The sequence below is a fragment of the Neorhizobium sp. 05N33 genome, from assembly GCF_056397445.1.
The window spans coordinates 1-52,597 of the sequence record NZ_JBFTNK010000024.1 but is presented as its reverse complement, the minus strand read 5'-3'; the positions used below and the strand labels follow the sequence as shown (position 1 = coordinate 52,597).

Annotated in this window: 55 protein-coding genes and 1 tRNA gene; 29 read left to right on the top strand and 27 right to left on the bottom strand. The window is 61.9% G+C overall.

Annotated elements, in window-relative coordinates; translation table 11 throughout:
• Positions 1-724: 724 nt before the first annotated feature.
• The 14 genes from AC1DLT_RS29740 to AC1DLT_RS29675 all read right to left on the bottom strand — a co-directional run bounded on the left by AC1DLT_RS29740 (position 725) and on the right by AC1DLT_RS29675 (position 15,404).
• On the bottom strand, positions 725-1,783 hold the full coding sequence (locus AC1DLT_RS29740) for a dienelactone hydrolase family protein (RefSeq protein WP_477489114.1): 1,059 nt from the start codon (positions 1,781-1,783) through the stop codon (positions 725-727).
• A complete protein-coding gene (locus AC1DLT_RS29735) occupies positions 1,780-2,514 on the bottom strand; it encodes a FadR/GntR family transcriptional regulator (RefSeq protein WP_247135386.1) in 735 nt (244 codons plus the stop codon). The genes AC1DLT_RS29740 and AC1DLT_RS29735 overlap by 4 nt, the downstream gene beginning before the upstream one ends.
• Before the next feature lie 31 nt (positions 2,515-2,545).
• Positions 2,546-3,304, bottom strand: coding sequence for an ABC transporter ATP-binding protein (locus AC1DLT_RS29730; RefSeq protein WP_247135387.1), 759 nt, complete (start codon positions 3,302-3,304; stop codon positions 2,546-2,548).
• The gene (locus AC1DLT_RS29725; protein ID WP_477489113.1) at positions 3,301-4,158 is read right to left on the bottom strand and encodes an ABC transporter ATP-binding protein; all 858 of its coding nucleotides are present in this window, start codon (positions 4,156-4,158) and stop codon (positions 3,301-3,303) included. The genes AC1DLT_RS29730 and AC1DLT_RS29725 overlap by 4 nt, the downstream gene beginning before the upstream one ends.
• 10 nt (positions 4,159-4,168) lie before the next feature.
• Positions 4,169-5,053 (bottom strand): ABC transporter permease, encoded by an 885-nt coding sequence (locus tag AC1DLT_RS29720; protein WP_477489116.1) that lies wholly within the window; start codon positions 5,051-5,053, stop codon positions 4,169-4,171.
• Positions 5,054-5,075: 22 nt separating this feature from the next.
• A complete protein-coding gene (locus AC1DLT_RS29715; protein ID WP_477489112.1) occupies positions 5,076-6,092 on the bottom strand; it encodes an ABC transporter permease in 1,017 nt (338 codons plus the stop codon).
• 73 nt (positions 6,093-6,165) lie between these two features.
• The gene (locus tag AC1DLT_RS29710; RefSeq protein WP_477489111.1) at positions 6,166-7,770 is read right to left on the bottom strand and encodes an ABC transporter substrate-binding protein; all 1,605 of its coding nucleotides are present in this window, start codon (positions 7,768-7,770) and stop codon (positions 6,166-6,168) included.
• Positions 7,771-8,143: 373 nt separating this feature from the next.
• The gene (locus AC1DLT_RS29705; RefSeq protein ID WP_477489110.1) at positions 8,144-9,256 is read right to left on the bottom strand and encodes a sialidase family protein; all 1,113 of its coding nucleotides are present in this window, start codon (positions 9,254-9,256) and stop codon (positions 8,144-8,146) included.
• A gap of 50 nt (positions 9,257-9,306) precedes the next feature.
• Positions 9,307-10,239 (bottom strand): carbohydrate ABC transporter permease, encoded by a 933-nt coding sequence (locus AC1DLT_RS29700; protein WP_477489109.1) that lies wholly within the window; start codon positions 10,237-10,239, stop codon positions 9,307-9,309.
• Positions 10,236-11,138: a carbohydrate ABC transporter permease gene (locus AC1DLT_RS29695; RefSeq protein ID WP_477489108.1), complete on the bottom strand. Its 903-nt coding sequence runs from the start codon at positions 11,136-11,138 to the stop codon at positions 10,236-10,238. The genes AC1DLT_RS29700 and AC1DLT_RS29695 overlap by 4 nt, the downstream gene beginning before the upstream one ends.
• Before the next feature lie 10 nt (positions 11,139-11,148).
• Positions 11,149-12,450, bottom strand: a complete 1,302-nt coding sequence (locus AC1DLT_RS29690; protein WP_477489107.1) for an extracellular solute-binding protein — start codon at positions 12,448-12,450, stop codon at positions 11,149-11,151.
• A 31-nt stretch (positions 12,451-12,481) separates the two neighbouring features.
• A complete protein-coding gene (locus AC1DLT_RS29685) occupies positions 12,482-13,576 on the bottom strand; it encodes an ABC transporter ATP-binding protein (protein WP_477489106.1) in 1,095 nt (364 codons plus the stop codon).
• A 213-nt stretch (positions 13,577-13,789) separates the two neighbouring features.
• Entirely contained in the window at positions 13,790-14,473 is a 684-nt protein-coding gene (locus AC1DLT_RS29680) for a GntR family transcriptional regulator (RefSeq protein ID WP_038546205.1), read from the bottom strand.
• Positions 14,474-14,504: 31 nt separating this feature from the next.
• Positions 14,505-15,404: a dihydrodipicolinate synthase family protein gene (locus AC1DLT_RS29675; protein ID WP_477489105.1), complete on the bottom strand. Its 900-nt coding sequence runs from the start codon at positions 15,402-15,404 to the stop codon at positions 14,505-14,507.
• Positions 15,405-15,654: 250 nt separating this feature from the next.
• Here AC1DLT_RS29675 and AC1DLT_RS29670 point away from each other — a divergent pair, with 250 nt between their 5' ends.
• The 13 genes from AC1DLT_RS29670 to ubiV all read left to right on the top strand — a co-directional run bounded on the left by AC1DLT_RS29670 (position 15,655) and on the right by ubiV (position 27,679).
• The gene (locus AC1DLT_RS29670) at positions 15,655-16,404 is read left to right on the top strand and encodes a hypothetical protein (RefSeq protein ID WP_477489104.1); all 750 of its coding nucleotides are present in this window, start codon (positions 15,655-15,657) and stop codon (positions 16,402-16,404) included.
• A 225-nt stretch (positions 16,405-16,629) separates the two neighbouring features.
• The gene (locus tag AC1DLT_RS29665) at positions 16,630-17,508 is read left to right on the top strand and encodes a dihydrodipicolinate synthase family protein (RefSeq protein WP_477489103.1); all 879 of its coding nucleotides are present in this window, start codon (positions 16,630-16,632) and stop codon (positions 17,506-17,508) included.
• A gap of 5 nt (positions 17,509-17,513) precedes the next feature.
• Positions 17,514-18,194, top strand: a complete 681-nt coding sequence (locus AC1DLT_RS29660) for a GntR family transcriptional regulator (RefSeq protein WP_038546214.1) — start codon at positions 17,514-17,516, stop codon at positions 18,192-18,194.
• A gap of 50 nt (positions 18,195-18,244) precedes the next feature.
• Complete coding sequence (locus AC1DLT_RS29655) at positions 18,245-19,576, top strand: ABC transporter substrate-binding protein (RefSeq protein WP_477489102.1); 1,332 nt, start codon at positions 18,245-18,247, stop codon at positions 19,574-19,576.
• The gene (locus AC1DLT_RS29650) at positions 19,576-20,511 is read left to right on the top strand and encodes a carbohydrate ABC transporter permease (protein ID WP_038546220.1); all 936 of its coding nucleotides are present in this window, start codon (positions 19,576-19,578) and stop codon (positions 20,509-20,511) included. The genes AC1DLT_RS29655 and AC1DLT_RS29650 overlap by 1 nt, the downstream gene beginning before the upstream one ends.
• Positions 20,511-21,377 carry a carbohydrate ABC transporter permease gene (locus tag AC1DLT_RS29645; RefSeq protein WP_247135400.1) on the top strand — a complete coding sequence of 289 codons (867 nt, stop codon included), beginning with the start codon at positions 20,511-20,513 and terminating at the stop codon, positions 21,375-21,377. Before AC1DLT_RS29650 ends, AC1DLT_RS29645 begins: the two co-directional genes overlap by 1 nt.
• A 27-nt stretch (positions 21,378-21,404) precedes the next feature.
• Entirely contained in the window at positions 21,405-22,463 is a 1,059-nt protein-coding gene (locus tag AC1DLT_RS29640; protein ID WP_477489101.1) for an ABC transporter ATP-binding protein, read from the top strand.
• A 72-nt stretch (positions 22,464-22,535) separates the two neighbouring features.
• Positions 22,536-24,044 carry a UbiD family decarboxylase gene (locus AC1DLT_RS29635; RefSeq protein WP_477489100.1) on the top strand — a complete coding sequence of 503 codons (1,509 nt, stop codon included), beginning with the start codon at positions 22,536-22,538 and terminating at the stop codon, positions 24,042-24,044.
• 117 nt (positions 24,045-24,161) lie between these two features.
• Positions 24,162-24,824, top strand: coding sequence for an iron-sulfur cluster repair di-iron protein (ric, locus tag AC1DLT_RS29630; RefSeq protein ID WP_477489099.1), 663 nt, complete (start codon positions 24,162-24,164; stop codon positions 24,822-24,824).
• A 54-nt stretch (positions 24,825-24,878) separates the two neighbouring features.
• Entirely contained in the window at positions 24,879-25,154 is a 276-nt protein-coding gene (locus AC1DLT_RS29625; RefSeq protein WP_038546230.1) for a DUF6522 family protein, read from the top strand.
• Between the two features lie 109 nt (positions 25,155-25,263).
• Positions 25,264-25,773: a ubiquinone anaerobic biosynthesis accessory factor UbiT gene (gene ubiT / locus AC1DLT_RS29620; protein WP_477489098.1), complete on the top strand. Its 510-nt coding sequence runs from the start codon at positions 25,264-25,266 to the stop codon at positions 25,771-25,773.
• Positions 25,764-26,741 (top strand): ubiquinone anaerobic biosynthesis protein UbiU, encoded by a 978-nt coding sequence (gene ubiU, locus AC1DLT_RS29615; RefSeq protein WP_477489097.1) that lies wholly within the window; start codon positions 25,764-25,766, stop codon positions 26,739-26,741. The genes ubiT and ubiU overlap by 10 nt, the downstream gene beginning before the upstream one ends.
• Positions 26,742-26,743: 2 nt before the next feature.
• Complete coding sequence (ubiV, locus tag AC1DLT_RS29610) at positions 26,744-27,679, top strand: ubiquinone anaerobic biosynthesis protein UbiV (protein ID WP_477489096.1); 936 nt, start codon at positions 26,744-26,746, stop codon at positions 27,677-27,679.
• 20 nt (positions 27,680-27,699) lie between these two features.
• On the opposite strand, the gene AC1DLT_RS29605 is transcribed toward ubiV, so the two are convergent.
• Positions 27,700-28,383, bottom strand: a complete 684-nt coding sequence (locus tag AC1DLT_RS29605; protein WP_477489095.1) for an NnrU family protein — start codon at positions 28,381-28,383, stop codon at positions 27,700-27,702.
• Between the two features lie 10 nt (positions 28,384-28,393).
• A complete protein-coding gene (locus tag AC1DLT_RS29600) occupies positions 28,394-28,549 on the bottom strand; it encodes a hypothetical protein (protein ID WP_167551678.1) in 156 nt (51 codons plus the stop codon).
• Positions 28,550-28,670: 121 nt separating this feature from the next.
• Here AC1DLT_RS29600 and AC1DLT_RS29595 point away from each other — a divergent pair, with 121 nt between their 5' ends.
• The 6 genes from AC1DLT_RS29595 (at position 28,671) to AC1DLT_RS29570 (ending at position 34,369) form a co-directional block, all read left to right on the top strand.
• Positions 28,671-29,216 carry a cytochrome c oxidase subunit 3 gene (locus AC1DLT_RS29595; protein ID WP_477489094.1) on the top strand — a complete coding sequence of 182 codons (546 nt, stop codon included), beginning with the start codon at positions 28,671-28,673 and terminating at the stop codon, positions 29,214-29,216.
• A 9-nt stretch (positions 29,217-29,225) separates the two neighbouring features.
• Positions 29,226-29,498, top strand: a complete 273-nt coding sequence (locus AC1DLT_RS29590) for a cytochrome C oxidase subunit IV family protein (RefSeq protein ID WP_038546243.1) — start codon at positions 29,226-29,228, stop codon at positions 29,496-29,498.
• Positions 29,499-29,756: 258 nt separating this feature from the next.
• On the top strand, positions 29,757-30,209 hold the full coding sequence (locus AC1DLT_RS29585) for a c-type cytochrome (RefSeq protein ID WP_038546246.1): 453 nt from the start codon (positions 29,757-29,759) through the stop codon (positions 30,207-30,209).
• Between the two features lie 22 nt (positions 30,210-30,231).
• Positions 30,232-31,578 carry a cbb3-type cytochrome c oxidase subunit I gene (locus tag AC1DLT_RS29580; RefSeq protein WP_477489093.1) on the top strand — a complete coding sequence of 449 codons (1,347 nt, stop codon included), beginning with the start codon at positions 30,232-30,234 and terminating at the stop codon, positions 31,576-31,578.
• Positions 31,579-31,654: 76 nt separating this feature from the next.
• Entirely contained in the window at positions 31,655-32,461 is an 807-nt protein-coding gene (locus AC1DLT_RS29575; RefSeq protein WP_477489115.1) for an AAA family ATPase, read from the top strand.
• 9 nt (positions 32,462-32,470) lie between these two features.
• A complete protein-coding gene (locus AC1DLT_RS29570; protein ID WP_477489092.1) occupies positions 32,471-34,369 on the top strand; it encodes a nitric oxide reductase activation protein NorD in 1,899 nt (632 codons plus the stop codon).
• Between the two features lie 64 nt (positions 34,370-34,433).
• Here AC1DLT_RS29570 and hemN read toward each other — a convergent pair whose 3' ends face one another.
• Positions 34,434-35,786, bottom strand: a complete 1,353-nt coding sequence (gene hemN / locus AC1DLT_RS29565) for an oxygen-independent coproporphyrinogen III oxidase (RefSeq protein WP_477489091.1) — start codon at positions 35,784-35,786, stop codon at positions 34,434-34,436.
• A 200-nt stretch (positions 35,787-35,986) separates the two neighbouring features.
• On the opposite strand from hemN, the gene AC1DLT_RS29560 reads away from it, so the two are divergent.
• Genes AC1DLT_RS29560 through AC1DLT_RS29540 form a run of 5 tightly spaced genes read left to right on the top strand, consistent with a single transcriptional unit; the run spans position 35,987 to position 38,631 of the window.
• Positions 35,987-36,256 carry a DUF2249 domain-containing protein gene (locus AC1DLT_RS29560; protein ID WP_038546255.1) on the top strand — a complete coding sequence of 90 codons (270 nt, stop codon included), beginning with the start codon at positions 35,987-35,989 and terminating at the stop codon, positions 36,254-36,256.
• A gap of 12 nt (positions 36,257-36,268) precedes the next feature.
• The gene (locus AC1DLT_RS29555; protein ID WP_477489090.1) at positions 36,269-37,627 is read left to right on the top strand and encodes a hypothetical protein; all 1,359 of its coding nucleotides are present in this window, start codon (positions 36,269-36,271) and stop codon (positions 37,625-37,627) included.
• Entirely contained in the window at positions 37,624-38,145 is a 522-nt protein-coding gene (locus AC1DLT_RS29550) for a DUF2249 domain-containing protein (protein WP_477489089.1), read from the top strand. The genes AC1DLT_RS29555 and AC1DLT_RS29550 overlap by 4 nt, the downstream gene beginning before the upstream one ends.
• Positions 38,138-38,434: a metal-sulfur cluster assembly factor gene (locus AC1DLT_RS29545; RefSeq protein ID WP_038546260.1), complete on the top strand. Its 297-nt coding sequence runs from the start codon at positions 38,138-38,140 to the stop codon at positions 38,432-38,434. The genes AC1DLT_RS29550 and AC1DLT_RS29545 overlap by 8 nt, the downstream gene beginning before the upstream one ends.
• Positions 38,431-38,631: a hypothetical protein gene (locus AC1DLT_RS29540; protein ID WP_477489088.1), complete on the top strand. Its 201-nt coding sequence runs from the start codon at positions 38,431-38,433 to the stop codon at positions 38,629-38,631. The genes AC1DLT_RS29545 and AC1DLT_RS29540 overlap by 4 nt, the downstream gene beginning before the upstream one ends.
• Positions 38,632-38,683: 52 nt before the next feature.
• On the opposite strand, the gene AC1DLT_RS29535 is transcribed toward AC1DLT_RS29540, so the two are convergent.
• Positions 38,684-39,379, bottom strand: coding sequence for a Crp/Fnr family transcriptional regulator (locus tag AC1DLT_RS29535; RefSeq protein ID WP_038546264.1), 696 nt, complete (start codon positions 39,377-39,379; stop codon positions 38,684-38,686).
• 166 nt (positions 39,380-39,545) lie between these two features.
• Here AC1DLT_RS29535 and AC1DLT_RS29530 point away from each other — a divergent pair, with 166 nt between their 5' ends.
• Positions 39,546-40,763, top strand: coding sequence for an NnrS family protein (locus tag AC1DLT_RS29530; RefSeq protein ID WP_477489087.1), 1,218 nt, complete (start codon positions 39,546-39,548; stop codon positions 40,761-40,763).
• Positions 40,764-40,806: 43 nt separating this feature from the next.
• Here the strand turns inward: AC1DLT_RS29530 and AC1DLT_RS29525 are convergent, their stop codons facing one another.
• The 7 genes from AC1DLT_RS29525 to AC1DLT_RS29495 all read right to left on the bottom strand — a co-directional run bounded on the left by AC1DLT_RS29525 (position 40,807) and on the right by AC1DLT_RS29495 (position 46,719).
• Positions 40,807-42,423, bottom strand: a complete 1,617-nt coding sequence (locus AC1DLT_RS29525; protein ID WP_477489086.1) for a copper resistance CopC/CopD family protein — start codon at positions 42,421-42,423, stop codon at positions 40,807-40,809.
• Between the two features lie 30 nt (positions 42,424-42,453).
• Positions 42,454-42,996, bottom strand: coding sequence for a YcnI family copper-binding membrane protein (locus AC1DLT_RS29520; protein ID WP_477489085.1), 543 nt, complete (start codon positions 42,994-42,996; stop codon positions 42,454-42,456).
• 305 nt (positions 42,997-43,301) lie between these two features.
• A complete protein-coding gene (locus AC1DLT_RS29515; protein ID WP_247135414.1) occupies positions 43,302-43,688 on the bottom strand; it encodes a hypothetical protein in 387 nt (128 codons plus the stop codon).
• A 206-nt stretch (positions 43,689-43,894) separates the two neighbouring features.
• Positions 43,895-44,470 (bottom strand): DUF308 domain-containing protein, encoded by a 576-nt coding sequence (locus tag AC1DLT_RS29510; RefSeq protein WP_477489084.1) that lies wholly within the window; start codon positions 44,468-44,470, stop codon positions 43,895-43,897.
• A 391-nt stretch (positions 44,471-44,861) separates the two neighbouring features.
• Positions 44,862-45,491: a hypothetical protein gene (locus AC1DLT_RS29505; protein ID WP_477489083.1), complete on the bottom strand. Its 630-nt coding sequence runs from the start codon at positions 45,489-45,491 to the stop codon at positions 44,862-44,864.
• Positions 45,492-45,563: 72 nt separating this feature from the next.
• Positions 45,564-46,154 (bottom strand): TetR/AcrR family transcriptional regulator, encoded by a 591-nt coding sequence (locus AC1DLT_RS29500; protein WP_477489082.1) that lies wholly within the window; start codon positions 46,152-46,154, stop codon positions 45,564-45,566.
• A gap of 145 nt (positions 46,155-46,299) precedes the next feature.
• Positions 46,300-46,719 (bottom strand): winged helix-turn-helix transcriptional regulator, encoded by a 420-nt coding sequence (locus AC1DLT_RS29495; protein ID WP_477489081.1) that lies wholly within the window; start codon positions 46,717-46,719, stop codon positions 46,300-46,302.
• 42 nt (positions 46,720-46,761) lie between these two features.
• On the opposite strand from AC1DLT_RS29495, the gene AC1DLT_RS29490 reads away from it, so the two are divergent.
• Positions 46,762-47,571, top strand: a complete 810-nt coding sequence (locus AC1DLT_RS29490; RefSeq protein ID WP_477489080.1) for an SDR family NAD(P)-dependent oxidoreductase — start codon at positions 46,762-46,764, stop codon at positions 47,569-47,571.
• 174 nt (positions 47,572-47,745) lie between these two features.
• On the opposite strand, the gene AC1DLT_RS29485 is transcribed toward AC1DLT_RS29490, so the two are convergent.
• Complete coding sequence (locus AC1DLT_RS29485) at positions 47,746-48,738, bottom strand: LysR family transcriptional regulator (RefSeq protein WP_477489079.1); 993 nt, start codon at positions 48,736-48,738, stop codon at positions 47,746-47,748.
• 171 nt (positions 48,739-48,909) lie between these two features.
• On the opposite strand from AC1DLT_RS29485, the gene AC1DLT_RS29480 reads away from it, so the two are divergent.
• From AC1DLT_RS29480 to AC1DLT_RS29470, 3 genes are read left to right on the top strand one after another with little or no spacing between them, the layout of a single operon-like run.
• On the top strand, positions 48,910-51,090 hold the full coding sequence (locus AC1DLT_RS29480) for a xanthine dehydrogenase family protein molybdopterin-binding subunit (protein ID WP_477489078.1): 2,181 nt from the start codon (positions 48,910-48,912) through the stop codon (positions 51,088-51,090).
• A gap of 13 nt (positions 51,091-51,103) precedes the next feature.
• Positions 51,104-51,553, top strand: coding sequence for a (2Fe-2S)-binding protein (locus AC1DLT_RS29475; RefSeq protein ID WP_477485263.1), 450 nt, complete (start codon positions 51,104-51,106; stop codon positions 51,551-51,553).
• Positions 51,553-52,149: a hypothetical protein gene (locus AC1DLT_RS29470; RefSeq protein WP_247033545.1), complete on the top strand. Its 597-nt coding sequence runs from the start codon at positions 51,553-51,555 to the stop codon at positions 52,147-52,149. The genes AC1DLT_RS29475 and AC1DLT_RS29470 overlap by 1 nt, the downstream gene beginning before the upstream one ends.
• A 299-nt stretch (positions 52,150-52,448) precedes the next feature.
• On the opposite strand, the gene AC1DLT_RS29465 is transcribed toward AC1DLT_RS29470, so the two are convergent.
• Positions 52,449-52,525, bottom strand: a tRNA-Met gene (locus AC1DLT_RS29465).
• Between the last annotated feature and the right edge of the window lie 72 nt (positions 52,526-52,597).

Below are 52,597 nucleotides of genomic sequence, written 5' to 3'. Positions count from 1 at the left end.
CGCGTGGCCTTCGGCGTCTTGTCGGGGCTTCCGGCCCCTACAGGTGATCATCTCGCCTCGCTGCGTGGCTTTATTCGCGCCCATCCTTTCGGGACAGGCCTGCCACTTGCACGGCTCAACCGAACCGGACATGGCTGTCCGGGGGAGGCTTGATAGGCGGCTTGATCCGAAGACCTTGCCGCCATGGCTTTCACCTCTTCCACCATCGCCGCACGTTACGGTTCCGATGAAAGCGCCGGCTCCCGCCTGCCCGCGAACGTCTCGCGAAACACTCCGGCGACGGAAGCGGGGGGATTGTAGGCGTGGGTTCAAAGGGCGGGGATGATGATGCGGTTAAGTCATTGGAGATGCTGGAAGGCGGCGATGAATTATCCACGGGCGAAAGCCAGAAGTAATCGGAGGCGTGCCTCGTCATACCCCCCTCTGTCCTGCCGGACATCTCCCCCTCAAGGGGGGAGATCGAAGGAGGCGTCCTCAGTTGTCCCTCTCTGATTTGTGCGGCGACAGGAAGCTGGCAGGGAGTGGAATTCGGCAAGCTCAAGGTTTTTTGACTGGATAGGACCTTGCTTCTGGCCGATCTCCCCCCTTGAGGGGGAGATGCCCGGCAGGGCAGAGGGGGGTGCCTCGCGGCATTCTCGCGGCCATTCAGGAAGCCTTTAGAAGGAAGCAGGCCTCGGCCAGATCCAAGCCCGCATTTCGCGCAGGACCTGCCTTCCAACCCACCTCACATCACCCGATCGAGCCAGTCCATCGCATGGTCCTGCTGGTCAACCGGGAATGCATGAGCAGCACCCGGCCAAAGCCGCGTTTCGAGGCACCGTTCCGCGTCCGCGGCCGCCCAGATCGCATGAAGTTGCTCCTGCGCCGCCAAGGCGGCAGGCACCGGAAAATGCCGGTCTTCGGCGCCGCTGAAGATCAGTGCAGGTTTCGGCGCGGCGAGCCCTGCAAAATGCGGATAATCGATCTTTCCCGCGATCGGCGGATGCAGCATGGAAAAGGCCGACTGGCCGCGAAGCTGGTTGTTGCCCGGCTGCATGAGGCCCTGCAGCGTCCCCATCCAGCCGCCGGCGACGCAGGCCCTGGCGTCGTCCGAAAGTGCGGCAGCCTGCCAGGCGCGCGAGCCGCCCATCGAATAACCGAAGCTCGCCAAACGGTTTCCATCGACGCCGGGCAGCGCTCGAAGCCATGTCATGGCCTCGAGGTCTTCGAGCAGGATGACGGAGGCGTAGGAAACGCCGAACTGCATGAGATTGGCCGCCAGCGCCTGCTGCGCTTCGTAACCATTGCCTTTCCGGCTGCCCCAGCCGAGCGCGTCGGCGCAAAGCACGGTGTAACCGCGCCGGGCGAGTTCATTACCGACATGCCGGCCGCCATAAAGTTTCGCCGCCCATAGATCCGCATCCGCTGCGACTTCGCAAGCTTCGCCGGAGCGGCGGATCATCTTCTCCTTGCCGATCGAGAAGAACGAGCCGTGGTCGTGCAGCAGCAGCACGGCAGGCGTAACGTCATTCGTACCGGGGCGAAGGAGATAGGCTCTCGTCGTTTCGCCGTTCGAAAAGCCAAGTTCGAGCTCTTGGGCCCTGCAGCCGTCTTCAGCCCACTCTGTGACGACCGACGCGCTTGCGGGCGCGATCCGCCCGATGCCGAGTGCGTGGCGCACCTTGTTCCGTGTGCGGTCCTGCCAGTCCGGAAAGCTTTCCACAGCCGGTTGGAAATTCCAGTCGAACGAGAGGTTGTCGCGCAGCCTCGCCGCGAGGCTGGACATGTTCTCGCTGTCGATCATTGCTGTTGCCGCAGCCGTTCGAGCATCCGGTCGCGGCTGTCGCCCAGGTGCTTGCGCATCGCCCCCCGCGCGCCTTCCACGTCGCGGGCTTCGATCGCCTTGAGGATGGCACGGTGTTCTTCATTGACGCGCGCCAGATGCACGGAGAGGCTCGCGTCATCGACCGCATGGGTCGAGAGCCGCATGCGCGGCATCAGGGTCTCGCCGAGATAGTTGAAGATACGGAAAAAATGTTCGTTGTGGCTGGCGGTGGCAACCGAGCGGTGAAAATCGAAATCCGCCTGCGTGTCCCGGCTTGCACGGCGAACGGCGACATCCATGGCCTTGCAGGCCGCGGTCATTGCCTGGATATCCGCCTGGGTCCGCCGGTCGGCGGCAAGCGCTGCCGCTTCGGATTCGATGCCGATGCGCAGTTCGAGCCCCTTCACCAGGTTTTCGACCAGCATCAGGTTTTCATCGCCGAGGCGGAAAGGCGTCACACCCGCGTCCTGGCGAACGAAGACGCCGATCCCATGATGGATCGAGACGAGGCCGCTTGCCCGAAGATTGGCGATCGCCTCCCGGACGACCGTCCGGCTGACGCCCAGTTCATCGATCAGCGCCTTTTCCGTCGGAAGCTTCGAGCCGCGCGGATAGTCCCCAAGCTTGATACGCTCGGCGATCGTGCGCACGACCTGCGAACTCAGGGTCTCCCTGCGGCGCCAGGTAGAGGATGGGGCTTCGGCTGTCATCGGGCACTCCATGGCGTCTCAGACGTGAAACTCAGACAGCGTGGTCGTATTCGAGGCTCGCCTGGATCAGTTCCCGGGCATAGGGATCCTGGGCCTGGCCTGTCGCCAGCACGTCTCGGCTCATCACCTCGACCACGCGACCATGCTGCATGACCGCCAGCCGCTCGCACATATGATCGATCACCGCAAGATCATGGGAAACGAAGAGATAGGTCAAGTTGCGTTTTGCACGCAGATCGGCGAGCAGATTGAGCACTTCCGCCTGCACCGAGACGTCGAGCGCCGAGGTCGGCTCATCGAGAAGCAGGATGCGCGGTTCGAGAATGAGTGCGCGGGCGATCGCCACGCGCTGGCGCTGGCCGCCGGAAAGCTCGTGCGGATAACGCGACAGGAAGGCCGGATCGAGGCCGACATCGATCAGAGCCCGCTCCATGCGTTCGACCTGGCGGTCCATGCGATGGATGCGGAGCGGCTCCTGAAGCGCCGTGCGGATCGACTGGCGCGGATGGAGCGAACCGTAGGGATCCTGGAACACCATCTGGACCGTGCGGCAATATTCGACGAAGGGCATGTCGTTGACCGACCGTCCCTCGAGCTGGATATCGCCCTCCCAGACGTTCAGGAGACGGGCGATGCAGCGCAGGATGGTCGATTTGCCGGAACCGGACTCGCCGACGAGCCCGAAGGATTCGCCGGCCTCGACCGAAAAGCAGACGTCGCCGAGAATGCGCTTCTTTGCGAGACCATAGCCGAGATCGATCGAGAGATTGCGGACGTCGATGGCGGTCATGCGCGCACCTCTTTGGTCTCCTGGGAGATGATTTCACGGTTGAGGACCGGAAGCGGCTTCCGGCTGCCGCCGATATGCGGCTGTGCGGCAAGCAAGCCTTGGGTGTAGGGATGCGTGCAGTTGCGCATATCCCGCGCCGCTCGCTCCTCGACCACCTCGCCATGGCGCATGACCAGGACGCGGTCGCAGAAATTGCGCACCAGATTGAGGTCGTGGCTGATCATGATCAGCCCGAGACCCTTGTTGGTTACCAGTTCGTTCAGGATGTTGAGGACCTGCATGCGCACCGTGACATCAAGCGCGGAGGTGGGCTCGTCGGCGATGATGATCTGCGGCTCGGGGATCAGCATCATGGCGATCATGATGCGCTGGCCCATGCCGCCTGAGACTTCATGTGGATAAAGGCCGAACACCCGTTCCGGATCGCGGATCTTCACCGCTTCCAGCATTTCCAGCGTCTTCTGCTTCGCCGCCTGGACCGATGCCCTGCTGTGGACGCGGTAGGCCTCGGCGATCTGGTCGCCGACGCGGTGCACCGGGTTGAGCGAGAATTTCGGATCCTGGAGGATCATCGAGATGCGTCGGCCGCGGATCGTCAGCATCTGTTTTTCGCTGGCCGAGATGAGGTCGGTGCCGCAGAAATCCATGCGGTCGGCCTCGATCTTCGCGGTCGGCAGCAGCTTCAGCAGCGCCCGGCCGATCGTCGACTTGCCGGAGCCGGATTCGCCGACGATGCCAAGCCGCTCGCGGCCGAGATCGAAGGAGACGCCCTTGACGACGGTGTTGTAGGCCTTGCCAGCGCGATAGCTGACGCGGAGATTTTCGACCTTCAGGAGTGCTTGGCTGTTGTCCATGGGGAAAATCCTAACGCTGTTTCGGATCCAGCGCGTCGCGCAGGCCGTCGCCGAGAAGGTTGAAGGCAAGGCTGACAAGCAGGATGGTGCCGCCCGGGAAGGCGACCAGCCACCAGTTGTCCAGCATGTAGCGCCGGCCGGTGGCGATCATCGCCCCCCATTCGGGCAGCGGCGGCTGCGCGCCGAGGCCGAGGAAACCGAGGCCGGCCGCGGTCAGGATGACGGTCGCCATCGAAAGCGTGATGCGCACCAGAACCGAAGGCAGGCACATCGGCATGATCGACTTGATGATGATGCGCAGTGACGACGCGCCCTGCATGCGCGAGGCCGAGATATAATCGGCGCCGCGGAAGGTCAGGGTTTCGGCGCGTGCAAGGCGGGCGATCGGCGGCCAGGTGGTGAGCCCGATGGCGATGATCGCATTTTCGAGGCCGGCGCCGAGGGCTGCCACGAAGGCAAGCGACAGGATGAGGCTCGGGAAGGACAGGAAGATATCGGTGATACGCATCATGATCGTGTCGTACCAGCCCCCGAAATAACCGGCCGTCGTGCCGACCAGCAGCCCGATCGGGCCGACGATCACCGACACGATGGTGATGATCGTCAGGCTGATGCGCGTGCCGTAGATGATGCGGCTCATGATGTCGCGGCCGAGCTCGTCGGTCCCGAACCAGTGCTCGGCGCTCGGCGGCTTCAGCGTGTTGCCGAGATCGATGACATTCGGGTCATAGGGGGCGATCAGCGGCGCGACGATCGCCGTCAGGACCAGGATGGTGATGACCACGAGGCCGAAGCCCGAAGACGGGTTGCCGAGAAGCTCGCGGATGACGGCGAGCAGCCGGCGGAAGGCCGAATTTGGGTTTGAGCGAGTACCGTTCATGGCCACGTCCTGCATGTCGAGAGATTGAGCTGCCATGTCACCGCGTCCTCGGATCGAAGATCTTGTAAAGCGCGTCGGAAAGCAGGTTGAGCGCAATGAAGATGATGCCGACCAGCAGCACGCAGGTCATCACCGCGTTCATGTCGCCGATCAGCATGTTATTGGTGATATATTGACCGAAGCCCGGCCAGGAGAACACGGTCTCGATGAGGACGGCGCCCTCCAGTAGGCTGCCATAGGCGAGCGCCACGATCGTCACCAGCTGCACCCGGATATTCGCGAACGCGTGGTGCCAGATGGTACGGCCCTTCGACAGCCCCTTCACCCGCGCCGTGGTCACGTATTCCTGGTTCAGCTGGTCCAGCATGAAACTGCGGGTCATGCGGGTGATATAGGCCATCGACGAATAACCGAGGATGCTCGCCGGCAGCAGCAGATGGTTGACGGCATCCCGGAAGACCTCCCAGTCGCCGGCGAGGATCGCATCGATCAGCAGGAAGCCGGTCGTTTCCGGCACGAGGCCGATGTAATAATCCGACAGACGGCCGCCGCCGCCGACCAGATCCAGCGCCGCATAAAAGATGATCAGTCCGATCATGCCGGTCCAGAAGATCGGCATGGAATGGCCGATCAGGGTGAGGAAGCGGATGATGTGGTCGACCGGCCGGTTGCGGCGCACGGCGGCGAGAATGCCGAGCGGAATGCCGAGGCCCGCCCCGACGATGATCGCGAAGGTCGCAAGCTCGATCGTCGCCGGCATGACATGCAGGATATCGTTGATGACCGGCTGCCCTGTCCGGATCGACGTCCCGAAATCGCCATGAGCCAAATCGTTCACGTACCGGAAGAACTGCTGATAGAGAGGAAGGTTGGCACCGATCCGTTCCGCGACCGTATTGTATGTGGCCTGGTCGGCCTCTTCGCCGACAATGGCGCGGACCGGATCGACCGGCATCAGCCGTCCGATGCAGAAGGTCAGGATCAGCAATCCGAGAAGGGTTGCCAATATGGTGCCGGCCTGCCGCGTGAAAGCGGTGAGACGCTCGTTGTTCATGGGGCTTCCTCAACATCGATCCGGACGCCGCGGCGCTGCCGGGCCACAAGGCCCACGCCGCGGCAGCCGACGATTATCGTTCTTTCTTGACGGTGCGAAGCTGGGTCGACCAGGACGGGTTCAGTTCGAGACCCTTGATGTCGGCCCGGAAACCGACACTGTCGACCACTTCCGAGAAGGGCTGGATCGCCGGCACCATCTCCGCGTAATAGGTCTGGATGTCCTGGTATTCCTTGATCTGCTTGTCCTTGTTGCCTTCCACGAGAGCATCGTCGATCATCTTGTTGATCTTCTCATCATAGAAGGACGTGCGCCAGCCCTGGAAGTTCGTCAGCTTCGCCTCATCCGCATTGTTGGGATTGTAGACGATGGCGCGGAAGTTCGAGTCCGGATGCGGCAGCTGGCCGCCGCCGCCGCGGCCGACGACAAGCTCATATTTGCGTTCGCGCATCGCGCCGTAGATCTGGTCGCCGGAGCCGGTGACGATCTCCGCCTTGATGCCGGCCTGCGCCAGCGTCGCCTGGATGGCGGTCGCAAGGCTCATGAACGGCACGTCGGAAATGGCGCGCAGCGTGGTCGGGAAGCCGTTCGGATAACCCGCCTCGGCAAGCAGTGCCTTGGCCTTTGCGACATCGAGCTTGTAGCCCGCATTCGGCAAGGCGCCGAAAATGCCCGCCGGAACCGGACGATCGCGCAGCTTGCCGAAATAAGGCAGCACGCTGTCGTTCAGGCCCTGGTAGTCGATGAGATACCGCAGCGCCTCGCGAACCTTCGGCTTCTGGAACTTCTCGTCCTTCATGGAAACGGCGAGATAATAGAAGCCGCTGCCGCCATTCGTCTGGATCTTGACGTCTTTGCTGCTCTCGAGCGCCTTCAGATCGGCTGCGGACATGGAAAAGGCGATGTCGATATCGCCCTTTTCGAGCATCAGCCGCTGGCTCTGCGATTCAGCCAGATGGCGCATCATGATCCGGCGCATGGCCGGCTTCTCACCCCAATATTTCGGGTTCTGCTCGAGCGTGACACGCTCGTTCGACTGCCACTGGCCGAGCGTGAACGGACCGGAGCCGGCGGAGTTGTTGGTGAGCCACGCGGCGCCCATATCGCCGTTCTTGTCGTGCTCCATGACCGCCTTCATGTCCAGGATGGAGCCTGGGCCGACAATCCCGAGCGTCTGCACGATGATCTGCGGATCGACCTTCTTCGGCAGCTTGATGACGACCGTGCCGTCGTCCGGAGCGGTGAAACTTGCGTCGGCATTGGCCGCGGAGAAGCCATGGGTCTTCAGGAACGACGCCTGGGCCAGGTTGAGCTTCATCAGGCGCTTGAAGGACCAGACCACATCCGCCGAAGTGACCGGGTTTCCGGAAGCGAAGGTCGCCCCCTTGCGCAGCTTGAAGGTGATCGAGCCGTTGTCGTCGGCGACCGTCCAGCTTTCCGCCAGCTGCGGATCGACCTGGGCGCGATTGACGGCATCGAGCGCCACAAGGTTATCATATATGTTTGTGAGAACCTGTACGGTCTCCTTGCCGGTGATGGCAGCAGGGTCGAGCGTCAGGATATTGGTCATCGAGAAGCCGACAACCAGCATATTGGGCGGGGTCTCGGCGTGGGCAGGCTGGAAAAGCAGGGTGGAACCGAGCAATACCGGTCCCACTATTCTCAATAGCGGCTTCATGGCCGTCCTCCCTTGGATTGCCGGTCTCCTCCCGGCAGATAGATAATAGCGACCCAAGAGATATGATGTCTTACGACACCTGTCAATCCGAAATGCCGCCTTCTCCACTCGCAGCGCAGTGGCTGAGAGCAGGCACCAGACATGTTTCCGAATGTGCTTTTAGAAGCAGAGGAGGCATCGCATATCAGGATGTATGGCGGCGCGGCATTCGTAACCCTCCCCCTTGAGGGCAGGGTGGCCGGCAGGCGGGAGGGGTTTTTGCGGGGGCGAAGGCCCCTCCCCAACCCCTGCCACAAGGGGGAGGGGCTCCTCGCGCCGCCGCACGTTCCATATGCGATCGCCTGCCGGACGCTGGGCTTAGCCGCGCGGCTGATCAGCCGGCCATGTCGAAAATCGAGGCGGCGATGAAGCGTTCCTGATCGCTGCCGTAGTTGTAGTAATAGACGCTCAGCAGCTTCCCGTCCGGCCTGACGACCGTGCGCGGATAACCGAGGTCGGACATGCCGCCGTCGTCGCGGATGATGATATCCTCGCTCCAGGTCTTGCCCTCGTCGGAACTCACCCGGGCGCGCAGGCCAAAAGGCGCGTCGCGATAACCGAACACAAGCACCAGCCGGCCATCCTTCAACCGGTTCAGCGTCGGCGGATTGCCGGCGTAACCCGTATTCGGCACCGGCCGGCCGATCAATTCCCAGGTCTTGCCCTCGTCGCCGGAGGTATAGGCATCGATCCAGGCCTTGCGGTCCGGCCCGCGGCTTGCCGTCGAGCAGCGCACCAGCGTCAGCACCTTGCCGTTCATCAGCCGGATCGACGCGGGCATGATCGCAAAGCCTTCCGGCTCGTCGCCGACAAAACTTTCGAATGTAAAACTCTTGCCGCCGTCGCGGGCGCGGACGCAGAAGACCTGGCCTTCCTTGCCGTTCGGCTTGGCGGCGCTCAACAGGAAGAGCGCGTCATGCTTGCCGAGCGGCACGATGTCGGTGCGCGCCGATATGCCCGGCAGGCCGAAATCGCCGAGCCGGTAGGGACCGCGCCAGGTCCGCGCCCGGTCGTTCGAGACATAGAACCAGCTGATCGCCCCACCTAGCAGGCCGGTGCGGGCGCACATGACGATCGTTTCAGGATCGGTGAAATCGATCGGCTGGTCGAGCGGGCGAAGGTCCCGGTCGATGTCGATCTTCGGCTGCGCTTCGAGTTCAGGCAGCACATGCTCGTCGCCGGAGAGCGTCTGGCTGCCGGGCACGAAGGCGTTGAACCGCTCGATCGTCCAGGTCTCGCCGCCATCCATGCTGCGGGCCTGCACCGGAATGAACGGCCGGGTTTTGTCGCGCGCATGCAGGTTCTCCGCCTCGCCGCGGAAACCCTGGACAAAGATCGTCACCGCTTCCTCGCCCCAGAGCCACAGGCCGTAATTGGCCGGCCATGCGGCGAATTCGCCCGGTTTGCGGTACACTTCCACGTTCTTGGTCTGATCTGACTTGGCCACAGGCATCCTCCTTGCCGCCGGAGCGGCTCATTCATCTCTTGATTGATCGGTCAGCCCTTGACGCCGCTGGTCACGGCGCCGTCGATCACATGCCGCTGCGCCAGCAGGTAGACGATGATGACCGGCAGGGTGATGAGCGTCGCCATCGCCATGACGACGTTCCAGCGTGCATCCGGCCCGCTCTGCAGCAGCTGCAGGCCGATCTGCAGGGTGGCCATCTCCCTGTGCGAGTTGAGGATAAGCGGCCAGACGAAGTCGTTCCAGGCGCTCTGAAAGCTCAAGACGCCGAGCACGGCGAGCGACGGCCGGGCCAGCGGCAGCAGGATGCGCCGGAAGATTGTGAACGGAGACGCACCGTCGAGCTTGGCGGATTCCTCGTATTCCATCGGGATGCGGGTGAAGAACTGCCGCATCATGAAAATGCCGAAAGGTGTCGCCGCAGTCGGCAGGATCATGCCCCAATAGCTATTGAGAAGGCCGGTGCCGCCATTGCCGAGCCAGTCGTTGCCGCCGGCGAAGGGTATCTTCTGGACGATCAGGAAGACGGGAACGATCTGGCTCTGCGCCGGCACCATCAGCAGGCCGACGACCAGCGCGAAGATCAGGTTGCGGCCGGAAAACTGCATGCGGGCAAGCGCGTAACCGGCCAGCGAGCAGAAGACGAGGTTCGAAACGGTCGAGCCCAGCGCATAGATCAGGCTGTTCACCAGCTGCCGGCCGGCATCCGGCGAGGCCATCGCATCGAGGTAGTTCTGCCATCGCAGCCCGTCCGGAACGAAACTCGGCGGAAACCGGAAGATTTCCTGGTCGCCCTTGAACGAGGTCGAGACCATCCAGAGGAAGGGCATCACGGTGGCGAGCGCTGCAAACAGCAACAGCAGGTAACCGATGACATTCATCACGTCGAAGCGCGGGAACTCCCGGCCACGGCGGCGGGCCATGATCTGTCGTTCCATCGCGGCGGGCTGTGCAAGGTCGGTCATGCGTCTTTCCTCCGCATGATCCGGGTCCCGATGATCGAGAACACCAGGATGGTCAGGAAGAGTATGGTCGACATGGCCGCGCTATAACCGAACTCGGTATAACCGAAGGCCGTCTGGTACATCTGGTAAACCACCGTTTCCGTCGAGCCGAGCGGCCCGCCCTGCGTCATCACATAAATTGCGCCGAACACCTGGAAGGTCTGCACGATCAGGATGATCAGCAGGTAGAAGGTGACGGAACTCAGCATCGGCACGGTGATGCGCAGGAAGATATCCTTGCCCTTCGCCCCATCGAGACGTGCCGCCTCATAGAGGTCGTTCGGGATATCCTGAAGACCGGCCAGATAGATGATCATCGCGGTGCCGAAGTCGCGCCAGATCGCCATGATGATCAGCGCGTTCATCGCAAGGCTCGGGTTCTGAAGCCACGGCTGCGGCGGCAGGCCGACCCGGGTCAGGACACCGTTGAGCGGCCCGGCATAGGGCTCGTAGACATAAGCCCAGACGACAGCGGCCGCGATCAGCGAGGTCAGAACCGGCAGGTAGAAGATCGTCCGGAAAGCCATGCGCCCCGGCACTTTTTGATTGAGCGCGACCGCTGCCAGCAGGCCGAGCAGCATGGTCGGAAAGGTCACGCCGATCGTATAGTGAATCGTGTTGCCGACCGCCTGCTGAAAGCGGGTGTCATTGAACAGCTTGGTATAGTTGTCGAAGCCGATGAAACTCGTCGGCTTCAGGAACGAGACGTCCGTGAAGCTCATCAACAGCGTCGCCACCGCCGGCAGCAGCAGCGACAGGAAGAGGATGACGAGCGCGGGTGCGAGGAATGCGTAGGCGCTCCAGTTCTGATGAAAACTGACCGTTTTGACCGGTCTGGATGTCGAATTCTGAAGCGCCATAACCTGCTCCTCAGCTCTTTTTGAGCAATGCCTGCACTTCGTCCGCGGCCGCCTTCAGCGCCTTGTCGGGCGTGTTCTTCTGGAAAATGACTTCCTGAACGCCACGCGCGACGAGCGTCATCATGCGGGGGAAGACCGGCGTTGCCGGCGCGGTCGGCGGGGCGTAGCTCGCGGTCTTGATGAACTTGGAAAGATAGGGGTCGGCCTGCACGTCCTTGTTCTGCTGGGCGGACTTCAGGGCCGGCACGTTCTTGCTGGCGACCGCGAAGGCGATCTGCTGTTCCGGCGACATCGCAAACTCGACGAGCTTGAGGGCCGCCTCCTGGTTCGGCGCGCCTGCCCGGACGGCGAAGCAGAAGGGATCGACAAGCGATGTGAACCCGCCGCTCTCCTTCGGGAAGGGAACGACGTCGAATTCGACGCCGGCCTTCAACGCGTTATTGGTGGAGTAGTTGCCCGCGATCAGCATCGCGGCGCGTCCCTGGTTGAACGGGTTCGCCATGCCGCCGGGGCCGACGCCGAAACCCGCGTCGGTGATCTTGTCCGTGACGACGAGGTCTTGCAGGAAGGTCAGTGCCTTGACGCCTTCCGGACCGGCAAAACCCGGCGCCGACAGATCCGCCGTCAGCAGCGAACCGCCCGCACCCTGCAGCAGCAGCGTGAAGAGCTCGAAGGCTTCGAGGTCGTTCTGGTAGAGCTGGATGCCGGACACCTGCAGCATGCCGCCGCCGGGGCGCTTGGTGACGGCCTTTGCCCATTCGCGAAGTTCGGCCCAGTTCTGCGGCCCCTTGTCCGGATTGAGGCCCGCTTCGCTGATGAGCTTGCGATTGATGCCAAGACCGCGCGAGGTGCCGTAGAGCGGCATGGAATACTGGCCGCCGTCGGCACGGCCGTAGGCGAGCAGCGAGGGGTCCAGATCGGCCGTCTTTACATTCGGAAGCGCCTTGCCGAGTTCGACGAGCTTCTTGCCTGAAGCATAGGTGAGATTGTAGTCCCAATGCTGAACGATCAGGTCCGGGCCGGTATTGCCGTTGATCGCCGTCAGCATCTTTTCATTGAGCTGCGACGGTTCGGCATAAAGGCTGGATTGCAGCGCGACTTCCGCATGTGCGGCCTTGAAAGCGGCTTCGAGCGCTTCGCCGGCGGCCTTCTTGCTGCCTGCGAGCTGAGACCAGAAAACCAGTTGCTGGTCGGCCGCAAGCGCCCGGCCGGAAGCCGACATCAGGATCGGCAAGCTGGCGAGACCGGCAGCAGTGCCCGACAGAAATGCACGGCGTGTAGGCCTCATGGCATGCATGACATCATTCTTCATCGTAAACTCCTCCCGATTTATCGACGACGATTTAGTTTCGGCTGACCGTAATCCCTGCGGCGTCAAAGACGTGGATGTTCGCCGCATCGCAATAAACGTTCAGCTCCCGGCCCGGCTCGACGACCTGGTCGCCGGCAAACACGCAGGTGAAATTCTGACCCTCGATCGCGCTGTGAACGATCGTCTGGGCACCCAGCCTCTCGACCGATCGCGGCACGACGCCGATCTTCACCAGCGGCTCGCTGCCGGCCGGATGCGGCGCCAGAAATTCCGGGCGAATACCGAGAACGACCTCCTCGCCGATCTTGAGGCGCTTTGCCAGTCCGTCGATCACGATCGTCCCGATGCCGGCAGCCTCGAAGGAATAATATTCGCTTTCGATCGCCTTCACCTTGCTGCGCAACATGTTCATCGGCGGGCTGCCGATGAAGCCGGCGACGAAACGATTGACCGGATTGTGATAGAGGTCCATCGGCCTGCCGACCTGCTCGACGCGGCCGCCGTTCAACACCACGATCCGGTCGGCCATGGTCATCGCCTCCAGCTGGTCATGGGTGACGTAGACCATGGTGGCGCCGAGCTCCTTATGGAGCTGGGTGAGTTCGGTGCGCATCTCAATGCGCAACGCCGCGTCGAGATTGGAAAGCGGCTCGTCCATCAGAAAGATTTTCGGCTTGCGGACGATGGCTCGGGCGATCGCGACGCGCTGCCGCTGGCCACCCGAAAGCTTCGACGGCTTGTCCTTCAGCCGGGTGGAAAGCTGCACCGTGCCGGCGGCCTTCTCGACCTGCTGGCGGATGTCGCCCTTCGAACGGCGCTCCATCTGCAGCGGAAAGGCGATGTTGTCGTAGACACTCATATGCGGATAGAGCGCGTAAGACTGGAACACCATCGCCACGCTCCGCGTACCTGCGGGCCGGCGGGTCACGTCGTCCGCGCCAATTCTGATCGCACCGTCGCTGATCGGATCAAGCCCTGCGATCAGGCGCAGCAGCGTGGACTTGCCGCAACCGGACGGGCCGACGAAAACCGCGAATTCTCCGTCCTCGATGGCAAGCGATACGTCCGTAATGGCGTCGAACGCCCCGTAGCTTTTCGAAACGTTGGATAACTCCAGCCGCGCCAAGCTCGGTCCTCCCTGAATTGCCTCTCCCAAAGCGTCAGATGCCTGACAGCTTCACCATGCAACAAAAATTCGAACCTGTAAACATGTTGTTCGACAACTTCTATGAAAACTGATATGATCAGTTATGCATTAAGAAGGGCGCACATATGGCGATCGGCCGCCAAGATGTATGATGGCCAAGGCAAAACGCCGATAAAATAAAGTGGAAGGTGATCAGAACTCGATCGCCCGTTCACGGGCATGCATGATGTGGCGGTCGATGGCATCGCCTGCCGCATGCGGATCGCGGGATTTGATGGCGTCGATGATCGCCAGATGATCGGCGAAGGCCGGCGGCAGGACCTGCTCGGAAAGGCTGATCCTGTCGAGCTTGATGAGCCGCATGCGGATCGCGTTGACCGCGTAGGCCTGGATCAGCAGATCGTTCTGGGTCGAGTCGACGAGAAGGTTGTGAAATCCGTCGTCGACCTTCTGTCCGCGCTCGAAGACATCCGGCGAGGGAGCATTGCGGACCTCGTCGAGGATCGACTGGTGAAGCCTGGCCTGTTCATCGAGGATAACGTCGGGCATCCGCCTGACGGCCGTCAGCACGGCCTCGCGCTCCAGCGCCATGCGCACCTGGAAAGCCTGGCGGATGATCGAGAGGTCGATCTGGGTGATCTGGATGCCTCGCTGCGGCATGACCACCAGCAGGCCTTCATATTGCAGGCGCGGCAGGAGTTCGCGCAGAGCGCCGATGGAAAGGCCGAGAAGAGCGACGAGCTCCCGCTGGGACACGAACTGGCCGGGCCGGAGCCGGCCATCGAACAGCGCCTCGCGAAACCGCTCATAGGCGACCTGTTTGACCGAGCGAAGGTCTGGCTGTCCAGTGCCGGGCGGTGCAGTAAGTACGCTCATCTGTCTCCTATCGCCGGCGGCACCGGGCGGGTCAAGCAGCGGCGCGATAACCCGTCCGCTCGAATAATTCAATGAGCATAGCACGATCGCACTGGTTGAGAGCAACCAGAGGCGGCACCGCATATGCCAGACTTTCGTCGTTGCGATAATGGGCAAGAGCCGCCTTGAGGGCAACGAGCGATCCGTAGGCATCCACTGCCTCGATGCGCCGCGACTGCTTCTCCAGAAGGCCGGCATCGTCGGGATTGTCGTAAAGCGCCCTCAGATCGCGGGTAAAGACGTTCGGCATGCCGCCGATCATGCCGGCGCCCCCGGCCTTGACGAGCGTGGGCAGAACCCGGTCGTCGCCTGTAAAGACGGCAAGCTCCGGGAAGGACTTCACCAGCATCAACCCGTTGTCGAGATCCCCGGTCGAATCCTTTATCCCGGCGATGCGGCTGCCGTGCCTGCGCAGCAGAGCCGCAATCAGCGGCTGCGTGAAGCGGACCCGGCTGAGCTGCGGGATGTTGTAGAGCACGAGAGCGATTTCCGTATGCGCCTTGGTCCGCTCGATCAGTGCATCGAAGAACGCCGCAACGCCGTCCTCGCTCGCTCCGTAATAGAAGGGCGGCAGGACGAGCGCGGCGCGACAGCCGAGCTCTCCATAGGCAATCAGCGAGGTTACCGCATCGTCGAAACTCGGCGTCATGATCGCCGGCAGCTGACGGCCCATCTCCACCCCGTCCGCCTTTAGTGCCTTGAGAGCTTCGAGCTTCTGAGCGGTCGAAAAAGATGCGCCCTCGCCCGTGGTGCCGAACGTCGAGATGAAGCTGCAGCCATTTGCCAGGAGATAATCGATATGCGCCTTCAGACGGACGGTATCGATACGGAAATCGGCCGTCACCGGCGTGACGGAAGCGGCAACAATGCCTTTCAGCGCAACATTCGACATAAACGGGCCCTCGTTATAGAACTGATATAATCAGTGTAGGTATCAGTCGTCAAATATATATTTACATCAGTCACCAGCTGCGGCATGTTGCGAGCGGGCCTGGCGATGGAGGAGCGAATGCACGACTGCCGTCGGCATATTTTGAAGCGTGCAAAATCCATTGATTTTATTGGGATGCTTGAAAGCTCGGCTATTGGTACTAATTGCGAATGCCCCTGGGCTTCCACCTCAAACCAAGGAAACTGAACCTATGCCGGACATGCCTGCCGACACCCTCCCCGCCCGCCTCGCAAGTGCCATTCGCAATGCCATCCTGTCGAGGACCGTGCTTGATCCGGAGCCCTTTCTCGGGCTGCCGCTGGCGGATGCCTATGCGGTGCAGACGGACGTGTTTCGGGCGCTCGGCCAGCCGTTCAAGGGCGCCAAGCTGACCCTGAAGGGCGATTTCTGCCAGAGCGCACCGCTTCTGTTCGTCAACGAAGAAACCAGCCATGCCCATCAGCCGGGCATCTCGCTGGAGGTGGAACTGGCCTTCGTGCTCGACAAGGATGTCGTGGCCCGCAACGGCGATGTAACCCGCCAGGATATCGTCGACGCGATCGGCTCAGTGCGGATCGGCGTGGAGCTTCTCCGCAGCCGTTACCAGGGCGGCTCCCGGGGCGATCCGGCCCTCGCCGCAGCCGACATGATGAGCAATGTCGGTTACGTCCTCGGACCTCCGCTGGACCGGAGCCTGCTGGACGAAGGCGCATCGATCGGTCAGCTGTCGGTTTTCATCGACGGACAGTCCGGCTTCGACAAGCCCGCGGCGCATTCCGACGGCGATCCGCTGAAGACCATGGTCGTGCTGGCGAACCAGGACCAGCTCTCCTCCTTCTCCATGCTCAAGGCGGGACAGGTGATGACGACGGGCACATTGTGCGGACTGATCCCGGTCGCGGAACCGGGCAGGATCGAAGTCAACATGGGCGGACAGCGGTTCGTCCTCGACCTGCGCTGACGCCAATTTCGGCCTTTTTCGATCAAAAGCAGCTCTCGCGCGCAAGCTCGATATCGAGGTCAACATCTGCGGCATAGGCCAAGTGCAGCTTGCGTGATCGCGCTCGGTAGAGCCGTTCGATCTACGCAAGCGCCCGCACCTCAATTTCAATCAAATTGCCTGATTGACTTCTAACATGTTAGTGTGCGAGCGTCGCGGCAACACTGGGAGGATAAATAGTCTAACATGCGTTTCGGGCTCTCTGTCGCACTCGCGACCCCTTTTGACAAAGACGGCAAGATCGTGCTCGACGCGATGGTCGCCCAAGCTCGCCGCAGCCTCAATGCCGGTTGCGACAGCGTTACGGTTTTTGGCACGACCGGCGAAGGCGCCTCGATCGGCAACGGCGAACGGGAAAAGGTCCTCGCCGCCATGATTTCGGGCGGCATCGCGCCGCGCCAGATCGTAGCAGGTGTTCTCGTAGACGCGGCGGCGGACGCCGCGGAACAGGCCGCACAGGCGCTATCCAAGGGCGCGCGCAACATTCTTCTGGCCCCGCCCTCCTATTTCAAGAATGTCAGCGACGAAGGCCTATTCGGCTGGTTCTCCACCGTATTCGCCCTGCTGGGCGACAAGGCCCGCGACATCATCGTCTACCATATTCCATCGGTGACGATGGTGCCACTGAGCCACGCGCTGATTGGCCGGCTTCGCCAGGCGTTTCCCGGCATCGTCACCGGGGTGAAGGATTCCGGCGGAGAATGGGCCTTTACCGAAAAGCTGCTCAAGGAATATGGCGACCTCATCATCCTGATCGGTGACGAGCGGCATCTGGCTCAAGGCGTACGTCTCGGCGGGCAGGGTGCGATATCCGGCGTCGCGAATTTCGCCCCACGCGAAGTTCGGCGCATGGCCGTGGATGGCGAGGACGATCAGCGGGTCGTCGATCTCGTCGTGGAATTGCTGAAATATCCCGTCATTCCGGCGGTGAAGGTGATGATCGCCCATCTTTCGAACGACCCGTTGTGGCTGACGGTGCGGCCGCCGCTTCTTCGGATCGCTGATGAAGGCCAGCGCCTGTTGGCATCGGCCTTCGACGCTCTGTTCCGTTCGGAGGCTGCCTGAAAGCCATGGATCAGGGGCGTCCCACGGAAAGCCAGGTCGAGGAACAGCCGACGCTGAGGGAGAAGGCCTACGAGAGCTTCACGCGCCACCTTCTGGCCCGTGACGTACGCCCGGGCCAGTTCGTCTCGCAGCGCCGGCTGGTGGAACTGACCGGCCTGACGCTTGGCGCCATCCGTGAACTCGTTCCGCGGCTGGAGGCCGAGGGACTGATCAAGACCGTGCCGCAACGCGGGCTGCAGATCGCCCATATCGACCTCAACCTCATCCGTGAAGCCTTCCAGCTTCGCGTCTTCCTGGAAAAGGAAGCCGTTGCACTGTTCACCCAATCGGCCCCGGACCAGGAAATCGCCAGGCTTTTGAAGGAGCATCGTGAAATCCTGGAGGCGATCCAGGGCGGCAACGACAGCCGTGAGCTGGAGCTGCATGCGCAGGCGGTCGACTGGGGCATGCACGACGCCTTCATCGATGCGCTCGGCAACACCATCATTTCAAACGTCTACCGAGTGAATTCCATCAAGATGCGGCTGATCAGGCAGGAGCGGTTCCGCATCGACGGCCGGGTCGGCCCCGTCATGAGCGAGCATCTGAAAGTGCTCGAAGCGATCGAGCGGCGCTCCGTGGAGGAAGCGGTCGCGGCACTCGTCGCCCATATCAATCACGCGAGGGATCGCGCGATCAGACTTTAAAAAAAGAAGCCGGAGACAAGGGTATCCGGCGCATTAGGAGGAGGAATAGCATGTCATCTTCGTTCTGGAATCCCACCCGCCGCAGCTTCCTGGCCGGCTCGGCGGCGCTTGGTGCCGCCGGACTGGTCGGTTCGCGCCCGGCATCGGCCGCCGTCGACTGGAAGCGCTTCGCCGGCACCACGCTGGAAGTGAATCTCGTCAAAAGCCCGCGCAGCGACACCATCATCAAGTACCTGGCCGAGTTCGAAACGCTGACCGGCATCAAGGTCAATGCCGAAGCCACCCCGGAACAGCAGCAGCGCCAGAAGGCGACGATCGAGCTCTCGTCCGGCAAGCCGAGCTTCGACGTCATCCACCTGAGCTACCATGTCCAGAAGCGCCAGTTCGAAAAGGGCGGCTGGCTTGCCGATATCAGCGGCTTCCTGAAGGATCCGACGCTCACCGACCCGTCGCTGACGGAAAGCGATTTCGCCGAAGCCGGCCTCACCTTTGCCAAGGACAAGGACGGCAAGCTGCGCTCCCTGCCCTTCTCGGTCGACTACTGGATCGTCTACTGGAACAAGGAACTCTTCGAGAAGAAGGGTCTCGCCTACCCGAAAACCTTCGACGAGATGGCGGCGGCGGCCGAAGCGCTGACCGACAAGACCACCAATACCTACGGCTTCGTCGCCCGCGGCCTGAAAAACGCCAACGTTCCGGTGTGGACGGCGCTGATGCTCGGCTACGGCGCTACGGCGCTTGGGCCTGACGGCAAGCTGCGCACGACCTCCGATGAAGCCGTCGAGGCCGCCAAACTCTACCAGCGCCTGATGACCAAGGCGGCCCCCGTCGGGGTCTCCGGCTTCAACTGGGCGGAAGCCCAGTCTGCCTTCCTGCAGGGCAAGATCGGCATGTGGCTGGACGGCGTCGGCTTCGCTCCGCCGCTCGAAGACCCGCAGAAGTCCCGTGTCGTCGGCAAGGTCGGCTACGGCGTTATGCCGAAGGGGCCGAAGGCGCAGGCAGCCGCCACCTTCGGCGACGGCATCGGCGTCACCGCAGCCAGCCAGAAGAAGGAAGCGGCCTATCTGTTCTGCCAGTGGGTCATCTCGAAGGAGATGGGCGCACGCCTGCTGCAGGCCGGCGCCGGCGTTCCCTTCCGCCAGTCGATCCTTGCCGATGCGGAAGTCCGCAAGGGCGTCACCATGCCCAGCGCATGGGTTGATGCAGTTGCCGCTTCCGGCAAGGTCTCGCAGCTTGCGCTGCCGGTCATCATTCCGGTCACCGAATTCCGCGACATCTACGGTGTCGGCCTGACCAACATGATCGGCGGCGCCGACCCGGCAACCGAACTCAAGACGGCAACGGCGCAGTTCGAACCGGTGCTTGCCAAGAGCGAGGGATAATGGCCTCCGTGAGCATCGAAACAGCACGGACGGAAACCGGTAACAAGAGGAGCAAGCCGAGCCGGCTTGCTCCCAACTACTGGCCTTTCGTCGTTCCCGCCCTGGTCGTCATCGGCGCGGTCATCGTCTTCCCCTGGGTTTTCACCCTCTGGATGAGCGTCAACAGCTGGACGCTGGGACAGGCGCAGACCTTCGCCGGACTGGACAACTACATCCGGCTTGCGACCGATTTCCGCTTCTGGGAATCGCTCTGGCACACGCTGATCTTCACGGTGCTGGCGGTCGTGGCGCCGCTTTTCCTCGGCACGCTCGCGGCGCTGATCTTCGATGCTCAATTTCCGGGGAGGGGCTTCCTGCGCGGCGTCTTCGTCATGCCGATGATGGCGACCCCGGTCGCCATCGCCCTCGTCTGGACCATGATGTTCCATCCGCAGCTGGGCGTCCTCAACTATCTGCTGTCGCTGGTGGGCATCGGCCCGCAGGAATGGATCTATAACCGCTACAGCGTCATTCCTTCGCTGGTCCTCGTCGAAACCTGGCAATGGACGCCGCTGATCATGCTGATCGTGCTCGGCGGCCTCGCCTCTCTTCCGCGCGAACCCTATGAAAGCGCGGAGATCGACGGCGCCAACGCCTGGCAAAAATTCCGCTACCTGACGCTTCCGATGATCGCGCCTTTCCTGATGATCGGCGTCATCATCCGTAGCATCGATGCGATCAAGAGCTTCGACATCATCTACGCGATGACGCAAGGGGGGCCGGGCACGGCGTCCGAGACGATCAACATCTACCTCTACAACACCGCCTTCTCCTATTACGACATCGGCTACGGCTCGGCCATGGCGGTCGTCTTCTTCGTCATCATCATCGCGCTCTCTTTCGCGCTGATGATGGTGCGCGCACGGGCAAACTGGTCGGACATGGAGACGCGCTGATGGAACACGCCCTCGTCGAACGCCCCCTCAACAAACGCCCACTCGTCAGACGCAAGACGCTCGATCGCATCGGCCTTCTGTTCGCAGCCCTCGTCATGGTGTCGCCGGTGGTGCTGTTCTTCCTCTGGATGATCTCGCTGTCGCTCAAATACGAAATCGACAACGGTGCCTATCCGCCGATCCTGATCCCGGAAAACTTCGCCTGGTCGAATTATGTGCAGGTGTTCCGCGAGAACAATTTCTTCCTGTATTTCTGGAACTCCGTGCTGGTGACGGGGGCCGCGACGCTGCTGGCGCTCATCATTGGCGTGCCGGCGGGATACGGTATCGCCCGGTTGAAGGCTGAGAAGGCAGCGATCGTCATCATGATCGCCCGCATGACGCCCGGCCTTTCGTTCCTCATTCCGCTCTTCCTCCTGTTCCAGTGGCTGAACCTGCTCGGCACGCTCTTGCCCCAGATCATCATCCATCTGGTCGTCACCGTGCCGATCGTCGTGTGGATCATGATCGGCTATTTCGAGACGACGCCGATGGAATTAGAGGAGGCTGCCAGCATCGATGGCGCAACGCCCTGGCAGGTATTCCGCCTCGTGGCTCTGCCGATCGCCAAGCCCGGCATCGTCGTCGCCTTCATCCTGGCGCTCATCTTCTCCTGGAACAACTTCGTCTTCGGCATCGTTCTCGCAAGCCGCACCACGCGGACGCTGCCCGTTGCCGTCTACAACATGCTTTCCTTCGAACAGGTCAGCTGGGGACCGCTCGCCGCGGCCGCGCTGATCGTCACCCTCCCCGTGCTGGTACTCACCCTGTTCGCCCAGAAGCAGATCGTCGCAGGCCTGACGGCCGGCGCGGTCAAGGGCGGCTGAGCAGGCTCACAAACAGGATCGAATTTCATGGCAACCGTCACCCTTCACAACATCCAGAAGCGCTTCGGCGCGGTCAACGTCATCCAGGACCTGAGCGTCGATATCGCCGACGGGGAGTTCGTGGTTCTCGTCGGTCCGTCGGGCTGCGGCAAGTCCACGCTGCTGCGCATGGTCGCCGGCCTCGAAGAGGTCAGCGGCGGCGAGATCCGCATCGGCGCCCGCGAGGTCAGCAACCTGCCCGCCCGCGACCGCGACATTGCCATGGTATTCCAGAACTACGCGCTCTATCCGCATATGACGGTGGAGGACAACATGGGCTTCGCGCTGAAGCTCAAGCGGGCGAACCCCGCCGATACCGCGGAGCGGGTGAAGAAGGCGGCCGCGATCCTCGGCCTGGAAAACCTGCTTCAACGCTACCCCCGCCAGCTTTCCGGCGGCCAGCGCCAGCGCGTCGCCATGGGCCGGGCGATCGTCCGCAATCCTCAGGTGTTTCTCTTCGACGAGCCCCTCTCGAACCTCGACGCAAAACTGCGCGTGGTGATGCGCAGCGAGATCAAGGCCATGCACCAGCGCATCGGCACGACGACGATCTACGTGACGCACGACCAGATCGAAGCGATGACCATGGCCGACAAGATCGTCGTATTGCATGACGGCAACATCGAACAGGTCGGCGCTCCGCTGGAACTCTACGACCGGCCGGCCAACCTCTTCGTTGCGGGCTTCATCGGTTCGCCGGCCATGAACTTTCTGGACGGCAAGATCGAGGAAGGCGTTTTCCGCACCGAAAAGGGGCTGATCCTGCCGCTTTCCACGGAAGTCTCGCCGGCGAAGGCTGGCGGCCGCCCGCTCGTCTACGGCATCCGGCCGGAACACATCCGCGCCAGCGACCAGGGCATCCAGGGCCGCGCGGCGATCGTCGAAGGCACCGGCTCGGAAATCTTCGCCAAGCTCGATTGCGGCGGCGAGCAGCTCTCCTGCCTTTTCCGCGAGCGCATCGATGTCCGGTTCGGCGACACGGTCGGTATCTCGATCGACGCGAAGCAGGTTCATCTCTTCGACAAGGCGACGGGCCACAGGCTCTGAGTGAGAGCTGGCGGCGTCTGACCATTTGCGCAAGCGCAAAGACAGCCGCTTCTTTCTTCTCAATCTGGGGGCATGAAAGCAGATGCCACAATTCCCCGCCACTACGCCAATCTCCAGGATTTCGTGGCCCTTCTGGAAAGCAGGGGGCGGCTGAAACGGATTTCGCAGCCCGTTTCGCTGGTCCATGAGATCACCGAGATCCATCGACGTGTCCTTGTGGAGCAAGGACCGGCGCTGCTCTTCGAAAAGCCGGTCGATGCCTGTGGCAATACCCTGGCAATTCCGCTGCTTGCCAACCTGTTCGGAACCCGCGAGAGAATAGAGTGGGGCCTCGGGCTCGGAGCCGGCGGCATCACGGGGCTTGCCGATTTCCTGAGCGAATTGCGCGAGCCGCGGCCGCCGAGATCAATGCTCGACGCATGGCGAAAACTTCCGCAGCTAAGGGCGGCGCTCTCGCTGAACCCCCGCTCGGTCTCGCACCCGTCGTGTCAGGAGATCGTCTGGCAAGGCGCCGATATCGATCTCGACCGGCTGCCGATCCAGTCCTGCTGGCCCGGCGAGCCCGCCCCCCTCGTGACCTGGCCGCTGGTGATCACCCAGGCGCCGGACGATCCGGCGGATGTCAATGTCGGCGTCTACCGGATGCAGAAGCTCGGCAAGGACCGGCTGATCATGCGCTGGCTCGCTCATCGTGGCGGCGCTAGACACCACAGGATGTGGCAGGCGCTCGGCCGGGACATGCCGGTGGCGGTGGTCGTCGGCGCCGACCCGGCGACAATCCTAGCCGCCGTCATGCCGCTGCCGGACAAAATGAGCGAGCTGAATTTCGCCGGCGTCCTGAAAGGCAGGCGTCAGGCGGTTGCGCCGGCGTTTTCCGTACCGCTCCCCGTTCCCGCGGAGGCGGAGATCGTGCTCGAGGGCACGATTTCCGCGGAGATGGCGGACGAGGGACCTTATGGCGATCACACCGGCTATTACAACGCCGTCGAAAGCTTCCCGGTGCTTTCCCTTTCGGCGATCACGATGCGCCGCAATCCGATTTATCTTTCCACCTATACCGGACGACCGCCGGATGAGCCGTCCAGGCTGGGCGAAGCCATGAACGAGATCTTCATCCCGCTGGTCAGGCGTCAGTTCCCGGAGATCAGGGATCTTTGGCTGCCACCGGAGGCCTGTTCCTATCGGACCATGGTGGTTTCGATCGACAAGCGTTATCCGGGCCATGCCCGACGGATCATGATGGGCCTCTGGTCCATGCTGCCGCAGTTCAGCTACACCAAGCTGATCATCGTGGTCGATCCGGACATCGATGTGCGAAGCTGGCCGGATATCATGTGGGCGATTTCCACCCGTTTCGATGCCGGCCGCGACCTCATGGTGGTCGACAACACGCCGATCGACTACCTCGACTTCGCCTCTCCGCGGCCGGGTCTCGGCGGCAAGCTTGGGCTGGATGCCACGACCAAGATCGGTTCCGAGACGGCTCGGGAATGGGGCCGGGTTCTCGAAATGTCCCCCGAAATCATCGAGAAGGTCGACCGGATATGGCCATCGCTCGGCCTCGACGAGGCCTTGCCATGACAAATCATTTGCAGAGCGCCGAGCCGCAAAAGCTGTCCGCCGGCCAATGATGCCGACGCCAGTACGATCCTGAAACCATCATCGACCCCCGAAACCATCATCGACGAGGAGTACATCATGACCGAAATTGTTCCAGACACGACAGTCGCAGCAATCGCCACGGAACTGCCGGGAGCCGCTGAGCTCTTCCGCCGTCACGGCATCAGCTTCTGCTGCGGCGGCGACATACCACTCTCCATGGCCGCCGAACAGGCGGGTCTCGTACCTGCCGCGCTGATCGCCGATCTCAAGGCCCTCCAACAGGCATCGGGACGGGATGCGCCGCAGGAAACATTGGCGTTGATCTCGCACATTCTCACGAGATATCACGCCGCCCATCGCGAGGAACTGGATTGGCTCATTCCTCTCGCTCAAAAAGTCGAGCGGGTGCACGGTAACCACCCTTCCGCCCCGATCGGCCTTTCCGGGACATTGGCACAGCTCCGCGATGAACTGGAAAGCCATATGATCAAGGAGGAGCAGGTGCTCTTTCCGATGATGCAGCACGGCGGCAGCCGAATGATTGCCCATCCGATCGCCGAAATGCGAAACGAACACGAAGACGAAGCGCAGCATCTGCAGACGATCGAGCACGTGACGCGCGGCCTCACCCTGCCCGAGGGTGCCTGCAGATCCTGGACGGCGCTCTATACGGGGCTGCGCAAATTCACCGACGATCTTGTCGTCCATATGCATCTCGAAAACGAAGTGCTGTTTCCAAGATTTCAATCGGTATCGTAGAACGTAGAGAAAGCAGCAAACCTTGCCGCAACACCGTCGATCTGAGGAAGAGCGATGCATATCGAACGCGACCCGAACGGCGACTTCATCCTGGAATCCGGCGAGATTGCCGGTCGGTTCGGGCTGTCTCGCGACGATTTCCGGCAGAGAATCCGCCAGGGCCTCGTGACAAGCACGGTCGAGCGTGGCGAAGCTGAGGATATCGGAACGTCCCGCCTGAGCGTTCGTCTCGGAAACCGCGTCTGGCGCGCCGTCCTCAACAACGAAGGCGAGGTTCAGAACGAGGCCGTGACCTTCGTCCGCGGGAGAGGCCGATCCGGCGGATCCTGACGCCGCGCACCGGCCTCTCAAAGAACCATCGTTCCTCTTTGCGCTGGCTCAAGCACGGTCGCTCCCGCAATCGATAGCCTGTGCCTGCATTGCAGCAGGACGCATGAACATGGAATTTCCCCGCGCACTCGCCATCCCCTTGGCCTACATGCCGCTTGCCGCGATCGAGCGAGCGGCAGGGCTGCTGTTTCAGCGCGTCCTGAAAGAACATCCCGACCTGTTCGAGCGGCTGGGCGAGTACAAGGCGAAACGCTTTGCTTTTCTTCCGAGCGACCTGCCGCTCGCCTTCATCGTGGAACCGGCCGGGCCATCCATCCGCGTCATCCGGAAATCGGCGATGCAGGACCTCGCCGATGCCTCCGTCGAAGGGCCGCTCTTCCTGCTGCTTGCCCTGCTCGAAGGCCGCTGCGATGCCGACGCGCTGTTCTTCTCCCGCGATCTCTCCGTCACCGGCGACATGGAAGCCATGCTTGCGATGCGCAATGCCCTCGATGGCGCCGACATCGATCTGCCGCGCGACCTGTCGAGGCTTGCCGGCCCTCTTGCGCCCCTCTTCGGAAAGATGGGCCGGGATATCCGCCGCCGCGCACTGAACGAAGAGACTTCCCGATGGAACTGATCTGCCCGGCCGGAACGCCGGCGGCCTTTCGCGAAGCCGTCGATGCAGGTGCCGACGCCGTCTATTGCGGCTTCCGCGACGAAACCAATGCCCGCAATTTTCCCGGCCTCAATTTCAGCCGCGAGGAATTGCGCGAGGCGATCGCCTATGCCCGCCGGCATGGCACCCAGACCTTCGTCGCCCTCAACACCTTCATGCGCGCCGGAGACGAGGAGATCTGGTACCGCGCCGCCGCCGATGCCGTTGCTCTTGGGGTCGATGCGCTGATCCTTGCCGATTTCGGGCTCATGGCACATGTGGCTGAACGCTATCCCGAGCAGCGGCTGCATGTCTCGGTCCAGGCCTCCGCCTCGAACGTCGACGCGATCAATTTCCTCGTCGATGCCTTCCATGCTAAGCGGATCGTCCTGCCGCGAACGCTCACCATCGCCGACATCGCCCGCATCGCGCCGCAGATCCGCTGCGAGATCGAGGTCTTCGTCTTCGGCGGGCTCTGCGTCATGGCCGAGGGCCGCTGTTCGCTCTCCTCCTACGCGACGGGGAAGTCGCCCAACATGAACGGCGTCTGCTCGCCGGCAAGCCATGTGCGTTATCGCCAGGAAGGCACGGAACTGGTGTCCGAACTCGGCGACTACACGATCAACCGCTTCCCAGCCGGCGAAGCGGCCGGTTACCCCACCCTGTGCAAGGGTCGTTTCGATATCGCCGACAGCCCCGCCTACGCATTCGAAGACCCGGTTTCCCTGGATGTCATGGGCGAGATCGACGCGCTTTCGGCGGCAGGGGTCAGCGCCTTGAAGATCGAAGGCCGTCAGCGCGGCAAGGCGTATGTCGCCGAAGTCGTTTCGACCCTGAAAAGGGCCCTGTCGGCTGGACCGGAGCAACGAAAAGCGCTGCTGATGCGCCTGCGTGGCCTCAGCGAAGGCCAGAAGACCACGTCGGGCGCCTATGAGAAGCGCTGGAGATGAACATGCACCGCACCACTTCGCCCTCCCTGACGATGGGACCCGTCTATTATCTCTGGGACGGCCCCAAATGGCGCGATTTTCATTTTCGCATCGCCGATGAGGCGCCGGTAGATCGCGTACTGATTGGCGAAACCGTCTGTTCCAAGCGGCAGCATTTCATCGAACCGCATATCGCCGAGGTGATCGAGAGGTTGGAAACCGCGGGCAAGACCGTAGTCCTCTCGACGCTGTCGCTCGTCACCCTGGAGCGCGAGAGCCGGCAGATCCGCGATCTCGTCGCCGACAGCGAACATGCAATCGAGGCCAACGACCTTTCCGCCCTCGGATTGCTGAATGGCAGGCCCCACAGCATCGGCCCCCTGGTCAACGTCTACAACGCGCCGACCGCCAGGCTGCTGGCCGGCCGGGGCGCGTCCAGCATCTGCCTGCCGCCGGAATTGCCTTTCACATCGGTCGAGAAGATCGTCGCCGACGCGCCCGCAATCGCATTCGAGGTCTTCGCCTTCGGCCGCATGCCGCTCGCCATCTCGGCGCGATGCGCTCATGCGAGATCCAAGGGCAAGATCAAGGACAATTGCCAGTTCGTCTGCGGCGAAGATCCGGACGGCCTGCCGGTGAAGACCCTTGACCGGCAATCCTTCCTCGCGCTCAACGGCGTGCAGACCGTTTCCCACACCTGCCAGGCCCTGCCGGGTGATCTCGCCAGCCTCGCGGCATGCGGTATCTCGGCGATCCGCCTGTCGCCGCAGGACTGCGACATGGTGGCGGTCGCAAAGCTCTACCGCGCCGTGCTCGATAACGCATTGGACGCGGACGAGGCGATCATGCTGCTGCGCGAAATCTATCCCACCGCTGCTTTGTCGAACGGTTTTCATCATGCCCGCGAAGGCGCTGCATGGGTCGCGCGTGCCCGCGACACGGCCCATGGTCGAGCTTGAGCACTTGCCTTGCGAGGCGATCAGGCGCCAAGAAACAGAAGCGGATCCGCGCCCACCAAAGCCGCATATCCCCCACCGAGAAGCCAGACGAGCAACGCAGTCGTGCAAAGCATGGCGGCGGCCATCGGCATGTCAAATGTAATTACAGCCTTACTATTTATCGCCGCTGCGAACGGAATGACGGAAGTCTGCGACGAGGCCGTCGGCCAAGTTGGCCCCAGCGATCGACGGGCCCTCTTTTCGAGCATGAACAAGCCGCCGGCGGAAAAGGCGGCGAAGCCGCAGAACAGAAGCAGCGAACGCAGATCTCCGTTTGGAGGAATGTGCCCGACCGACCAGCAAAGAAAACCCCAGAGAACCGGATGGCGCGTGACGGCCACGATCGCATCCGGCTCGCCTCCCTTGCGGAAGGAAATCGAGAAGGGATTGCGGCTGAAGAGACCGGCAAGGACCAGGAAAAGCCCGATCGGTGAAAGTACGAAGGCAGGCCAGGCCTGCCACGGCCTCGGTTGCCAGATTTCCACGTAATCGAGGCTCATAGCGGACAGGAAGAGCCAGGCCAGAGCCGCGGTCGAGATGGTCGAATAGGCGGCGATATAGCTTCCATGCCCCATCCATCCGATCAGCGCGCCGCGAATCTTCGGGACTGCGGGCAAGGAATGCAGGGCGATGAAGGCTATGAACGCCAGCAGAAACCGCAGCATGGCACGGCCGCTACTGTTGCCAGAAGAGAACGCCCGCGATGGCGACGGAAAAGACGACCGCCGCCAGCGAGCTGTAGCCCTGCAGGACACCCATCCGTTTCAGGGCGATGGCGAATATGACAATGATCGGGGCGGCCATCAGAAGGCCGACTTGTGCATCAGACATGGCAAATCCTTGGTTTGCCGTCATCCTAACCTCTCTATCTGCCGTTTCTTTGCGATATGACAAAGAGCCGGATCTGTATTGCCTCCATTTTCCGCGGCGGAAGAATACCGGAGGTTTCGGAATGGCGGCGATCTCGACCAGCGAAGAGAGGGATGAAGGCGGCGACCTTCTTCTCTGGGTGCTCGTCTGGGGCGAGCTTGCGGCGTTCGGTATCCTGCTGACCGGCTATGTCGTCACGTCCATGCTGCATCCGGAAAGCTTTGCGCTCGCCAGGCTCCACCTCGCACCGCGGCTGGCGGGGCTCAATACAGTCGTGCTGCTGGCGAGCAGCTGGCAAGCGGCGCTTGCCGCCAGCTCCCAGGGAAAACCTCGCCGGCAGCGCCTGTTCCTGCTCGGCGCAGCATTCCTGGGTTTGCTCTTCGTCGCTCTCAAATTGACCGAGTACAGTTCCGAATGGGCAGCGGCAGGGGAGGAGAACCTGCAGAGCTTTTTCGAACTCTACTTTCTCATCACCGGCTTCCACCTCGCCCATGTTGCGTTCGTTGCCGTCCTCTTCGTATTGGCGGCGATCAGGCTGGAACGGTCGACGATCGTCACGCTGACGACCATCTGGCACGTCATCGACATCGTCTGGCTGGTGATGTTTCCACTGATCTACCTGAGCTAGGAGGCCGGAATGGACGGTTCGAAACTCTTCGGCAGCGCCAATTGGGTGATGATGCTCGGCATCGTCGGCGCATTGATCGCTGCACAATGGAAGCATGAGGTGATACCGGCAGCGGCACTTGCCGTCATCCTCCTCATGGCCATTGCAAAGATACGGCTCATCGTGCTCGACTTCATGGACCTGCGGGGGATGCGACCCAATCTGGCCCGAGCGCTGATGATCTGGCCTATCTTCTTCTCGGCCCTCTCGCTGGGCAAGGTCGTACTGATGGCCATTCTTTAGGTTCAGTTCTCACCTGCACTTTCCCCTCCGGCACCTGCCTGATCTCAGGCCGGTCCATGGTTGCCCGCGCGCCATCGGGAAAGCTAACGCTTACCTTTCAAAAAATAGCGGACCCCGCAGGGCAACGCTTTTTTGTTTGGTAAATCGCAAAGAGCGGCTCCGGAAAACCCCTCATAGAAGCTTCACGGGTCGTCGTCCGCTTTTCGCGGATGTGGCCCGTAGCAACCCGCAAGGCATCCGCACAAAGGGGACATGAGGATGGCAGAACGCCTCACAAAGACCGGGGCTCGTAACGTCTTTTACGGCGGCTCCGCGTTCTTCTTCGTAATCTTTCTCGGGCTTACCGCCCACAGCCACTACTACATGCGAACCACGTCCACAGACGAGAGCACGCTCACGGATTCCGTCGCGCGCGGCAAACATGTCTGGGAAAAGAACGCCTGTATCAACTGCCATACGATCCTCGGGGAAGGCGCCTATTTCGCCCCCGAGCTCGGCAATGTGTGGAAACGCTGGGGCGGCGACACCGACCCGGACACGGCCCGCGCGACGCTGAAGGCCTGGATGGCCGCGCAGCCGAGCGGCATCGAAGGCAGGCGGCAGATGCCGCAGTTCAACCTCACGGAACGTGAACTCGACGACCTGGCCAACTTCCTCGAATGGACGAGCAGGATCAAGACCCAGAACTGGCCGCCGAACGACGCCGGCTGATCTCACGGGAAGGGAAAAACACATGAAATATCAAACCCAAAAGGTCGCCATGCTGTATTTTTACGGCGCGCTCGGCCTGTTCATCGCCCAGGTCCTGTTCGGTGTTCTGGCGGGAACGATCTACGTCCTGCCGAACACGCTTTCGGAGCTGCTGCCCTTCAACATCGTGCGGATGATCCACACCAATGCGCTCATCGTCTGGCTGCTGATGGGTTTCATGGGATCGACCTACTACCTGCTGCCCGAGGAGTCCGAAACCGAGCTGTTCAGCACCAGGATCGCGGTTGCGCAGTTCTGGCTTTTCCTCGTCGCAGCGGCGATCGCCGTGGTCGGTTACCTGTTCCACTATCATGAAGGCCGCGAGTTTCTGGAACAGCCGTTCCCGATCAAGATCGGTATCGTCATCGTCGCGCTGATGTTCCTGTTCAACGTGACGCTCACGGTGCTCAAGGGCCGCAAGACCGTCGTCACCAACATCCTGATCTTCGGCCTCTGGGGCGTCGCGATCTTCTTCCTGTTCGCCTTCTACAACCCGGCCAATCTCGCGCTCGACAAGATGTACTGGTGGTATGTCGTCCATCTCTGGGTCGAGGGCGTCTGGGAACTGATCATGGCCTCGGTGCTGGCCTTCCTGATGATCAAGCTGAACGGCATCGACCGCGAAGTGGTCGAAAAATGGCTCTACGTGATCGTCGGCCTTGCGCTCTTCTCCGGCATTCTCGGCACCGGCCACCACTTCTACTGGATCGGCGCCCCCGGCTACTGGCAGTGGATCGGATCGCTCTTTTCGACGCTCGAAGTGGCTCCCTTCTTCACCATGGTCGTCTTCACTTTCGTGATGACCTGGAAGGCGGGGCGCAAACACCCGAACCGGGCCGCACTTCTCTGGTCGATCGGTTGCTCGGTCATGGCCTTCTTCGGCGCCGGTGTCTGGGGCTTCCTCCACACGCTGTCTTCGGTCAACTATTATACCCACGGCACCCAGCTCACCGCCGCCCATGGCCACCTCGCCTTCTTCGGCGCCTATGTGATGCTGAACCTTGCCGTCATGGCCTATGCGGTGCCGGAGCTTCGGGGCCGCAGCCCTTATAACCAGTGGCTTTCGATGGCCAGCTTCTGGATCATGTGCATAGCCATGTCCGTCATGACCTTCGCGCTGACCTTTGCCGGCGTCCTTCAGGTGCACCTGCAGCGCGTCCTCGGCGAAAGCTTCATGGATGTTCAGGACCAGCTGGCGATCTTCTATTGGGTCCGGCTCGGATCGGGCGCATTCGTGCTCATCTCGGCGCTGATGTTCCTCTGGGCCCTGTTCGTCCCGGGCCGCGAACGGCGTCCCGCGGGCACCGCGAGAATCCAACCGGCCGAATGATGCAGCGCGGCTCCGTCTTCTCACCGACGGAGCCGCGTTCCTCCATCCCTCCAAAGATCAGGACATCCCGATGACCATGATTTCCACGATAAAGCCGGTCGAGGCCGCACCGATTCCCCGCTACATTCCTGCCGGCAACGAATGCGAGCTGTTCGAAATGGCCTGGAAGCGGCAGCTTCCGCTTCTCTTGAAAGGCCCGACCGGATGCGGAAAGACCCGCTTCGTTTGCCATATGGCCGAGCGTCTCGGACTGCCGCTTGCGACCGTCTCCTGCCATGACGATCTGGCCGCCGCCGATCTCACCGGCCGGTTCCTCCTGAAAGGCGGCGAAACCATCTGGGTGGACGGCCCCCTGACGAAGGCGGTACGCGGTGGCGGCATCTGCTATCTCGACGAAATCGTCGAAGCGCGGAAGGATGTCGCCGTGGTCATCCACCCGCTGACCGACGACCGCCGTATCCTGCCGCTCGAAAGGACCGGAGAGGTGTTGGCGGCCCCGCCGGAGTTCATGCTGGTCGTCTCCTACAACCCCGGCTACCAGAACATCCTCAAGGCATTGAAGCCTTCGACCAAGCAGCGCTTCGTCGCCATCGAGTTCGACTTCCTTCCCCGGGAGCAGGAAGTGGCGATCGTTGCGGCCGAAAGCGGCCTTTCCGAGCGCCATGTCGTGCCGCTGGTAAATCTCGCCCATCGCCTGCGCGCCCTCAAGGGGCATGATCTGGAGGAGGGCGTTTCGACGCGCCTGCTCGTTTACTGCGCTACGCTGATCGAAAGCGGGCTCGACCCGCGCCATGCTATTCGGGCTGCCATGATCGAGCCGTTGACCGACGATCCGGATGTGCGTGCGGCGCTGATCGAAGTGGCGAATGCCGTGGTTGCCTGAGGTGCTATGATGCTGGATTTTCTCGAGCTGGAAGAAACCGTCGGCAAGGCCTGGCACCGCCTGGTCGGCCAGACACGAAGCCTGCCGCGTTATCCCGAGCATGCAGTGGCGCTGGACGAGGTAAAACCCGTCCTCGCCTCCTGCTTCCGCGGCTTCGGGGGCGATCACGCGGCCCAGCTCGTGGCGGCCCATCAGCGCATCTCGAAACACCGCCTGAAGCTTCGCCAGCTTGTGGGGCTCGGCGAGGAGCGGATTGCCCAGTCGGGCCGGGATTTCGCCCGCGCGATGCTGCCTGATGTCATCGACTTCTTTCCGGACCGCAGCCTGAACCGAGCATTGTACGTCTGGCTGACGGCGGCAATAGCTACATTGCCCGAGGCCCGGCCAGCCTCGCCGGATCCCCTCGCACGGGATCTCGAGCGGCTGCATATGGCGATCTCCAATGTGGACGAAACGCTTGCCGCATTTCCCGGCCTGCGCCGGGTCTATCGAAATTTATGTCAGGCAACGCTTACCGAGCGCCACCGCGGCAGGCTTCCCTCGGTGGAACGGCTGCTGGAAAGCAGGATCATCAGCCTGCTGCGGGCAGGCGCCGGCCTGCCGGACGACACGCCGAGCGCGATCTTCCCCCGCCATGCCCCACCGGGCTACCAGCCTATGATGGACGTGCCGCTCTGGCCGGAATTCTTGTCCCAGGAGGAAAGCCGTTCTTCGGCGGAGGACTCGGAAACCCCGCTCGGCGATCCGCAGGGTTCGGCTGGCAAGAGAAGGTTCAGCGCGAAGCGCGAGCGGGAAGACGAAAAGCGCTCCGAACGGAGCCCGTTTATCCTCAACCGCTTCGAGAAAATCCTGGCGATGACGGAAATGGTCAATGTCGACCGGCCGACCGACGACAAACCCGAGGAGGATGGCAAAGCCGCCGAGGATCTCGACGAGATGGTTCTCGGGCGCCGCAAGGAACGCCCCTCCTCGCGTTTCCACTTCGATCTCGACCTTCCGCCGGAAATGGTCGACCTCCAGGAAATCGCTGCCGAGCTGACCTATCCCGAATGGGATTACCGAAAGACCACCTATCTGAAGAACCATTGCCGGGTCCTTGCCGTCCCGACGTCGGCCAGCGGCGACCGCCTCGAGATATCGGAGGATACGAAGGCGCTGGCGAGGAAGGTGCGCAAGCAGTTCGAGATCCTGCGGCCGCGCCAGGAAATGCTCAAATCGCAGCTGGACGGCGTGGAACTCGATCTCGACGCCGTCGTCCGGCGCCGGACCGATCTCCTGGCCGGAGGGCAGGCAACCGACCGTATCCATGTGGCAAGCCGGCCGCGCACGCCCGATCTCGCCGTCACCATTCTCGTCGATGTCTCCCTCTCGACCGACGCCTGGATCGACAACCGGCGGGTTCTGGATGTCGAGAAGGAAGCGCTTCTCGTCCTCGCGCAAGGCCTGACCGCCTGCGGCACGGATCACTCGATCCTCACCTTCACTTCCCGGCGCCGCTCCTGGGTACGGGTCGAGACCGTGAAAGGCTTCGACGAGCGGCTTTCTCCGGTTGTCGAGGATCGGATCGCCGGCCTGAAACCCGGATATTACACCCGCCTCGGAGCCGCCCTGCGGCACGCCACCGCGGACCTCGCAAAACGCCCCAACCGGACCCGTCTGCTTCTCGTGCTGACCGACGGCAAGCCCAACGACATCGACCACTACGAGGGGCGTTTCGCGATGGAAGACAGCCGCCGCGCCGTGCAGGAAGCAAGGCGCCTCGGCGTCAACATTTTCGCCGTGACGGTGGACAAGGATGCGAAATCTTATCTCCCGACGATGTTCGGCCGCAACGGTTATGCGGTTGTCGGAGATATTTCAAAGCTTCCGGCGGCTCTGCCCGCCATCTATCGCGGCCTGACGGGATAGGGGAGCCCGGCCGCATGGAGGTCCGGCTGGACGGATGCCGGACCTCCATTTCCCGTTCTGAACCCTATGCCGCCTTGCTGAACGACCTGCCGCTTCTGTTCAGATAGGCATCGAATGCAGAGGCCGCGGCTCTGACGATGAACCGGTGATCCTCCGAGACGCGGATGACGCCGGCCCGGCGTTCGATCAGGCCGTCTCGTTCAAGCTCATCGAGCCGATCGTTGCCCCGCAGCAGAAGCTCGGCATCGAAGCCATGCGCTGCCGCAAGGGCCGCAACATCCACTGTAAAGTCGCACATCAGCCTCTCGATCACCTCACCGCGCAGGCGATCTTCCGGCGTGAGGCGATAGCCCTTGGCGACCGGCAGTTCGCCTTTCGACACCCGGGTCGCATAAAGGCCCGGCGGAACCTCGTTCTGGATATACCCTTGCGGCAACCGTCCGATCGACGACGCCCCGAGCCCGATCAGGGCGTCGCAGGCGTCCGTCGTGTACCCCTGGAAATTCCGGTGCAGCCGGCCTTCGGCCTGCGCAAGCGAGAGGTCGTCGCCCGGCAGGGCGAAATGGTCGAGACCGATCCTGACATATCCTGCCGCCATTAAGGCCTCGGCGATCGCCGATGCCTGAAGCGCCCGCTCCCGTGCATCCGGAAGCGCCGCCTCGTCGATGAGCCGCTGGTGCTTCTTGAAGCTCGGGATATGCGCATAGCCGAAGACGGCAAGACGATCCGGCCGCATGCTGACGGCCGCTTCGACGGTCTCGACGCAGGATTCGACCGTCTGAAACGGCAGCCCATAGATGAGGTCGAAATTGATCGCGTTGATGTTGTTATGGCGAAGATGCTCGACGGCATCCATCGTCGTCTCGACGCTCTGAACACGGTTGATCGCCTTCTGGACCTTCGGATCGAAGCTCTGGACGCCAAGGCTTGCGCGGGTGACGCCCGACTGGCCGAGCGCAACTGCCATCTCCCCGGGCAAGGTTCGCGGATCGATCTCGACCGCGGCATTGACGGCGCCCGCAAAACCGAGGCGGTCGCGAAACGCATCCATCAGCGCGATGAATTCCTCTGGCCTGATGATGGTCGGCGTACCGCCGCCGAAGTGGATTTCCCCGACGCTGAAGCTGTCGTTTCTGACGGATGCCAGAAGCTCGATCTCCCGGTGCAATGTCTCGATATAGTCGAGAATGGGCCTGTCGCGCTCGGTGATCGTCGTGTGACAGCCGCAATACCAGCACATCGACCGACAGAAAGGGATGTGGATGTAGAGCGAGGTTGGCTGTCCTTGAGGCAATGCCTTCAGCCAGGCCGGATAGTCGAGGGCGTCGAAATCCGAGCTGAAGTTCGGAGCCGTCGGATAGCTCGTGTAGCGCGGCAACCGTGCATCGCCATATTTCTCGATTATCGCTGCGGACATGTCGGGCTCCTTTCAGTTTTCTTCAAAGAGCATTTAGCTGGCCGGCACCTGCCTCTCTTTGTGCAAAATCAACGACAGCGTCCTCTTTCTGCAAAATATTTGTCCCGACGCAAATTCCGTCGATCGCGCCGCTGCTAAATCATCGAGGCGGCCGGGATCGGCCAGGCCGCTGCACCAGCTCGAAAGGCCCAGAACAAACCATGTCGGATATTGAGATCCCCTCCATCGACGTCAGGACGCTCGCGCCCGCCGAACGTCACCCGAAGATTTTTGGCGTGCTGACGTCCCTCATTCCCGGCGGCGTCATGCATGTCACGAGCGACCATGATCCCCGACCGCTGCACTACCAGATCGAGAGCCGGTATCCGGAAGAGTTCGACTGGCAATATCTCGAACAGGGTCCGGATGTCTGGCGCGTCGAAATCCAGCGGGCTCAAAGCTCCGGCTGCGATTGCTGCTGCGGACATTGAAAGACGAAAGCCATGCCCGGCGCCACTCTCTCCCCCTGGACGATGTCCTATTTCGCGACGGCGCTGGTCTGCCTGGTCGCCGGGCTGGCCTTGACGATATCGGGCTTCGGATATCCATCCGCTCCCATCAACGATCCGGCCTCGCTGGTGATCGTTCACCTGATCGCGGTCGGCTGGCTCGGTCTCCTGTTTGCCGGATCGCTGCTTCAGTTCGTGCCGGTGATCGCCTCGCGACAGCTGCAATCCCCCCATCTCGCCCTGCCCGCCTTGCTGCTGACCATGATCGGGCTTCCCCTGCTGCTGACCGGCTTTCTGGGCCTGGCCGATATCGTGCCCCTCTGGATTTGGATGCTGCCGGCCGGAGGCCTCCTCCTGACGGTGGCCTTTGCGGGTCTCTGCTGGATGGTGGCGGGCACGCTTGTGGCGGCCCGGCCGTACTCGCTGCCGGCAAAGTTCGTCGCGCTCGGCTGCGTGCCACTGATCGCCACGGCGCTGGTCGGGCTGCTGTTTGCCCTTTCCCTCTCCGGCCTTACCGATAATCCGCATCTCATCGGGCTGATTCTGTCAGCCGGACCGGCGCACGCTTATCTCGGCTTGTTCGGATGGATGACCATCACAGCGATCGGCGTCAGCTACCGCCTCCTGACGATGTTCCTGCTGTCGCCGGAAAGAACCCGCGGGACAAGCCGGGCGATCGGCTGGCTGGTCGTCGCCGCTCTCGCGATAGCAAGCTCCGGCATCTTCCTCGATGGAGCCGGCGTGCCCGCGGACTGGCCGCTTTACCTGGCGATCGCCCTTTCAGGACTTGCCGCTCTTCTCTACACGCTCGATATCCACTCGATTTTCCGCGCACGGAAACGGAGGTCCGTGGAACTGAACGTGATCGCGAGCCTGGTGGCGATCGGCATGCTGGTCTTTTGTTTCGTTCTTTTTGCCGCCGCGATCGTGATCGGCAAACTGCCTGAGATGGTGATGCCGGTCGCCTACCTCTTCACCTTCGGATGGCTGACCGGGCTCGGCCTCGGGCAGCTCTACAAGATCGTGGCATTCATGACGTGGCTGGAGTTTTACGGCCCTGTTCTTGGCCGCACAATCGTCCCACGCGTCCAGGACCTCGTCAACGAGCGGCGGGCATCCTTGTGGTTCGCGCTCTATTTCACCGCGACGGCAACGGCGACCGCGGTCCTGATCCTCGACATGCCGTACATGTTCAGGGCGGCTACATTCGCTCAGCTCGCGGCTGTTTGCGCTCTCGCCTTCGAGTTCATCCAGGCCCGCCGCCTCGCCATGGTTCCGGCCGCGACCCGGCTGCCATCGGCCATCGCCGCACGGCGGCTCATCTTACCAAGCTTCAACGGGAGGTCACGATGACCCAGGAATTCAAGGAACTTGATGTCAGGCCCATCCTGAAGAACGGCGGCGAGCCGTTCGAAGCGATCATGACGGCGGTCGCCGCGCTGCAGCCCGGTCAGGGACTGAAGCTGCTTGCGCCCTTCAAGCCGCAACCGCTCTATCGCGTCATGGATGCCAGGGGCTTCGATCACGCCGTTATCGAACTCGACGGCGGGGATTTCGAGGTCCGCTTCACGCCGCGCCAGCAAGAAGCGGTCGCGCTCTCCGAAAACGCGGTCTCGCCCGAACTCTGGGCCGAACCGTCCGTGCAACTCGACCTTTCCGACCTCGATCCGCCGGAACCGATGCAGCGAATTCTCGGCGCGGCCGAAGCCCTCGACGCGGGCGAAGTGATCTTCGCGGTGCTGGCACGCGAGCCGGTCTTCCTGTTCCCGGAACTGACGCGCCGGGGCCATCAATGGGTGGGCAATTTCGATCGGGACGGCAGCGCCTACCGCATCATGATCCGCATCGGCAAAGGGGTTGCCGATGCCTGACAAGTCCGAGCAGGCCAACCTGATCGAACAGGTCAGGCAACAACTCTCCATGGTCATTGATCCGGAGATGGGACGCAGCGTCGTGGACATGGGCCTGATCTACGGCATCGAGGCGGATCAGGCCGGCGACATGCACATATCGATGACGACCACGACGAAAGGCTGCCCCGCCTCGACCTTTCTGAAGGAAGCCATCCAGGCCTGTGCCGCATCGGTCGCCGGCGTAAAGAGCGTCGAGGTGGAGCTGACCTACGACCCGCCGTGGAACGCATCGATGATGACGCCATGAAGCTTCTAACGCTGATCAGGCGCTGGGGAGGGGCCCGGCACCACGATAGGACGCCGCTCGTTTCGCATGCTGGAAATGTCCGGGACAAGCGCCTTGCGGTCTACGAGATTGTAGCATCCGGCGCTGCGGACGACCCGGCCTTGTTCATCATCGAGGAAATCGAGCGCCTGAGCGACTCAATCGCCAGGGAGATCTGAGGCATCTCGCCGGGTTGTCCGGCGCCCGTTTCAGAACGCCTATCCCGCTCCGTTACCCCTTCGTGCTTTCGGCCAGCGCCAGCAGGCCTTCGGCATCCTTCACCAGCAGCTTCTGGCGTCCGCCTTCGACCAGGCCTTTCGCCTCCCATGCGCTCATGATCCGTGAGACGGTATGCAGCGTCGTGCCGGTCATCTCGGCTATGTCCTGCCGGGAGATCGGGAAATCGATCCGCACCGCGTCGCCTTCCTTGCGGCCCGCGTGCTTGGCCAGCCTCAGAACCGCGTGGGCGACCCGCTGCTCGACCTCCTGCGTCGACATCTCCCGGATGCGGGCATGGGCTTCTTCCAGGCGCTGCCCGATCGTCTGCATGGCGGTCACCGCAAGCCGGGGATTTCGATCGACGAACTGCGGCCAAAGCTCCGTCGGCCAGCAAAGGGCGATGCTTTCCGCAACGGCCATCGCCGTGCCGGGATAGTCCATCCGTTGAAGCGCCTTGGCAAAACCGAAGAGATCGCCCGGGTGGACGACGCGCACGATGATCTGCTGGCCGTCTTCGGTGACCTGCGTGACCTTCAGCCTGCCATGCAGGAGCAGATAGAAATGCGCCGCGACCGCCCCCTGTTCGAAGACGGCTTCGCCCACAGGCACCCTGCGGGAGGTCGCGTGAGCAAGAAGCGCTTCCGTATCGGCATCCTCCATCCTTTCGAACAGGGGAAAACTTCTCACGAGGCTCTTATCGATCTTCAACGGCCTATGCTCCGCTACGGTCGGCGCGAACCTAGCACAGCCCGCCGCGAGATCGAAGATGCGCTATTGCCGCGCCGGCAGCAAACATTCCCGCGTCTACTTGCGACGCCGCAATGAAGGGCGTCGCCGCCGCCGCTACAAGGGTGCCGAACAAGGAGTTCCGAAGATGACGACAATTCCGGCCGGGCGGCGACCTGGAAGCATCCCGAGGGGACTTTCCACAACCGCCCCCATCATATTCTCCTACGGCTTCCGGCCATTTTTTCTCTCGTCGGCCCTCTGGGCGGCTGCCGCGATGCTGTTATGGATGGCAAGCCTGGCCGGACTGATCGACGTGGCGGTTTCCTACGGCACCGTCCATTGGCATGCACACGAGATGCTGTTCGGTTATGCGAGCGCCGTGCTTGCCGGTTTCCTGCTGACCGCGGTTCCCAACTGGACCGGCAGGCTGCCGGTGTCCGGTTGGCCACTGGTCTTCCTGTTCCTCGTTTGGGTCGCCGGCAGGCTGGCGCTGCTTCTGTCCGACTTTATCGGCACCATGGCCGCCATCCTGGCCGACAGCGCCTTTCTGCCCCTCCTCCTCTTCATCTGCGTGCGCGAGGTGGTCGCAGGACGGAAGTGGAAGGATCTGAAGGTCGTGGGCGGCCTGATCGCCCTCTCCGCCGCAAACATCCTGTATCATCTGGCGGTTGCCGGCGGGCAGCACCCATCCGTGGGTATCAAGCTCGCCCTCTCGGCCTATACCGCAATGATCCTCATCGTCGGCGGCCGAATTATCCCGAGCTTCACCCGCAACTGGATCAACAAGACCGGACGGACGGATTTCCCCGCCGCCTATGACCGGTTTGATACGGCGGCCATCCTCTGCGGAGTCGTCGCCCTGGCCGCCTGGGTCGTTCTAGGTGATGGAAAGCTCGTCGCGGGGACGGCAGGACTGGCAGCAGTCATGCACACAATTCGGCTCGCACGCTGGCGGGGCTGGACCACGACCGCTGAAATGCTGGTGACGATCCTGCATATCGCCTACCTGTTCATACCGCTGGGGTTCCTTGCGATCGGCCTTGCAGCCATGAACCTCTTCGACCAGACCTCCGTTATCCATGTCCTGAGCGTCGGAACCGTGACCACGATGATGCTCGCCGTCATGACAAGGGCAAGCCGGGGCCATACCGGACGGGTCCTGACCGCATCGCGAACAACCGTCGCTTGCTATGCGGCAATCGCGCTCTGCGCCCTTCTAAGGCCAAGCGCCGGCCTCTTTCCGGAATTTACGAGCCTGATCTACTCGCTGTCCGGGGCCGCATGGCTTGCCGCTTTCGGCCTGTTTGTCCTCGAATACGGACCGATGCTGACCCGCGTGCGGCGGCGGGTGGCGGAAGGATAAAGACCACTCTGCGACAGGCGAGCCTCCTCAGGCCGGCATCAGATCAAGGCGCGATCTCGATCTCGCCCTCCATCCTGGCGATCTCAAAATCGCTGATGATCACATCCAGACGAAGTCGCCACCGGCCGGGAATAGGAAGCATGATATCGGGCACCGTCCAGCTGTCTTTACCTTTCTCGGCCTTCCGCCTTATCGGCTCGATCCCGGCCCCAGGGTTAGAGAGCACGACCGTCACCTCCTGAGGATCGAGCAGCGACCGGTCGCTTTTGGCGATAACTGCGGATATCGCGACCTCCCCTACCCTGTCCGGCGTGATCCTGACATCAGCCACGGCCTTGCTGGTCTCCAGATGAACGACGGCAGTCCTCTGGACTTCGGCGATCAAGGTGCGTGGAGGCGGCGTGAAGCGCCACGTCGCAGCCACCGCGAAAATGAGGAGCAGGATGACGGTCTCCGCGGCGATCGAACGAACGAGCTGGCGGATCGCCGCAGGCTCCCCCTTCCTCGAACCTGAGGTGAGTTTCCACCGGTTGATGGCTGCCAAGGCAAACAGCAGGGCGAGCAGCCCGAGCTTGACGAGGAATACGATCCCATACGCCGTCGTGACCAGCCCAGCCGGGGTGCGGACCTGGACGACGGCAAGCACGCATCCGGCCACGGCAAGGACCAGGACGGCCCATGGTATGAAGACCGAGAAGCGGTGCAATGCCGCGCCGGCCGCTTCTTTGTCTTTTCCGAACTCGGCCAGGAGCGGCAGCAGCGCACCGGCCCAGACAGCTATGGCCGCGACATGCAGGAAAACGGCCGGGCGCATCAGCCATTGCGGATCTGCAGCACTCGCGTGCCCGCTGAGGCATAGGGAAAATGCCGCGGTCACGACCGCCGATATCGATATCCAGCGGGCGTCCCTGCCCCGGCCGCTGGCCAGAGCGAGCCCCGCGAGCGCTACGGCCGCGATCGCAAAAATGACCGTCGGTCCGAAACTCGTAGCCATTCCCGCCTTCCAGACAGTGGGCGCGACGAGCCGTGAAATCGGCTCGCCCACCGTATCGAGCCCCTGAAAGCCGGCTGAAAGCACGGCACCCGCAAAACCTATGCAGAGAGTGGCAAGCACCTGCCTCAGCGCATTGCGGGAACCGTCCGCGAACCAGTGGATGGCAAACGCGCCGCCGACCCCGAAAAAGAGACCGACATAAAGCGCCACCTTGCCGATCCAGAGACCAGCGCGAACCGGCCAGTCGATATCAGCAGCAGCGCCCCGGGCGCTGGCGTTCGGTTGCCCGATCGAGAAGACGACGGAGCCGCCGATCGGGTGACCATCTTCCGAAACAACCCGCCAGGAAAGGAGATAACTGCCGTCCTTGAGGTCTCCAGGCGGCGTGATCTCGACCACCTTGTCCTTCAGGACGAAGTTTTTCAGAGGGGCGATACTGCCATCCGGCCGCGTGAGCTTGAGGCTGGTCGGCGAGACAGGCTCGCTGAATGTCAGAGCGATCATGCGCGGGGCCGTGGACACGACCGAGCCATCGCGCGGCTCGGTCGTATTGAGGGATGCATGGGCGGATGCCGCCGCCGTCATGACCAGCCACAGCAGGATCGCAAACAGGAACCGCTGCAGAGTGCCGGTCAGTGAAAGTGCCTTGTGGCAAAGCGGCGTCATCGGCCTTCATGCTCCCGGGTGGATGGATCGTTAATTGCCCGTCTTCTGAAGAAGCTTTATGCCGGGCGCCGGAAGTTCGAGGTCCGACGCCTTCTGGCCTGCAGCCGGCACTTCGATCCAGCGTTCCTTGAGGCCTTCCGGGCATTCCTGGATCACCGGGAAATAGAGCATGTCGCCGGCTTTCAGGTCGGCCGCAATCGTGCCCCGCAGCACGAACTCGTCATATTCGTCGTCGCCGAGGTTGCCGCCGCTCCAGACCACTTCCTTCACTCCTTCGGCGACGGGAGAGCCGTGATTGTCGTAGGCCTTGGCATAAGCTCCCTTGACCTTGTCGAGCGTCCAGCCCGCCTTCGGCTGCGGCTTGACGCCGTAGAACCCCTCCGGAATCTGGACCCGCACGGTGTTCGTGGGCTTGCCTTCGCAGCCATGCGGCACGCGCAGCACCGCCTTATAGGTCGAGCCGACGGGAGCGTCTTTTCCTTCCAGGGTGACATGCGCCAAGGCGGCGGTGCTGCCGAACACGAGGATGGCGGTGGTTGTGGTGATTGTCTTCAACGTGATTGTCTTCAACATGTAACTCTCCATGCTTGGCCGCGCGTTGGGCGGCCTGATTTTCGGGCGACTGGCAGCCACGAGGGCGCCGGCCGGTATGGCTGATGGCTTGAAAGGGCGGTCCTATCCGTGTTCCGGTCCGGCCGGCCGCGAGGGCGCGACACGCGGCTTCCGCCGCTTCGTTGCCGTTTAGCCAGGTGTGAACTCAGAAGATCGCAGGATTGCCCGACTTACAGCGGCCCGCGATCTCAATGTCGCGCGTCACGCTTAAGTCTTTGTTCCGCATGTCGTGTTGCAAGACGGCGTTCGTTTTGCACGACAAGCCTTCAGGCCGCCTGAGGCGGCGCGCGGGGATTCCCGGGAGAGGTTTCGGGGCGTTCGAAGGGACCTGTATCCACTTCGATTGGAAGCAGTTTGGAGGTGGCCTCCAGCCGGTTGTTCAGAAAATTGTCGGAAAATTGCGGCGCGAGCGCTGGAGCGAGAACGCTGCATGCCTGCGTGCAGCACTCGGGCAGTTTTGAGCCGTCCTTGTGATCCGATTGGCCGCTACCGCCGGCATGGGTAATGCAAAGCGGGTTTCCAAAGTCATCGAGGACGGGAGCTGCGACCGCCGAACCGAGAAGGAAGGACCCAAGCAGCATCTGCACGACGAGCGCGTAGGCCGCGATCGACGCGAACACAACACTGCAGGCAGCTGCTTTGCGGTTCTTCACGGTCCCCTCATCAGTTGCGGCAAGCCGCGGATGTCCGATTTGGACATCCGTTATTGGCACGGCACGGTGACATCTGTCTATGCGCCCTTCCGCCACAGCGCTCTTTGATGCGCGTCAACCTCTCGGCTCAAGTTCGACCTTGATCGTTTACGGGACTCCGACAGCTTTCAAAAATTCCCACCCGATGAATCAGAGAGAAAACTTCGTCAAGCAGTCTTCTGCCGCATTTGGCTGACTGTGAGCCAAACCGCCGAGACAAGAAAATAGAAAGCACCGAGACCAGCATAGCCGGCAACATTGGCAATTGAAGGCTCAACCGGCTTCAGCGCTTGGGCGATGAAGAACGCGCCTGCTATTGCCGACTGGCCGCCACTCAGGATCATTGCCCACTGCCCACCGCTCGTCTTCCAGCGCCGAACTGCTGTGGCAAGCTGTGACAGGCCGGAAAAGATTGCCCACAGACCAAAGCCGCCAAGGACCCAGTTCATACTCATTGTGAGCGCGACAATGACTGCAACCGTCATAACCAAACTGACCGCAACGTTTATTGCCTGGCTCCGGTTGTTCGCCAGGCCGCCGTTTCGTGCGGCATCGACGTAATTGGCGGCCGCATCCCAGGCGGGGTAGATAATCAACAGAATGGCCGCGATAGTGAAAGACTGGCGGCCGGCCGTCAGCGCTGCTGCGACCCAGATTATGGAAAACGCCGCTCGCGCAAAGTAGTACCGCTTCAGCCAGTAATGCCCGCCGTTTTCGGCGATGTCCGTTTGGTAGTTTGTCATAGTGAAATCCTAATTCTGGTTTGATTGAGTTGTTCTTCTGTTTTCAAGCATGTTGGAAATCACACGTAGACGACGTGCTTTCCGAAGGGTGTCTTGTCTCCCCGATTGCCTTGCCCGATCCGCTCGCTCTCGCCTGAAAACCGTCCGGGAGATTTCTGCATGGAACTGGGTTCCTCATGCTCCCGCCTTCATGGTCAGTTGTTCGGCTGAACGAAGAACAGTGGCGGCGGATAAATACTGTCCGAGGATATCGAACGTTATCGTTGATGGCGGTCTCGTTCACGACGACGTCCCTTCGTCGGTCGCGTCGGGTGCAGATTGAGCAGCATTTGCATGTTGTCGCCGGCCGAACCGGTATGGCGGCCGATCCAGCCAGCGACGGCGACGTGGTCTACATTGGGGGAACCACGCCATTCTTACCGACGATCACCTGATGCGCGATCGTGCCGGTTGCACCTTTCTCGGCGGCAATGAAGACAACGGCACCAGGAACTAGATCGTCATTGGTGGCTGGAGCGATGGTCACGACAGGTGTGCCGTCCGGGATGGCAATCTTCTTTTCCTTGCCATGATAGGTCACGGTCACCGTCCGGCCATCGACGCCTTTAACGGCATCCGCGACGGTCGCGTTGGTCATACTGCTATCGGGTTTAAGATCCCAACCGTAGCTGCCCTCGCCGGCGCCTTTCATGGCCGGCGGGAAGATGAGGACTTCAAGCGCACCATCACCACCGCCGTCTTTTGGCATGGATGCTATGCCGACGAAGTCGCCTGGCTTGATGTCTGTGACTTTGGCGTTCGCGACGCTCGCAACTTTCCGGTCCGCAGCAAGGGCGACGTCGACGGTCTCACCTTCACGGGTCTTCACCTTCAGAGTGGATCCGCCAAAGTTGACGATGCTGCCGCGAACATGGATCTGAGCGGCCTTCTTATCTTCCGCATGGGCGGGCGTTACGAGGATTGCCATGGACGAGAGACTTGACAGCACCAGGGCAATGGTGGGGAGGTGGTTCTTCATCATTTCACTCTTCCTACTAGTTGGTAGTTGATGATGGCGCAGTTTTACCTGAGGAAGCCAAGGCCGCCCGCAGGATTAGTGAGTGGCGACGGGCGACAGCCGGTTGAGAGTGGGAGCCAGTATGGTGGCGAATACCTCCCCGTTGCCGTAAGCGCGGGCAGAAAGCATCGCGCCGTAAACAGTTGCCAGGAATGCCTCGGCTTCGACGCCGGGCTCGCTCGAAAGGTTGAGCGTCTTTTCCTTTGCGCCGCGCTCCATAACTGAGGTCAGCCATGAAGAGATGAAACGAAAGAATGCCGTGACCTCTTTCGCGACCTCTGGTGGCAGCGATGGCAGCTCGCTGGCAAGCAGAGCGCATACGCAAAAAGGCCTGCTCGAATCCTCGATGCACTTGGCCCAATGACCTGCATAAGCCCTCAGGATATCAAGCGGGTTCGAAACGTGTTGCTCAAGAGTTGCCACCCCTGCCACGCCAACTTCGCGGTATTGCTTGACCAGTTCTCGCACCAGGTCGACCTTGCTGGGGAAATGGTGGTGGATGCTGGCTTTGCGGATGCCGACAACCTCGGCAATATCAGCATAGCTGAAGCCATTATAGCCGCCGCTCATGATCAAGGCTCGCGCGGAGGCCAGGATTTCATCGGAGGTCGTAGAAAGATTGCTCATATCTCTTTCTACCTTCTAGTAGGCAGAGCGTCAATAGCATAACGCGATCACATTGTTTGTCAGCCGTCGGTCGAGAGGGTCATGGATTTCCAAGCGTCGATTTCCTGCTGAAGGCGCTCTATCCTGGCCGACACGTGCTGAGTTGTCATTTTTCCCCACGATGAACTCCAAAATCATCACCTGAAGACAGCCCGTCTGGGTGATCCTCCGAGAATTGTCTGGCGGCAAGAAGAACCGGCATCAGAGCAAATCCCATTGTTGTTAGCCGATATTCGACGCGCGGCGGCTGCTTGCCGAAATCTCTCCTGTCGATCAACCCTTCCTGCTCCAACTCCCGCAGATGTTGCGTCAGCATTTTTTGGGAAATGCCCTCTATTTCGCGAAGCAACTGGGAGCTTCGCATCGTTGAATCGGCATAAAGGCGAAACAGGATCGGCATCTTCCAACGCCCGCTAATCATGTGAAGCGTGCGTGTGACATGAGCGACCGCCCCATCCGGACCCAGGCATACGGATCGGGCATCTAATGGAACAGGCACCTTTTGGTACGTTCTTGTAGCTCCCACGCAGCCTCCTATGTGGTCCGACAAAAGATAGGTGATTGGATCATGGATTTACAGCTGAATGGCAAGGTCGCGCTCGTAACAGGAAGCAGCAAGGGCATCGGGGAGGCCGTGGCAAAAGGACTTGCGCAAGAAGGAGCGACGGTCATCGTTCATGGTCGCAACAGAACCGCGACAGAGCAGATCAAAGAACAGATCATCTCTGTCGGTGGGGATGCGCATTGTGTGACAGGCGATCTGACGGTTGAAGAGGACGTTGCCGCAATGGTCGCGGAGGCGCAGCGGCTTGGCGGGGCAATTGGCATCTTGATCAACAACGCAGGCGGGTCTGGCCCCGGGGAGGACTGGAGCAATGCTTCACCCCAATCCTGGGCCTCGACCTACGACCGCAACGTGATTGCTGCCCTGCGGGTTACCAACTCAGTGCTACCGGGCATGCGACTGGCAAAATGGGGCCGGGTCATCAATATATCGAGCCTCGCGGGCCTGATGCCTCCTCCTGTCAATCCAGATTATTCCGCCGCCAAGGCCGCAATACTTGCGATGACCGCATCGATGGCAAAGGCCGTCGCCGGCGAAGGGGTGACAGTGAACGCTATCTCTCCGGGCACGATCCACAGCGCGAAGCTTGACATGAAGTTTCGCGAGGTCGCGGTCAAGCACGGTGTCGCCGCCGACGCACCTTGGCGGGACGTCGAGAAGGTCGTGTTGCGACTGTTTGCGCAGGTGCCAGTGAACCGGGTGGGAACGTTGCAAGAGATCGCGGATGCCATCGCTTTCCTTGTCAGTCCACGAGCAGCCTACATCACAGGATCAAATATTCGACTGGATGGCGGGATGCTCCCTACGATCTAGGCTCAGGACTCGTTAAATCAAAGCCGGATCGTGCGGGATGACAACCTTTCGGCTTGCCCGAGATGGAATGCAGGCCGTAATCCTGCGTGCGGCCAAGACGTCTCGAAACCAGGATCCGCTTTAGCAGAAACAACTGGCGCGTAACGCGTCGATTGTGCATCGCCGGTGAGCCTGTTATTGATCGGGCATATCACTGTCAGCGCCATTCGCTTCGCCTTGCCTGATTGTGCTGCCGGCCTGCGGCGAGCCAGCGCACTCGATTATCTTTGCCGACAACCAATCCAGGCCAATGTCTGATGCCGATCTTACATGCCGCACGAGGCTGAACGTGAAGGGGTTGATGGCGAGCGGTGGTTCAAGCACCGCAAGCCCGAATTGATTGGCGTATTTGGCAGCGAGTCTGGCCGGAACCGTTGACGAGAGGTCGCTACTCGCGACAACGCCCATGGCGGTCATGAACATTGGAACGCTCGCGACGACCCGCCGCCGGAGCCGGCGCTTTTTCAAAGCCTGATCGACCATGCCATGAAAGCCGCCTCTGAATGAGACAAGCACGTGATCGAGTGCCAGGTAGTGGTCGAGCGATATCGGGCCCTGCGCAACGGGATGGTCTTTCCTGACCACGACGACAAAGTCCTCCTCGAAGACCGGCACGGCCTGGAACTCATCCGGCAGATCCCAGACGCGCCCGATCGCCATCTCCATTTCGTTCGTGCGCAGGGCGTTCAGGCTTTCGGCTCCGACAGCGAATTGAAACGCGACCCGGCATCCAGGTGCTTCGGCGCGCAGCATCCCTATCAGCGGAGGGGCAATCACGGCGCCGACGAGGTCGTTGCTCGCAAGCCTGAAGGTGCGCGATGATGATTCAGGTTCGAAATGCGTGGGAACGTCAAGGGCCTCGTGGGCAAGCCGAAGAATGATTTCAATCTGCGGAAGAAGCTGTGAGGCGCGAGGCGTCGGCTCCAGCCCGTTCGGGCGCCGGATGAACAGGGGATCGTCGAACAGCTGGCGCAGCCGCGCGAGCGCATGGCTGACGGCGGACTGACTGACACCCAGCGTTGCCGCGACGAGCGTGGTTTTCTGCATCCGTACGAGATCGCGGAAGATTGCCAGCATGGTGAAGTCCAGCCGGCGCAGCTTCAGCTGATCGGCATTGGTTTTGCGCATCAACTGCATCTCCTCCTCGCAACGCGATCGCCTGTTTCGGCGATGTGATATCACATTCGTTCATATCGCATATCTAGCGATTTCAGTTGATCGAATAATGGCAAATCCTATGATCGATGGCTAGAGGCCGGTACTGGCATGGCCTGCGGAGCTTGGAGCGAATTGCTGACCATGATGCGTACCCCACTTGCGACAAAGCCCGTATCGCTGGATCGAAGGCAGTTCCTGGGCATGGCCGGCGCGCTGGTCTTGTCGGCGAACTTGACCGTGAAAGCGCGGGCCGCATCCCCGGGCAAATTCGTGAATGCTTGGTTGCGCATCGATCCGGACGATCAAGTGACGATACTGCTGTCCCAATCGGAAATGGGACAGGGCATCCAAACCACCCTTCCCCTGGCGCTCGTGGACGAGCTCGGCGCAGACTGGTCGCGGGTCAGGCTGGAATGGTCCGATTTCGATCCCGCTTACCGGCATCCGCAATATCAGTGGATGTTCACCGGCAACAGCGAATCGATCTCGACCTTCTTCCCGATCATGCGGACCATCGGCGCGGCCGCACGCGAGATGCTCGTCGAGGCAGCCGCGGCGCGCCTGAGTGTTGCGGCCGCCAGCCTTCGCGTCGACAAGGGCCGCATCCATCATGATCCGACAGGCCGGATGGTTACCTTTGGCTCGGTTGCCGCGGACGCGGCGAGGCTCGATGTCCCGAAAAAACCCCAGATCAAGCCGGCAAGCAGCTCGGACCTCATCGGCAAGCCGCAGCCCCGCGTCGACATACCTTCGAAGGTCGATGGATCGGCGATCTTCGGCATCGATGTGAAAGTGCCTGGCATGGCGGTGGCCGCTATCCGCCGGGCCCGTTCGCAAGGGGGATCGCTCACGACATTCGATGCAACGGCGATCAAGGCCGAACGTGGCGTGCTTGCCGTCGTCGAAATTCCGTCCGGCCTCGCCGTCGTTGCCAATGACTACTGGACAGCGAAGCAGGCTCTCGACCGGGCCGAGCTTACATTCACGCCTGGTCCGCTCGCCGGATATTCAACCGAGGGCCAGAAGGCCGAATATATCGCGCTGCTGAAATCCGCCTCGTTCGACGCCAAGGTCAAAGCAGACGATGCCACCGCCGCTCTAGCGGCCGCGAACGACGTGCTGGAGGCAACTTTCGAGATCCCCGCTCAGGCGCATGCGACAATGGAGCCGATGAACTGCACGGCCCATGTGACGCGGGACCGGTGCGAGTTGTGGATTCCGACGCAGGGCGTCGAGATCACCCATGCCGTCGCTAAGCAGGTGACGGGCCTCACGGACGACCAGATCATAATCCACCGGACGTTGCTCGGCGGCGGCTTTGGCCGGCGGCTGCTCGCGGATTTCGCCAAGATCGCCATCATGGTCGCAAAGGCCGCTGGCCGTCCCGTCAAGGTCATCTGGAGCCGGGAAGAAGATTTTCGCTACGACGCCTACCGCCCGCCAATGGTTCATGAAGTGAAGGCGTCTCTCGGCAGTGACGGCCTACCGGTGGCGATGACCCATCGTGTCGTCTCGCCGTCCCACATGCTCTATATATTCCCGCGAGGCGTTATCAAGGCAGAGGGCGACTGGGCGCGCCCGATCATGCCGCCGGCGGCCTATGACGGCATGGCGGTCGAAGGTCTGACGGAAACGCCTTACGCCATTCAAAACTACGCGGTCGAGCAGCATCGGGTCGGCACGCCGCTTGCCGTTTCGGTCTGGCGCACAACCGGCCACGGGCCGAACAACTTTGTCCTGGAAAGTGTCGTCGACGAATTGGCGTATCGCGCCAAGGACGACCCGCTTTCATATCGGCTGAAGCTTGCCGCTTCCGATCCTCGCGCGGTTGCCGTGCTGAAGGCGGTCGAGGCGCTGTGCGGCTGGTCGAACGCATTGCCGGCCGGGCGGTTCCGCGGCCTGGCGCTCGCCAAGGCATTCGGCGGCTATATCGCGCAAGTCGTCGAAATCTCCGTCATGGACAAGGACGTTAGGTGTCACCACGTCTGGAGCGCCGTCGACATCGGCCGCACACTCGACTCAGGCATTGCCACATCCAACATCGAAGGAGGCGTGGTCTGGGGTCTTTCCGGTCTGCGCACGGAGGTCACTTTCGCTAACGGCGAGATCGAGCAGACGAACTTCGATCAATTCGATCCGTTGCACCTGTCGGAAACCCCTAAAATCACGACGCGGTTCGTCGACAGCGGCGGCGAGCCGACCGGTGTTGGCGAGTTAGGTCCGGTGCCGACGCACGCTGCTTTCTGCAATGCCGTGTTCGCCGCGACTGGCGAGCGCATCCGAACCCTGCCGATTTCGCGCAGCGGCTATCAGTTGGTCTGACGGGAGCCATACAATGACGCGATTTTTAGTTAATGGGGGTGCGGTCACGGTCGACGCCGATCCGGACACGCCGCTACTATGGGCGTTGCGCGACCACCTCGGGCTGACCGGCACCAAATTCGGCTGCGGCATCGCTGCGTGCGGCGCCTGTACAGTGCATGTCGACGGCCAGCCAGTACGCTCCTGTTCCTTTTCGCTCGCTGACGCGGAAGACAAACAGGTCACGACGATTGAGGGGCTATCGGACGATCGCTCGCATCCGTTGCAGCGGGCCTGGATTGCGGAACAGGTTCCGCAATGCGGCTATTGTCAATCGGGCATGATCATGGCCGCCGCCGCGCTGCTCAAAGACAGGCCGCATCCAACCGATGACGACATCGATGCGGCAATCACCAATCTGTGCCGCTGCGGCACCTATGCCCGCATCCGCGCCGCAGTGCATCGTGCAGTGCGAGGTGCGTGATGATTGGCCGTTTGCTTCAGGCACGAACACTCGCCGGTGTGACGCTCGGCGTGATGGTAGCCTTGGCCTTCGTGCCGCCTGTGCGGTCGCAAGCGAAGGGCGACAGTACGTCGGCGGCCGACGCCTTCGACACGGTTGCACGCGTCATGGCCAGCCCCCGCTGTCAGAATTGCCATACCCTGACGGGCTTTCCGCGCCAGGGCGACGACCGGCATCGACACATGTTCCATGTGATGCGTGGACCCGCAGATGATGGTGCGGCCGGCCTGCCTTGTTCCACCTGTCACGGACGATCGAACAACGCAGCCAGTGGCGTCCCCGGCGCCAACGACGAATGGCGGCTCGCGCCACTCACCATGGGTTGGGACGGCCTTTCCCAACATGAGCTTTGCGAACACCTGAAGGATCCACAACACAACGGAAACCGCAATGGTGGTCAGGTCATAGATCATCTCAGATCGGCTCTCGTCAGATGGGCCTGGTCGCCAGGCGTCGACCGGACCGGGAAGACACGAACAACCCCGCCCGTCCCCTATGAGGAATTCATGAAGGATGCCGAAAGCTGGGTGAGCAGCGGAGCCGCATGTCCGAAATAGCCGGAGTTCAGGACTTGCCGGATCGCGGCGCATCAAGCAAAGACGACACCGATCGACGCCGCCACTTCCTGCAATTTCCTGCAATCTGTGGCCGCAGCGACGGTCGCGCCGGCCGGGTTTTGCGGGTGCGGACTTCATCCGGCGCTCGCGGCCGGCGGCACCATCGCGGCGTCCGGCACAGGCCCTCTGGTCGATCCCGGCAAGGGCTACCTCATCCAGCAGATTGACGACCGGCTCCAGGCGTAGAAACGACTACGGCTCCGTGGGGATGCCGCGAAGTTATTGAAGTTTTGGGAATTTGGTTGCGGGGGCAGGATTTGAACCTGCGGCCTTCAGGTTATGAGCCTGACGAGCTACCGGGCTGCTCCACCCCGCGTTGTACAGGCGACGGGAACCGTCGTCCTGAGAGCTTTTTGCCTGCGGCAAAATAGCGATGCGCAAAACCGAA

Bases quoted from the DNA above. Each gene is read 5' to 3' on its own strand.
- AC1DLT_RS29740 (WP_477489114.1), bottom strand. From the start codon at position 1,783: ATGATCGACAGCGAGAACATGTCCAGCCTCGCGGCGAGGCTGCGCGAC.
- AC1DLT_RS29735 (WP_247135386.1), bottom strand. From the start codon at position 2,514: ATGACAGCCGAAGCCCCATCCTCTACCTGGCGCCGCAGGGAGACCCTG.
- AC1DLT_RS29730 (WP_247135387.1), bottom strand. From the start codon at position 3,304: ATGACCGCCATCGACGTCCGCAATCTCTCGATCGATCTCGGCTATGGT.
- AC1DLT_RS29725 (WP_477489113.1), bottom strand. From the start codon at position 4,158: ATGGACAACAGCCAAGCACTCCTGAAGGTCGAAAATCTCCGCGTCAGC.
- AC1DLT_RS29720 (WP_477489116.1), bottom strand. From the start codon at position 5,053: ATGCAGGACGTGGCCATGAACGGTACTCGCTCAAACCCAAATTCGGCC.
- AC1DLT_RS29715 (WP_477489112.1), bottom strand. From the start codon at position 6,092: ATGAACAACGAGCGTCTCACCGCTTTCACGCGGCAGGCCGGCACCATA.
- AC1DLT_RS29710 (WP_477489111.1), bottom strand. From the start codon at position 7,770: ATGAAGCCGCTATTGAGAATAGTGGGACCGGTATTGCTCGGTTCCACC.
- AC1DLT_RS29700 (WP_477489109.1), bottom strand. From the start codon at position 10,239: ATGACCGACCTTGCACAGCCCGCCGCGATGGAACGACAGATCATGGCC.
- AC1DLT_RS29695 (WP_477489108.1), bottom strand. From the start codon at position 11,138: ATGGCGCTTCAGAATTCGACATCCAGACCGGTCAAAACGGTCAGTTTT.
- AC1DLT_RS29690 (WP_477489107.1), bottom strand. From the start codon at position 12,450: ATGAAGAATGATGTCATGCATGCCATGAGGCCTACACGCCGTGCATTT.
- AC1DLT_RS29680 (WP_038546205.1), bottom strand. From the start codon at position 14,473: ATGAGCGTACTTACTGCACCGCCCGGCACTGGACAGCCAGACCTTCGC.
- AC1DLT_RS29675 (WP_477489105.1), bottom strand. From the start codon at position 15,404: ATGTCGAATGTTGCGCTGAAAGGCATTGTTGCCGCTTCCGTCACGCCG.
- AC1DLT_RS29670 (WP_477489104.1), top strand. From the start codon at position 15,655: ATGCCGGACATGCCTGCCGACACCCTCCCCGCCCGCCTCGCAAGTGCC.
- AC1DLT_RS29665 (WP_477489103.1), top strand. From the start codon at position 16,630: ATGCGTTTCGGGCTCTCTGTCGCACTCGCGACCCCTTTTGACAAAGAC.
- AC1DLT_RS29660 (WP_038546214.1), top strand. From the start codon at position 17,514: ATGGATCAGGGGCGTCCCACGGAAAGCCAGGTCGAGGAACAGCCGACG.
- AC1DLT_RS29655 (WP_477489102.1), top strand. From the start codon at position 18,245: ATGTCATCTTCGTTCTGGAATCCCACCCGCCGCAGCTTCCTGGCCGGC.
- AC1DLT_RS29650 (WP_038546220.1), top strand. From the start codon at position 19,576: ATGGCCTCCGTGAGCATCGAAACAGCACGGACGGAAACCGGTAACAAG.
- AC1DLT_RS29645 (WP_247135400.1), top strand. From the start codon at position 20,511: ATGGAACACGCCCTCGTCGAACGCCCCCTCAACAAACGCCCACTCGTC.
- AC1DLT_RS29640 (WP_477489101.1), top strand. From the start codon at position 21,405: ATGGCAACCGTCACCCTTCACAACATCCAGAAGCGCTTCGGCGCGGTC.
- AC1DLT_RS29635 (WP_477489100.1), top strand. From the start codon at position 22,536: ATGAAAGCAGATGCCACAATTCCCCGCCACTACGCCAATCTCCAGGAT.
- ric (WP_477489099.1), top strand. From the start codon at position 24,162: ATGACCGAAATTGTTCCAGACACGACAGTCGCAGCAATCGCCACGGAA.
- AC1DLT_RS29625 (WP_038546230.1), top strand. From the start codon at position 24,879: ATGCATATCGAACGCGACCCGAACGGCGACTTCATCCTGGAATCCGGC.
- ubiT (WP_477489098.1), top strand. From the start codon at position 25,264: ATGGAATTTCCCCGCGCACTCGCCATCCCCTTGGCCTACATGCCGCTT.
- ubiU (WP_477489097.1), top strand. From the start codon at position 25,764: ATGGAACTGATCTGCCCGGCCGGAACGCCGGCGGCCTTTCGCGAAGCC.
- ubiV (WP_477489096.1), top strand. From the start codon at position 26,744: ATGCACCGCACCACTTCGCCCTCCCTGACGATGGGACCCGTCTATTAT.
- AC1DLT_RS29605 (WP_477489095.1), bottom strand. From the start codon at position 28,383: ATGCTGCGGTTTCTGCTGGCGTTCATAGCCTTCATCGCCCTGCATTCC.
- AC1DLT_RS29600 (WP_167551678.1), bottom strand. From the start codon at position 28,549: ATGTCTGATGCACAAGTCGGCCTTCTGATGGCCGCCCCGATCATTGTC.
- AC1DLT_RS29595 (WP_477489094.1), top strand. From the start codon at position 28,671: ATGGCGGCGATCTCGACCAGCGAAGAGAGGGATGAAGGCGGCGACCTT.
- AC1DLT_RS29590 (WP_038546243.1), top strand. From the start codon at position 29,226: ATGGACGGTTCGAAACTCTTCGGCAGCGCCAATTGGGTGATGATGCTC.
- AC1DLT_RS29585 (WP_038546246.1), top strand. From the start codon at position 29,757: ATGGCAGAACGCCTCACAAAGACCGGGGCTCGTAACGTCTTTTACGGC.
- AC1DLT_RS29580 (WP_477489093.1), top strand. From the start codon at position 30,232: ATGAAATATCAAACCCAAAAGGTCGCCATGCTGTATTTTTACGGCGCG.
- AC1DLT_RS29575 (WP_477489115.1), top strand. From the start codon at position 31,655: ATGATTTCCACGATAAAGCCGGTCGAGGCCGCACCGATTCCCCGCTAC.
- AC1DLT_RS29570 (WP_477489092.1), top strand. From the start codon at position 32,471: ATGCTGGATTTTCTCGAGCTGGAAGAAACCGTCGGCAAGGCCTGGCAC.
- hemN (WP_477489091.1), bottom strand. From the start codon at position 35,786: ATGTCCGCAGCGATAATCGAGAAATATGGCGATGCACGGTTGCCGCGC.
- AC1DLT_RS29560 (WP_038546255.1), top strand. From the start codon at position 35,987: ATGTCGGATATTGAGATCCCCTCCATCGACGTCAGGACGCTCGCGCCC.
- AC1DLT_RS29555 (WP_477489090.1), top strand. From the start codon at position 36,269: ATGCCCGGCGCCACTCTCTCCCCCTGGACGATGTCCTATTTCGCGACG.
- AC1DLT_RS29550 (WP_477489089.1), top strand. From the start codon at position 37,624: ATGACCCAGGAATTCAAGGAACTTGATGTCAGGCCCATCCTGAAGAAC.
- AC1DLT_RS29545 (WP_038546260.1), top strand. From the start codon at position 38,138: ATGCCTGACAAGTCCGAGCAGGCCAACCTGATCGAACAGGTCAGGCAA.
- AC1DLT_RS29540 (WP_477489088.1), top strand. From the start codon at position 38,431: ATGAAGCTTCTAACGCTGATCAGGCGCTGGGGAGGGGCCCGGCACCAC.
- AC1DLT_RS29530 (WP_477489087.1), top strand. From the start codon at position 39,546: ATGACGACAATTCCGGCCGGGCGGCGACCTGGAAGCATCCCGAGGGGA.
- AC1DLT_RS29525 (WP_477489086.1), bottom strand. From the start codon at position 42,423: ATGACGCCGCTTTGCCACAAGGCACTTTCACTGACCGGCACTCTGCAG.
- AC1DLT_RS29520 (WP_477489085.1), bottom strand. From the start codon at position 42,996: ATGTTGAAGACAATCACGTTGAAGACAATCACCACAACCACCGCCATC.
- AC1DLT_RS29510 (WP_477489084.1), bottom strand. From the start codon at position 44,470: ATGACAAACTACCAAACGGACATCGCCGAAAACGGCGGGCATTACTGG.
- AC1DLT_RS29505 (WP_477489083.1), bottom strand. From the start codon at position 45,491: ATGATGAAGAACCACCTCCCCACCATTGCCCTGGTGCTGTCAAGTCTC.
- AC1DLT_RS29500 (WP_477489082.1), bottom strand. From the start codon at position 46,154: ATGAGCAATCTTTCTACGACCTCCGATGAAATCCTGGCCTCCGCGCGA.
- AC1DLT_RS29490 (WP_477489080.1), top strand. From the start codon at position 46,762: ATGGATTTACAGCTGAATGGCAAGGTCGCGCTCGTAACAGGAAGCAGC.
- AC1DLT_RS29485 (WP_477489079.1), bottom strand. From the start codon at position 48,738: ATGCGCAAAACCAATGCCGATCAGCTGAAGCTGCGCCGGCTGGACTTC.
- AC1DLT_RS29480 (WP_477489078.1), top strand. From the start codon at position 48,910: ATGATGCGTACCCCACTTGCGACAAAGCCCGTATCGCTGGATCGAAGG.
- AC1DLT_RS29475 (WP_477485263.1), top strand. From the start codon at position 51,104: ATGACGCGATTTTTAGTTAATGGGGGTGCGGTCACGGTCGACGCCGAT.
- AC1DLT_RS29470 (WP_247033545.1), top strand. From the start codon at position 51,553: ATGATTGGCCGTTTGCTTCAGGCACGAACACTCGCCGGTGTGACGCTC.